Annotated in this window: 49 protein-coding genes and 1 other RNA gene (1 of these 50 only partly in view); 29 read left to right on the top strand and 21 right to left on the bottom strand. The window is 41.2% G+C overall.

Features of this window, described 5'->3' with window-relative positions; all coding sequences use genetic code 11:
- The 3 genes from glmS to ABJK37_RS14655 form a co-directional block, all read right to left on the bottom strand.
- Positions 1-422 carry the beginning of a glutamine--fructose-6-phosphate transaminase (isomerizing) gene (gene glmS / locus ABJK37_RS14665; RefSeq protein ID WP_348355324.1) on the bottom strand. 1,411 nt of this gene lie to the left of the window's left edge, so the window shows 422 of its 1,833 coding nt (coding positions 1-422); its start codon is at positions 420-422; its stop codon lies beyond the left edge, outside the window.
- A gap of 1 nt (position 423) precedes the next feature.
- Positions 424-1,203 carry a DeoR family transcriptional regulator gene (locus ABJK37_RS14660; protein WP_348355321.1) on the bottom strand — a complete coding sequence of 260 codons (780 nt, stop codon included), beginning with the start codon at positions 1,201-1,203 and terminating at the stop codon, positions 424-426.
- Positions 1,204-1,305: 102 nt separating this feature from the next.
- Positions 1,306-2,235, bottom strand: coding sequence for a polysaccharide lyase family 7 protein (locus ABJK37_RS14655; RefSeq protein ID WP_348355318.1), 930 nt, complete (start codon positions 2,233-2,235; stop codon positions 1,306-1,308).
- Between the two features lie 434 nt (positions 2,236-2,669).
- Here ABJK37_RS14655 and ABJK37_RS14650 point away from each other — a divergent pair, with 434 nt between their 5' ends.
- Complete coding sequence (locus tag ABJK37_RS14650; RefSeq protein ID WP_348355315.1) at positions 2,670-5,669, top strand: VCBS domain-containing protein; 3,000 nt, start codon at positions 2,670-2,672, stop codon at positions 5,667-5,669.
- Positions 5,670-5,828: 159 nt separating this feature from the next.
- On the opposite strand, the gene glmU is transcribed toward ABJK37_RS14650, so the two are convergent.
- Positions 5,829-7,187, bottom strand: coding sequence for a bifunctional UDP-N-acetylglucosamine diphosphorylase/glucosamine-1-phosphate N-acetyltransferase GlmU (glmU, locus tag ABJK37_RS14645; protein WP_348355312.1), 1,359 nt, complete (start codon positions 7,185-7,187; stop codon positions 5,829-5,831).
- A gap of 329 nt (positions 7,188-7,516) precedes the next feature.
- Here glmU and ABJK37_RS14640 point away from each other — a divergent pair, with 329 nt between their 5' ends.
- Positions 7,517-8,941: a diguanylate cyclase gene (locus tag ABJK37_RS14640; protein ID WP_348355309.1), complete on the top strand. Its 1,425-nt coding sequence runs from the start codon at positions 7,517-7,519 to the stop codon at positions 8,939-8,941.
- Here the strand turns inward: ABJK37_RS14640 and ABJK37_RS14635 are convergent, their stop codons facing one another.
- Complete coding sequence (locus ABJK37_RS14635) at positions 8,942-9,430, bottom strand: methylated-DNA--[protein]-cysteine S-methyltransferase (protein WP_348355306.1); 489 nt, start codon at positions 9,428-9,430, stop codon at positions 8,942-8,944.
- Positions 9,427-10,770 carry an AlkA N-terminal domain-containing protein gene (locus tag ABJK37_RS14630; protein ID WP_348355303.1) on the bottom strand — a complete coding sequence of 448 codons (1,344 nt, stop codon included), beginning with the start codon at positions 10,768-10,770 and terminating at the stop codon, positions 9,427-9,429. The genes ABJK37_RS14635 and ABJK37_RS14630 overlap by 4 nt, the downstream gene beginning before the upstream one ends.
- A 268-nt stretch (positions 10,771-11,038) precedes the next feature.
- On the opposite strand from ABJK37_RS14630, the gene ABJK37_RS14625 reads away from it, so the two are divergent.
- Positions 11,039-12,193, top strand: a complete 1,155-nt coding sequence (locus ABJK37_RS14625) for a serine hydrolase domain-containing protein (RefSeq protein WP_348355345.1) — start codon at positions 11,039-11,041, stop codon at positions 12,191-12,193.
- Here ABJK37_RS14625 and speA read toward each other — a convergent pair.
- Positions 12,190-14,109, bottom strand: a complete 1,920-nt coding sequence (gene speA, locus ABJK37_RS14620; protein WP_348355300.1) for a biosynthetic arginine decarboxylase — start codon at positions 14,107-14,109, stop codon at positions 12,190-12,192. The two genes, ABJK37_RS14625 and speA, sit on opposite strands and share 4 nt — an antisense overlap.
- Before the next feature lie 74 nt (positions 14,110-14,183).
- On the bottom strand, positions 14,184-15,524 hold the full coding sequence (locus tag ABJK37_RS14615) for a magnesium transporter (RefSeq protein WP_348355297.1): 1,341 nt from the start codon (positions 15,522-15,524) through the stop codon (positions 14,184-14,186).
- Between the two features lie 180 nt (positions 15,525-15,704).
- Between ABJK37_RS14615 and ABJK37_RS14610 the strand changes: the two genes are divergently transcribed.
- The gene (locus tag ABJK37_RS14610) at positions 15,705-17,267 is read left to right on the top strand and encodes a bifunctional GNAT family N-acetyltransferase/carbon-nitrogen hydrolase family protein (protein WP_215930666.1); all 1,563 of its coding nucleotides are present in this window, start codon (positions 15,705-15,707) and stop codon (positions 17,265-17,267) included.
- Between the two features lie 112 nt (positions 17,268-17,379).
- Here the strand turns inward: ABJK37_RS14610 and ABJK37_RS14605 are convergent, their stop codons facing one another.
- From ABJK37_RS14605 to ABJK37_RS14585, 5 genes are all read right to left on the bottom strand, one after another.
- Entirely contained in the window at positions 17,380-17,595 is a 216-nt protein-coding gene (locus ABJK37_RS14605) for a helix-turn-helix transcriptional regulator (RefSeq protein WP_348355293.1), read from the bottom strand.
- A 1-nt stretch (position 17,596) separates the two neighbouring features.
- Entirely contained in the window at positions 17,597-18,061 is a 465-nt protein-coding gene (locus ABJK37_RS14600; protein ID WP_348355290.1) for a hypothetical protein, read from the bottom strand.
- A gap of 128 nt (positions 18,062-18,189) precedes the next feature.
- Positions 18,190-18,627: a nucleoside deaminase gene (locus ABJK37_RS14595; RefSeq protein ID WP_348355287.1), complete on the bottom strand. Its 438-nt coding sequence runs from the start codon at positions 18,625-18,627 to the stop codon at positions 18,190-18,192.
- Positions 18,628-18,648: 21 nt separating this feature from the next.
- Complete coding sequence (locus tag ABJK37_RS14590; RefSeq protein WP_348355342.1) at positions 18,649-19,803, bottom strand: extracellular solute-binding protein; 1,155 nt, start codon at positions 19,801-19,803, stop codon at positions 18,649-18,651.
- 253 nt (positions 19,804-20,056) lie between these two features.
- Complete coding sequence (locus tag ABJK37_RS14585) at positions 20,057-20,902, bottom strand: transporter substrate-binding domain-containing protein (RefSeq protein ID WP_348355284.1); 846 nt, start codon at positions 20,900-20,902, stop codon at positions 20,057-20,059.
- Positions 20,903-21,119: 217 nt separating this feature from the next.
- Between ABJK37_RS14585 and zntR the strand changes: the two genes are divergently transcribed.
- The 7 genes from zntR to ABJK37_RS14550 all read left to right on the top strand — a co-directional run bounded on the left by zntR (position 21,120) and on the right by ABJK37_RS14550 (position 27,097).
- A complete protein-coding gene (zntR, locus tag ABJK37_RS14580; protein ID WP_348355281.1) occupies positions 21,120-21,518 on the top strand; it encodes a Zn(2+)-responsive transcriptional regulator in 399 nt (132 codons plus the stop codon).
- A 4-nt stretch (positions 21,519-21,522) separates the two neighbouring features.
- Positions 21,523-22,566 (top strand): SO_0444 family Cu/Zn efflux transporter, encoded by a 1,044-nt coding sequence (locus ABJK37_RS14575; RefSeq protein ID WP_348355278.1) that lies wholly within the window; start codon positions 21,523-21,525, stop codon positions 22,564-22,566.
- A gap of 394 nt (positions 22,567-22,960) precedes the next feature.
- On the top strand, positions 22,961-23,323 hold the full coding sequence (locus ABJK37_RS14570) for a GntR family transcriptional regulator (protein WP_348355275.1): 363 nt from the start codon (positions 22,961-22,963) through the stop codon (positions 23,321-23,323).
- A complete protein-coding gene (locus ABJK37_RS14565; RefSeq protein ID WP_348355272.1) occupies positions 23,323-24,183 on the top strand; it encodes an ABC transporter ATP-binding protein in 861 nt (286 codons plus the stop codon). The genes ABJK37_RS14570 and ABJK37_RS14565 overlap by 1 nt, the downstream gene beginning before the upstream one ends.
- Entirely contained in the window at positions 24,180-25,088 is a 909-nt protein-coding gene (locus ABJK37_RS14560; RefSeq protein ID WP_348355269.1) for a hypothetical protein, read from the top strand. Before ABJK37_RS14565 ends, ABJK37_RS14560 begins: the two co-directional genes overlap by 4 nt.
- A 234-nt stretch (positions 25,089-25,322) precedes the next feature.
- Positions 25,323-26,582, top strand: a complete 1,260-nt coding sequence (locus ABJK37_RS14555) for an outer membrane protein transport protein (RefSeq protein ID WP_348355267.1) — start codon at positions 25,323-25,325, stop codon at positions 26,580-26,582.
- Between the two features lie 176 nt (positions 26,583-26,758).
- The gene (locus ABJK37_RS14550; RefSeq protein ID WP_348355264.1) at positions 26,759-27,097 is read left to right on the top strand and encodes an FKBP-type peptidyl-prolyl cis-trans isomerase; all 339 of its coding nucleotides are present in this window, start codon (positions 26,759-26,761) and stop codon (positions 27,095-27,097) included.
- 24 nt (positions 27,098-27,121) lie between these two features.
- Here ABJK37_RS14550 and ABJK37_RS14545 read toward each other — a convergent pair whose 3' ends face one another.
- The 5 genes from ABJK37_RS14545 to ABJK37_RS14525 all read right to left on the bottom strand — a co-directional run bounded on the left by ABJK37_RS14545 (position 27,122) and on the right by ABJK37_RS14525 (position 34,049).
- The gene (locus ABJK37_RS14545) at positions 27,122-27,319 is read right to left on the bottom strand and encodes a DUF4177 domain-containing protein (RefSeq protein ID WP_348355262.1); all 198 of its coding nucleotides are present in this window, start codon (positions 27,317-27,319) and stop codon (positions 27,122-27,124) included.
- Positions 27,320-27,349: 30 nt separating this feature from the next.
- Positions 27,350-28,480: a VCBS repeat-containing protein gene (locus tag ABJK37_RS14540; RefSeq protein WP_348355259.1), complete on the bottom strand. Its 1,131-nt coding sequence runs from the start codon at positions 28,478-28,480 to the stop codon at positions 27,350-27,352.
- A gap of 238 nt (positions 28,481-28,718) precedes the next feature.
- Positions 28,719-30,311 carry a hypothetical protein gene (locus ABJK37_RS14535; RefSeq protein WP_348355256.1) on the bottom strand — a complete coding sequence of 531 codons (1,593 nt, stop codon included), beginning with the start codon at positions 30,309-30,311 and terminating at the stop codon, positions 28,719-28,721.
- 13 nt (positions 30,312-30,324) lie between these two features.
- Positions 30,325-32,811 (bottom strand): LamG domain-containing protein, encoded by a 2,487-nt coding sequence (locus tag ABJK37_RS14530; protein WP_348355253.1) that lies wholly within the window; start codon positions 32,809-32,811, stop codon positions 30,325-30,327.
- Positions 32,812-32,816: 5 nt separating this feature from the next.
- Complete coding sequence (locus ABJK37_RS14525; RefSeq protein WP_348355250.1) at positions 32,817-34,049, bottom strand: hypothetical protein; 1,233 nt, start codon at positions 34,047-34,049, stop codon at positions 32,817-32,819.
- A 776-nt stretch (positions 34,050-34,825) separates the two neighbouring features.
- On the opposite strand from ABJK37_RS14525, the gene ABJK37_RS14520 reads away from it, so the two are divergent.
- From ABJK37_RS14520 to rnpB, 17 genes are all read left to right on the top strand, one after another.
- Positions 34,826-37,495 (top strand): hypothetical protein, encoded by a 2,670-nt coding sequence (locus ABJK37_RS14520; RefSeq protein ID WP_348355247.1) that lies wholly within the window; start codon positions 34,826-34,828, stop codon positions 37,493-37,495.
- Positions 37,496-37,551: 56 nt separating this feature from the next.
- Complete coding sequence (locus ABJK37_RS14515; protein ID WP_348355244.1) at positions 37,552-38,271, top strand: SH3 domain-containing protein; 720 nt, start codon at positions 37,552-37,554, stop codon at positions 38,269-38,271.
- Positions 38,241-38,888, top strand: coding sequence for an outer membrane beta-barrel domain-containing protein (locus tag ABJK37_RS14510; RefSeq protein ID WP_348355242.1), 648 nt, complete (start codon positions 38,241-38,243; stop codon positions 38,886-38,888). The genes ABJK37_RS14515 and ABJK37_RS14510 overlap by 31 nt, the downstream gene beginning before the upstream one ends.
- A 30-nt stretch (positions 38,889-38,918) precedes the next feature.
- Positions 38,919-39,461: a TlpA disulfide reductase family protein gene (locus ABJK37_RS14505; RefSeq protein WP_348355239.1), complete on the top strand. Its 543-nt coding sequence runs from the start codon at positions 38,919-38,921 to the stop codon at positions 39,459-39,461.
- A 3-nt stretch (positions 39,462-39,464) separates the two neighbouring features.
- Positions 39,465-39,704 (top strand): DUF4266 domain-containing protein, encoded by a 240-nt coding sequence (locus ABJK37_RS14500; protein WP_348355236.1) that lies wholly within the window; start codon positions 39,465-39,467, stop codon positions 39,702-39,704.
- The gene (locus ABJK37_RS14495; RefSeq protein WP_348355233.1) at positions 39,691-40,890 is read left to right on the top strand and encodes a DUF3570 domain-containing protein; all 1,200 of its coding nucleotides are present in this window, start codon (positions 39,691-39,693) and stop codon (positions 40,888-40,890) included. The genes ABJK37_RS14500 and ABJK37_RS14495 overlap by 14 nt, the downstream gene beginning before the upstream one ends.
- A gap of 40 nt (positions 40,891-40,930) precedes the next feature.
- On the top strand, positions 40,931-41,497 hold the full coding sequence (locus ABJK37_RS14490) for a hypothetical protein (protein ID WP_348355230.1): 567 nt from the start codon (positions 40,931-40,933) through the stop codon (positions 41,495-41,497).
- Positions 41,498-41,531: 34 nt separating this feature from the next.
- Positions 41,532-43,565 carry a tetratricopeptide repeat protein gene (locus ABJK37_RS14485; RefSeq protein ID WP_348355227.1) on the top strand — a complete coding sequence of 678 codons (2,034 nt, stop codon included), beginning with the start codon at positions 41,532-41,534 and terminating at the stop codon, positions 43,563-43,565.
- Complete coding sequence (locus ABJK37_RS14480) at positions 43,562-46,564, top strand: tetratricopeptide repeat protein (protein ID WP_348355224.1); 3,003 nt, start codon at positions 43,562-43,564, stop codon at positions 46,562-46,564. Before ABJK37_RS14485 ends, ABJK37_RS14480 begins: the two co-directional genes overlap by 4 nt.
- Positions 46,551-47,282 carry a tetratricopeptide repeat protein gene (locus ABJK37_RS14475; protein ID WP_348355221.1) on the top strand — a complete coding sequence of 244 codons (732 nt, stop codon included), beginning with the start codon at positions 46,551-46,553 and terminating at the stop codon, positions 47,280-47,282. The genes ABJK37_RS14480 and ABJK37_RS14475 overlap by 14 nt, the downstream gene beginning before the upstream one ends.
- The gene (locus ABJK37_RS14470; protein WP_348355218.1) at positions 47,279-47,578 is read left to right on the top strand and encodes a hypothetical protein; all 300 of its coding nucleotides are present in this window, start codon (positions 47,279-47,281) and stop codon (positions 47,576-47,578) included. The genes ABJK37_RS14475 and ABJK37_RS14470 overlap by 4 nt, the downstream gene beginning before the upstream one ends.
- Positions 47,579-47,636: 58 nt before the next feature.
- Complete coding sequence (locus ABJK37_RS14465) at positions 47,637-48,308, top strand: MotA/TolQ/ExbB proton channel family protein (protein WP_348355215.1); 672 nt, start codon at positions 47,637-47,639, stop codon at positions 48,306-48,308.
- Positions 48,309-48,352: 44 nt separating this feature from the next.
- Positions 48,353-48,916 (top strand): biopolymer transporter ExbD, encoded by a 564-nt coding sequence (locus ABJK37_RS14460; RefSeq protein ID WP_348355212.1) that lies wholly within the window; start codon positions 48,353-48,355, stop codon positions 48,914-48,916.
- Positions 48,913-49,479: a biopolymer transporter ExbD gene (locus ABJK37_RS14455; RefSeq protein WP_348355209.1), complete on the top strand. Its 567-nt coding sequence runs from the start codon at positions 48,913-48,915 to the stop codon at positions 49,477-49,479. Before ABJK37_RS14460 ends, ABJK37_RS14455 begins: the two co-directional genes overlap by 4 nt.
- Positions 49,476-50,516, top strand: coding sequence for an AgmX/PglI C-terminal domain-containing protein (locus ABJK37_RS14450; protein WP_348355206.1), 1,041 nt, complete (start codon positions 49,476-49,478; stop codon positions 50,514-50,516). The genes ABJK37_RS14455 and ABJK37_RS14450 overlap by 4 nt, the downstream gene beginning before the upstream one ends.
- 236 nt (positions 50,517-50,752) lie before the next feature.
- Complete coding sequence (locus ABJK37_RS14445) at positions 50,753-51,586, top strand: hypothetical protein (RefSeq protein ID WP_348355203.1); 834 nt, start codon at positions 50,753-50,755, stop codon at positions 51,584-51,586.
- Positions 51,587-51,665: 79 nt separating this feature from the next.
- An RNA gene (gene rnpB, locus ABJK37_RS14440) (RNase P RNA component class A) lies at positions 51,666-52,034 on the top strand.
- A gap of 186 nt (positions 52,035-52,220) precedes the next feature.
- Here the strand turns inward: rnpB and ABJK37_RS14435 are convergent.
- Positions 52,221-53,033 (bottom strand): SDR family NAD(P)-dependent oxidoreductase, encoded by an 813-nt coding sequence (locus ABJK37_RS14435; protein WP_348355200.1) that lies wholly within the window; start codon positions 53,031-53,033, stop codon positions 52,221-52,223.
- A gap of 293 nt (positions 53,034-53,326) precedes the next feature.
- Positions 53,327-54,274: a CvpA family protein gene (locus ABJK37_RS14430; protein WP_348355197.1), complete on the bottom strand. Its 948-nt coding sequence runs from the start codon at positions 54,272-54,274 to the stop codon at positions 53,327-53,329.
- A gap of 213 nt (positions 54,275-54,487) precedes the next feature.
- On the opposite strand from ABJK37_RS14430, the gene ABJK37_RS14425 reads away from it, so the two are divergent.
- Complete coding sequence (locus ABJK37_RS14425) at positions 54,488-56,074, top strand: cytochrome c peroxidase (protein WP_348355194.1); 1,587 nt, start codon at positions 54,488-54,490, stop codon at positions 56,072-56,074.
- 57 nt (positions 56,075-56,131) lie between these two features.
- Here the strand turns inward: ABJK37_RS14425 and ABJK37_RS14420 are convergent, their stop codons facing one another.
- Positions 56,132-57,580, bottom strand: coding sequence for a hypothetical protein (locus ABJK37_RS14420; protein WP_348355191.1), 1,449 nt, complete (start codon positions 57,578-57,580; stop codon positions 56,132-56,134).
- Positions 57,581-57,671: the final 91 nt, after the last annotated feature.

Here is a 57,671-nt window from a genome sequence, read left to right as displayed (position 1 = left end):
CCGCAGCTGTCTAGTTCAATATGAACTTGATGGGCAATGGTTTCGGTGTCGGTATCTGAAGTAAAGCCATAGCCTTGTTGCGTTAAGTCTTCTCGTAGCCTTTGATAGTTTTCGATAATGCCGTTGTGGACTACGGCTATACGCTCTGCTGAAAAATGTGGGTGGGCGTTGGCTTCGGTAACGCCCCCGTGCGTAGCCCAACGCGTATGTGCAATGCCTGTGCTGCCTTTTACGGGTTGCTGATGCAGGGCATCGGCAAGTTCTTTGACTTTACCAATACGCCTAGTGCGAGTCAGATTATTTTGGCTATCGACTAGGGCAACACCGGCTGAGTCATATCCTCGATACTCTAAGCGTCGTAAACCTTCTAATAATATTTCAACTACGTTACGTTCGGCAATGGCCCCTACAATCCCACACATATTAAGCTCCAATCTTTGTTGTGTTAGCGCAGATAACCTCTACACCATATTGTTCAATTTGTTGTTTTATAGCCGCTGGTATTTGGTCGTCGGTGACTAGCACCGAAATAACATCCCATGGCAATTCTACATTGGGTATCTTACGTTGTAACTTTTCAGATTCAGCCATTACTACTACTTGGTTCGACACTTTTGCCATGGCTCGGCTCAACTGGGTTAACTCGTTAAAAGTGGTCGTACCCTTTTGAGGGTCTAACCCTGCTGCACCAATAAACACTTGGTCAAAATTGTATTCTTGTAATACTAGCTCTGCCATTTTTCCTTGGAATGAAAAGGATTGTGTATCCCAAGTTCCACCCGTCATGAGTACCTTAGGTTCGTTTTCTTGTTCTAATAAATAGGTGGCTACCTGTAGTGAGTTAGTCATAACCAACAAGCCGGTGTGGTGTTTTAGTTCCGGCAATATGGCTGCGGTGGTGCTGCCACTATCAATGATAATGCGGTTGTGGTCTTTGATTAGAGAGGCCGCGATAGCCGCTATGGCTTTTTTTCGAGGAGATATTTTTTCGTCACTTAACTCAGATGAACTGACGGGTAGTAAAATTGCTCCACCGAATTTTCTCAGGAGTAAACCGTTGCTTTCGAGTTCGATTAAATCTTTTCGAATGGTAACTTCTGAGGTACCAAAAAGTTTGGCTAATTCATCAACTGCTACCTCGCCAGCTAAATTAAGCTGTTCAACTATGGCACGTCTTCTTTGTTGGGTGTTTCGCTTTTGCATAGATTACAATAAGTTTCGATTTGAAACTTATTGTAATAAAAAACTTTTGAAATGCAAGTATTCCGAAGTGTGTGTACTAAAATCACTCAATTGCTAAGAGGATTAATGTTCATAACCTTTATGTGAATTGACTAAACGGTAGAAGGTTGCCTGAGCATAATCTTCTGCAACACCGGTGCTATTTTGATTATATACACCGGCTTTAAAATACATATATTGATCTCGTTTGTGATAGCCACTGTTTTGCATATCTACTGTATGAGTAATGTCATCTTTATCTTCTCTACTTAGGGTGACAGTTAACACATCGCCCTGTACGTCAATGATATAACTGAATTTTTCATCGAGTGCGATCCCATCCTCTGGATCTTTTGCGTTACTGGAACGCGAGCCTACAAATTCATAATATTGGTCATCTCCACCACGTGGTTCATGAGCTAAGTAGAGTGAACCTTTAGTATTATTAGGTAATTTACGGTAATAAATTCTTGCTGGTTCGTCGTCTTTGGCATGTATTTGCCCAACAATTACTCTACCTAGTTGTTTAGGATCGCCAGTTACTGTGACATTGTTGACTGCTAAGGTGGCTTCTAAGCGCCCATCTACGCCGCCCGCTTTTCTTTGTGTTTTACCTCTAACACTACTAAACACCCAGTTATTTTCCGTCACCCCTTGGGTCTTAATGCGCGTGTTACCGCGGCGCAACATTTCCCGCAATTCTGAGCGAGTATATTTGGTGTTTTTAGAGGTTTTAGGACCTTTTACAAAAGCAGTGAAGACCATGCCACCATCTGCAGCAGTATAGAAATATGGCGCTAGCTGAAACCCCTTGGCTAGAAATGTTTCGGGGATGACATCCACTTTTTTATCGTTGTTGGTATCTAAAGGCAGACTTAGATTCCAGTCTAATAAGTCGAAGTTTAATCCCGGAGGGACTTTAGGGTTAAGTGTCGGCAAGTCGTCTGCAATCACCAATGGGCAGAAGAGTACGGCAACGAATAACAAGGAAATTTTTTGGTAATACGAATGCATAATTGAGGGACCCTATTTTTGGATGAGTGAGACAACAGTTAAATCACAATTAATTTGTAAATATACCTGCATTTTTTTGTGATTAAAAGAAGTGGTAATACTGTTTATAACATGTCTATTTTTAATTGGTAATAAGATAAAATTAAATTGGTAATAACTCTTAATCTCTTGTTTTTAAGGGGAATTGTAGGTTTTTGGCGTTGTGTTAAGTTGTTTGATAGATTTGTTTTTGTAAAATATTTGTAATTTTACGTTAAAATTGGCTAGAAAGATCTATCTCTTTGTGGTCTCATGTCATACTAAGGAAACAGTGTTTTTTGTTTTGGTTATAATATTTTGTTTGTATTTGGTTATGTCATTAATTGATATTGGTAATACCTTATTTAGTCAAAAGTGCCAAACATAACAAACTTCAATTCAAAGAGAGATGAACAATGAAGAAGTTGAAAGTATTTACTCTATGTGCGTTAAGTGCTGCTTTAATGACTGCATGTGGCGACGATGACTCTACATTAAATGGGGCAAATAATAGCCAAGGTAGCGTGTCAATTTCTGCTGATTCGGCCAATTTGGTTGATGGCGTCACAATGACTGCAACTATCAGTGATTCAGACGGAATTAATGACTCAAGTACTTTATACCAGTGGAATGCCAACGGTTTTCCGATCTCAGGTGCGACTAGTGCTTCCTATGTGATCTCTGACGATTACGCGGGGTCGACGCTCTCTGTCTCTGCTGTTTACACCGATGGCGCAGGTTTTATAGAAACTGTGGTTTCGGCTTCTTCTGAGGCAATAATAGCAAATGAAATAGGGCAGTTAACTATTGTTGGTGATGCTGCAGATAAAGATTCGATTCTAAATGCATCTCTTGTAGATGGTAACGGCGTACCAGGTGAGTTGTCTTATGTTTGGTCAGCAGATGGAGTCGCTATCGAAGGCGAGACTGGTGCCTCTTTACAACTCACTCCTGCTGTTGATGGTCAAGTTATTACCGTCGCGGTAAGTTATACCGATGATGATGGTTTTACTGAAAGTTTGACGTCCGCAGCGACGGGTCCTGTCGGCGTGGCAAATACCCCGGCAACCTTTGATGAGCTTGCTGTTACAGTAACGAACGATAGTTCTGCTCAATCTGGCTCCATCACAGTAATCGATGTAGACGCCGGTGACGACGCTTTAGTTAGTCAAACTGATACCACAACGAGTTATGGTACTTTTTCAATAGATGAAGAGGGTGAGTGGTCATACTCCCTTAATACCTCTGATGCCACCATAGCAGCTTTAGCGGATTCGAGTGATTCAGTTGACGATACTGTTGTTATTGAATCAGTTGACGGAACAGTTGCTAGTTTAGTTATTTCGATTACAGGCGTAGATATCAACGAAAAAATCGCGACTATTCGTGATACTGACTCTGGTGATACTGGAGAGCTACGATACAAGTTTGATGCCCCGTTGTTGGCGGGTAAGTTAGTTGCATCATTCAACAAGCCCGCTGACGCGATTGAAATAAACGATGAGTTTGCGGCTAAGGATGCTTACATCACCTTCTATAATGAAGCGACTAGCACCAGTGGCGGCCGAGCCATTGCAGATTTGCGTATTCAGACAGATAAGTTTGTTCTTCGGGACCAAGATGACATTGTTGTTAATAATCCGTTTACTCCGGGTGAATGGCAAAATGTAGAAGTGACTTGGGAAGCCGCTAATGATGTGACACCACCTATGGTAACCGTGACTATTGACGGTGTGAGTGTTACCACTGAAGCATTCTCGTCTCCAGATGCTGCTGTGGGAGGTGTGGCAGCTATTGCATTTAGAATTGCAGATAATACTGCGATTCTTCCAGATGATAAGAGTTTCAAAGTAGATGATATCTCGATCTATTCTGACGCTGTTGGCACTACTCTAGTGCATGAAGATGACTTTGAAAGTTATAGCGATGGATACGATCTTGATCCTGATAACAATGGGACTTCAGTGTATAACTCAAGTACTTTTCAAGCGGTAGTCGAACCAATAAACGGTGTGGTTGATACGCCAACCGACAACCAATTTGCAGCCATTACTGATACCGATTCTGGCGATTCAGGTGAACTTAGATATCGATTTGAATCACCTATGCTTGCAGGTAAGTTGGTCGCGTCATTTAATAAGCCAGCAGATGCAATTGAAATTAACGATGAGTTAGCGGCTAAGGATGCATACATCACTTTGTTTAATAGCGCGCACAGTACTTCTAGCGGCAGAGCTATTGCAGATTTACGTATTCAAACTGATCAATTTGTGCTGCGAGACCAAGACGATATTGTGGTTAGTAATCCCTTTACACCCGGCCAATGGCAAGATGTTGAGATCACTTGGGAAGCCGGTAACGATGTTACGCCGCCTATGGTAACTGTCACAATTGATGGTGTGAGTGTGACTACAGAAGCCTTTACTTCTCCAGATGCCGCAGTCGGTGGAGTGTCAGCAGTAGCATTTAGATTTGCAGATAACACAGCAATTCTACCTGATGATATTAGTTTTAAAGTCGACGATATAGCGATTTACTCAGACGTTGCAGGTACAACCTTAGTGCACGAAGACGATTTTGAAAGTTATAGCAATGGCACAGATCTCGATCCTGATAACAATGGCAACTCTGTATACAACTCTAGTTCATTCCAAGCTGTGGTTACGTCTAACTCTGGTAGCACGGATGGTGGTGCAGATGGTGGTACGGACGGAGGTTCTGATGGCGGCTCTGACAATGGTAGTAATGGTGATGGTGGTAGCTTCGATGGTAACCTGATTGCAGCCATTACCGACACTGACTCTGGTGACTCAGGAGAACTTAGATATCGATTCGAATCGCCAATGTTAGTGGGTAAGTTAGTGGCATCGTTTAATAAGCCAGCTAATGCTATTGAAACCAATGATGAACTTGCAGCTAAAGACGCCTATGTTACTTTATTTAACAGCTCCCACAGTACATCTAGTGGTCGCGCAATTGCAGACTTACGCATTCAAACCGATCAATTTGTGTTGCGAGACCAAGACGACATAGTAGTGAATAATCCTTTTACTCCTGACGAATGGCAGAATGTAGAAATCACCTGGGAAGCCGGCAATGACGTAACACCACCTATGGTAACAGTAACCATAGATGGTATTAGCGTTACCGCAGAAGCGTTTTCATCGCCAGATGCGGCAGTAGGTGGGGTTTCAGCTATTGCCTTTAGATTTGCCGACAATACAGCGATATTGCCAGATGATATTAGTTTTAAAGTGGATGACGTGTCTATTTACTCAGACGTTGCCGGTACGACTTTAGTCTTCGAAGATGATTTCCAAGGGTATAGTGATGGGACCGATTTAGATCCTGACAACAACGGAAACTCGGTATATAACTCCAGTACCTTCCAAGCTGTGGTTAAAGCTGAGCAATAAAATTGGTTCTATTCGCTGTTAGCGTGACAACGTCATAGTTAACAGCCTTTAGCTACTATTAAACACAAAGCCCCGCTAGTTTAGCGGGGCTTTTTATTAGCTATTAAATTATTGGGTTTGATGTCCAATTCTAGTTCGTTTTTCAATAACAAAAATAAACTATTTCTTAACCGGGCGTTGCCATGACTCTAAGTTACGCTGCTTACCTCGAGCGATAGATAATTCATTGTCTCTCACTTCTTTTGTAATAGTTGAGCCTGCACCAACAGTGGCATTCACTCCAATTACAGTCGGAGCAACAAGAGAACTGTTAGACCCAATAAAAGCGCCGTCTTTAATGATGGTTTTGAACTTATTCACCCCGTCGTAATTACAGGTAATGGTGCCCGCACCAATGTTGGCGCCTACTCCAACTTCTGTGTCACCAAGGTAGCTAAGATGATTAGCCTTTGAGCCTTTTCCTAAGGTGGTTTTTTTCATCTCGACAAAATTACCGACCTTAGATTGTTCCATCATTACCGAGCCAGGTCGTAATCGAGCATAAGGGCCCACACTGCAATATTCCCCTACCACAGCTTGTTCAATGACGGAGTTAGCATGAATTACAGCGTTTGCTGCAACTTCGCAATCGCTAAGTATACAATTTGCGCCAATGGAGGCATTTGAGCCAATTTTAACCTTGCCAGTAATGATCACATTCACGTCAATGTTAATATCTTGTCCAACCTCTAGTTCACCTCTTAAATCAAAACGTGATGGGTCGGATAAAGAGACGCCCTGCATCATCAACGCGTTGGCTTGTTCCATTTGATAGGCTCTTTCAATTGCAGCTAATTGTACTCGATTGTTTATGCCTTCTACTTCAATGGCAGAAGAGGGTTGCGAAGCTTGAATCGATTTGCCTTCTTTAGCCGCCATTTCTATGATGTCGGTTAGATAAAACTCACCTTGTGCATTGTTATTATTCAAGTTAGACAGCCAACGTTTTAAGTCTTTACCGCCCATAATCATCATGCCAGTGTTGGTTTCTTTAATTTGGCGCTGCTGTAGCGAAGCATCTTTATGTTCAACTATTGCTGTAACTTGATCCCCTTGCCTAATGATTCTGCCCATTCCGGTTGGGTCATCTAGCTCTACTGTAAGTAACGCTAGGTCGGCATTTTTTTTAACGGCTATTAACTGCTCTAAGGTGGTTTCTTTAATCAGTGGAGCATCACCAACTAATATCAATACATCTTCATCATCCTTAATGTGTGGAATGGCTTGTTGTACCGCATGACCGGTACCTAATTGTTTATCTTGTAAACACCAAGACAATGTATTGTGGCTGAGTCTATCTTGTAGTTGTTGCCGTCCATGACCATAAACCAAGTGGATATTTGTGGCATTCAACTTATTAACTGTATCTATAATGTGTTGAACCATCGGTTTGCCACCAATAGAATGCAATACCTTCGGTAGCGAAGATTTCATTCTTGTACCTTTACCAGCTGCTAAAACTACTACAGAAAAAGCCATGTAAATTCCTTTATTATTGTGATGTAGTCGCCACTATGGTTTCACTTGGTGACGAGTTTACCCATTCTACTTATTTGCGAATCTGCTGTCAGTATTTCAGTTCTAGATTTAAAAATAAGAGAAATAAAGCTTTAAATTAGTTGAAGTTCTAACAAAATCTTAAAATCGCTATGCTAAAAGATGATTGTGATCGATTTTCCCTTAAGATTAGTAAAAATAACAGGTATGCTGATGACTCTATGGATAATTCTCCGCTATGATGGTGGTGTTGCCTCAAGGGCATGAGGTATGACTAATCAGTTTAGGTGAAATTAAGAGCAAGGTTGCCAGTGAATATTTTCCGTACATTACATCGAAGTATCTTAATTCTGTTTGCCGTGGTTGTCGTCTCTATTGTGACGTTAATTCATATTAGTGTATCTAAAATAGTTGCTGAACAAAGTAGAGCCCAGCAACAATCTCATTCTCCTGCCTTACGATTGATTGTTGAGCAACTTATGCAACCTCTGCATATTTCGCAGACATTGGCCAAAGCAAAAGAACTAAAAGAACTAATGCGCAATCCGGCAGTTAATGAAGAGCAAATTTTCGCTACCTTACGCCGCTTAAATCAGGAGTTTTCCCTAAATTTCTTTATCGCAAGCGAACTCAGTCGAACTCAATACGATTCAGAAGGAAAAAAAATTGAATTGACTGAAGGGAAAGTTGATTGGTATTTCAGGTATAAAGCACAACCCGAGAATGCCATGGCTGATATCGGCCAGTGGCAAAACCCTCAATTTTACATTGACTTAAAAATTTATGATGATGAAAACAATTTTCTAGGGGTATTTGGTGTAGGTAAAAGTCTTAACGAATTTACGCAAATTTTTAATGAATACAAAAAAACCTATGGGTATGATTTTATCTTTGTTGATCAGAATAAAGATATTACTTTGACGTCTGATCCTGAGTTGCTAATTAAAGGTGTTACCTTCAAAAACCTGGCTGACTTACCATGGTTTCAAAGCTTAAATCCAGAACAACAGCAGGGCTCCTTGAATAATTTACTTTTGCAAATCAATGGCCAAGAGGCGTTAGTTGCGGAACTCAATATTCAACCATTCGACTGGACTTTGTATATCATAACCCCTCTACAATCTCGACAAACTGAAATAAGCCGCGCTTTTATCCTAAGTGTAGTGACTTTACTCGCAGTGATATTTGGATTGTTTTTATTGATTTACAATTTGTTGTATTACTTCAAAAAGGATATTCAAAAAATTAAACAAATCGATATCCTTACAGAGTTAGCCAATCGCAGTAACATTAGTTTGAAGTTTGAGGAGCTGATGTATGAGAAACAATCGGTTAGTTTAGTATTAATTGATTTGGACAACTTTAAGCCCATCAACGACACACACGGCAGGAAGGCTGGGGACATAGTATTGCGTCAAGTTGCGCAAATGTTGCAAAGCAACATACGCGAAACTGATATTTTAGGCCGCTGGGGTGGCGAGGAATTTATCTTATTGATGCCAGACACTGGGCCTCATGAGGCAGCGGAATTATGTCAGGAATTGTGTAAAAAGTTAGGTGCAATGACAATCACCACAGGTACTACTTCTATCCAACTCACGGCTAGTTTTGGGGTGTCGTTTACTGCGACTCCGCGGACAATGTCAGAAGTTATTTCTGCGGCCGATGATGCACTCTTTGCAGCCAAACGAGATGGTAGAAACATGGTCAAAATGCAGTTAATCGATTCTGATTAGTCACTCAATGCGGCTGACTTTTACCACTTTTTGTTCTAGCGCCAACAAACCCGCTTTGATTGGTGTTCCCCAAGCATAACCGGTTAACTTGCCATTGCTGCCAATGACTCTGTGGCAAGGCACTACGATAGTCAGTGGGTTACGTCCATTGGCTGCACCTACTGCTCTCACAGCCTTTGGGTTATTGATTCCTTTTGCAATGTCAGCATAACTGCAGGTTTGTCCGTATTCGATGCTACGCAACTGCTGCCAAACTTGATGTTGAAATTTCGTTCCCTTAGGGTTCAATGACAAATCAAACAGGGTTCGGGTGCCAGCAAAATATTCTTGTAATTGTGTTACTGCTTGTTTGGTAAACTTATTGTAATTGGTTGTTTTGGCGTTGCTTTTCACAAAACTTATTGAGGTAAGACCTTTGTGGTCGGCACATATTTGTAAAGTGCCAAATTCCGAATCTAGATATTCAATAAAATGACTGATTTCTGTCATGACATGCTCCAAAGTTGTAACGTTAAGTAGCTCCGCCATGGGCGTGCTAAATCGGGTTCTATTTTCATTTCCGCTAGTTGCTTTTTTATGATTAGATCGGTATTCAGCCAGATGTCTGGGCTGGATTGACCACGCATTTTCCCATAGGCTACTGTCCATGGCCCTATGCCTTTTATTTCTAACCAGTGATCTACAGATGCATTTGGGTTATCAAGTATGTGTTGTGCGAACAACTGTAAGGTTTGTCTACGACTGCTAGGAATTTTTAAGAAGGCGAGGTCACTTGTAGCAATTGCAGCAGCAGTTGGGAAATAGTAAAGCTCCCCCTCTTTTTCGCCTAATTCATGGGTTAATTGTGATAACAGGGTAATGGCTGCTTTGACGGATATTTGTTGTCCAAGAATTGCCCTACAACCTGCTTCAAATGTATCCCATACGCCAGGTATTCTTAACCCTGTTACTAAGCGGTTTTTTGGTACGCCACAGTTTAGCAATTGTTTGTGGATTGTTTCAGTATCCGAATTGAGATCAAACATTCTTTCAATATTACTCAAAACACTGGTTAGCTTTTCAACTTTGGAAAGCCTGATTTCGACCTTCAAACAATGTTTTACCTCATCGATGGACACTCTAAACCAACCTTTATCTGTGCCCATGACAAAGGTTCTAGAATAAGTATTTTCAGTGACACTTTCGATTCCTTGAATTGCTCTGATTCTCAAAAACGTTAACATGTGCGCAGAATTAAGAGGCGGCCTAAATGCCAATTTAAGGTTGAGGAGTTGGTCTTGTTGATGTTTGCCTTGTTTTATTTGTTGCGGGGTGAAACCTGTCACTTTTTTGAAGTTCTGTTGTAATCGTCTCGCGCTGGAAAAACCACTGGCATGGGCAACATGCTCAATTGATAAACAATTTTGGTGAAGCAGTTGTTTCGCAAATAATACCTTATCAAATAATTGGTATTGTTTTGGACTTAAGCCTAAATGTTGCTGAAACAGCTGACGAAAGTAACGGGGTGTTATGCCTAACTTTTCCGCTACTTCTTGAACGTTTAGTTCTCTGTTTTGTCTGAGTAAACGCATTGCCCTGTTAACTGTAGTATTCACTCCACCCCAAGCAAAAGAGTGGGGTGCACTGTCAGGCCGACAGCGCAGGCATGGACGATACCCAGCATGCATGGCTTGCTGCGCCAACTCAAAGTACTCGACGTTTTTTTCAAGTGGCGTATTGGCAGGACATATTGGACGACAAAAAATATTAGTGGTTTTTACAGCAATAAAGAATGTGCCGTCAAATCGTGGATCTCTAGTCAGTCGCGCTTGTTGATAATCTGCATTCATTATTTTTTGCTTCGGTACTTTTGTTATTGTTATTCTAACGACTTCTACTCATTTAGTGCGACAAAAGCGGCAGTCAATCTAAGTTGATAGGTTGTTGCCGAAGACATAGCTGTTGTTCCAAGCACTAACACATAGGATAATAACCACAGTTAAGATAAATACTGTTTGGTTAATTCAAACTAATTTAGGAATGATGTGACTTATTTGTTTTATATAGTTATGACTCTTTTGAACATGTTAGCCCATGCAACAGCAGTTCGAGTTGGATATGTTTAAGTTTTTCATAGGGGCGCTACTGCTAGTAAGTATCTACAGTGAAAGAAGTATTGCAGCAGATAAATGGCTCACTGAATTTGCAGAAGATATTCAAAAAAAAGCGCAAAAAAAGAACTTGCCAGGGTATACCTTCGCCTATATTGAAAAAGGTAAACCCGCCTCGGTGGTGGTATACGGTAAAGAAAGTAAATCGGGGCAACCCATAGCTTTAGATACAGTGTTTCGCTTGGCGTCAGTTTCTAAAACTTTTACCTCAATGCTGATGGCTAAATATGTAGCCCAAAACCAGTTGGATTGGCAAATTCCAGTTTCGCAGTTGATACCTGAATTTTCTACCGCAAAAAGTAAAAGTGGTGAATTGGTTTTGCAACATGTGATTGGTCAATCTAGCGGTTATACTCCCAATGCTTATGATAATTTAATTGAAGCCAATTACGCCGTAGACCGTGTATTAACAATGCTCTCTGAGCTGGAACCGCTTTGCCAGCCTGGACAATGTTACACCTATCAAAATGCACTATTTGCTGTAGTTGACAGTTATTTTCAACAGCATCATTCATCCTATTCGCAAGCGCTCACACAAACGTTGATTCAACCTCTAAAAATGCCATATGCAAGCATTGGCAAAAAGGCATTGCAGGCCTCAACCAAGTGGGCTAAGCCTCATGTCGCAATTTCAAAAAATCGTTGGCGGTTATCAACAGTAAGAGATGATTATTATCGCTATTCTCCCGCCGCAGGAGTCAATGCCAGTATGCATGATATGGTGATTTGGATGCGAGCATTGCTTGGTGAATCGCCACAGGTAGTGTCTCCCGCGTTAATTACTCAAGTAACAACGCCATTGACCAAAAGTAAAAAAGAGATCTACAGGCGCCAGTGGCGAGAATTTTTGTCGGACGCTCACTATGGATTGGGATGGCGTATTTATGATTTTGCTGGTCACAAACTGAATTATCATGGTGGCTGGGTACGAGGGTATCGCGCTGATATCGCTTTTTCACCAGAATATGGTGTGGGTTATGTGATGCTGATGAATGCAGAATCAAATTTGATCAATGAATTTACCCCAGATTTTTGGGCGAGGTGTTTTCAGCACTTAGAGCAAGCCAACATGGTTGCTGGCTCGCTAAAAGTGAGGCCTTAGGTCTTTAGATAGGTATATCCTTTTAGGCAATCCTCATAGAAGTCGGTCCATTTCACGCCTTCTCTAGGTTTCATTTGCCCCAAAGCTACATGTCCATCGATCATTTTTTTGACACTTTTGGCCATTGAGCTTGGGTGGTATTGCATGATCGAAAGCACATCCTCAACCGAAGAGCCGTTTACGACTTCTTCAATATAAAAATCTTGCGGATCATCGTCGTGACTGAATATATGAACTTCGTTTAAGCGTCCAAACAAGTTATGCATATCGCCCATTACATCTTGGTAGGCGCCAGTCAAAAACAAACCCAAATAATAATCTTCATCGGCTTTTAATGTGTGCATTGGCACAATGTCTGAAATGCCTTGTTCACTTATAAACTGATCCAATTTACCGTCACTGTCACACGTGATGTCGACTAAAGAACAGTTAATGTTGGGTTTTTCGTTCATTCTAGTTAAGGGTACAACGGGTAGCACCTGATCGATGGCCCAAGTATCCGCAGCCGATTGGAAAACCGAAAAATTACATAGGTATTGCGAAGACAGAGCAAAATCTAACTCTTGCATTTCTTCTGGTACAAACTCTGCGTCTTTGATGCGTAGTTGTACTTCCCCCATAATTTTCCAGTATAAGGTTTCAATCTTGGCAAGCTCTTCTAGGGATATTACCCGTAATTTAAAGGCATTTAACGCCTGTTCTTTAAATTGCGAAGCGTCGTTAAATATTTCCTGCAAATTGTTTTGTTGACCAATAATTTCTGATAGTTCGCGTATATCGCTCACCAATACATGTTCATCATCTACTGGATCTGTTTCGATACCGGCACCGTGCGCTTTAATTTCACCCACAACTTGTGTGACCACACAGCTGTGGTGTGCAGTTATGGCGCGTCCGCTTTCGCTCACTAGCGTAGGGTGGGGAACATTTTCTAAGTCACAGACTTGTTTCATGCCATATACGATATCGGCAACATATTCTTTCATACTGTAGTTTCGTGACGAGTCATTCGTTGACTGACTACCGTCATAGTCGATTCCTAAACCGCCACCTACATCGACGTATTCAAGCTTAAAGCCCATACGATGTAGTTCGGAGTAAATCATGGCACCTTCTGCAATGGACTCTTTCACAGCACGGATATCGGTTAACTGACTACCAATATGAAAATGCAATAGTTTTAAGCTGTCAGCCATACCATGTTTTTCAAGGTAACGGGCCGCATTGATCATTTCACTTATGGTTAAACCAAATTTTGCTCTGTCGCCACCAGAGCTTGCCCATTTTCCACGCCCTTTAACGGTCATCTTCGAGCGTATGCCGACTATTGGCTCAATTCCTAGCTCTTTGGCAATTTTAACTAAAAGAATTAACTCAGAAAATTTCTCAATTACTACTATCGTTTTGCGCCCCAATTTACGACTTAACAATGCTAAGCGCATAAACTCTTCGTCTTTATAACCATTTAATACAGTCAATGAGTCTGTATTAGTGTTTAGGGCCATGACAGTCAATAGTTCTGCTTTAGAACCCGCCTCTAAGCCGTAATTAAAAGGTGCGCCTGCGTCGACTATTTCCTCGACAACCTCGCGCATCTGGTTGACTTTTACAGGGTATACGCCCATGTAGCCGCCATCATATTCGGCTTCTTTGAGGATGTCTTGAAAGGTCTGATTCAGCAACGCCACCTGAGAACGAAGGATATCGTGGAACCTAACTACCAGAGGAAATTGAATGCCTTCTTGTTTGATTTCATCTATGACTGCTTTGAAATCGATTCGCATACTGGTATTTGAGGGATCCGGGGTAATCTGTAAATTGCCATTTTGACCAATTTCAAAATAACCATCTCCCCAACGTTTTACACGGTAGATATTTTCCGAGTCGTCGATGGTCCACTTTTTAGTTCTTGGCATAGTAGTTTCTGTCTAACAAAAGGACGTGGATTATAAAGAACAACAATTGCAGTGGCTAGCAAGTTTAATCACGATTAGACCAACAACAATGACGCTGCTCCTAAAAACACAAAAAAGCCGACAACATCAGTGACTGTTGTTAAAATCACCGAGCCAGCAAGCGCGGGGTCAATACCCATTTTATCAAGTAATACAGGTATCACTATCCCAGAAATTGCGGCAATAAGCATGTTGATCACTAGTGCTACCGCAATAATGGCTGACAGCCAAGGGTTATCAAACCACAACGATGTAATAGCCGACACCACCAAAGCCCAGAGCAGGCCGTTAAAAAAGGCAACCAACACCTCTTTGTTACCAAGCGCCCTTAGATTTGAAGTCGCTAACTGCCCGGTTGCTAACCCCCGAATGGTTAATGTCAGCGTTTGGCTACCGGTTATGCCACCCATGCTCGCCACTATTGGCATGAGTACGGCCAATGCTACTACTTGCGCCACTACTTCATCGAAAATTCCAATGACAATTGATGCTGCAAAAGCCGTTAAAAGGTTGATCCCTAACCATACAGCGCGGCGTCTCGAACTGGTAAATACTGGTGCAAATAAATCTTCATCGCTAACACGGCCCATATGCGACAACTGAGCTTCGTAATATTCTTGGTAGACGTCAATCGCGTCTTTTACGGAGAATCGACCTAGCAGACGGCCTTCTTTCGTGATGACAGGTAACATTGAACGGCCACTGCTTTTTACTGCTTCAGAGGCATCAAATAAATCGAGGTCCGCGGCCAACACTCGGTCAGAAAACTCGGCTACCTGAATCAGCTGCGCGTCAGCATCGCTATTAAATAATTGGTTGATGTCTACCTGACCCAAATAGTGGTCTGTATCATCAACCACTAAAATACTATCGGTATAAGGAGGAAGGGTTTCTATTTTTAAAGCATCCAATAACTCGCCCACTGAAACACTTTTATTTACAGTATAAACCTCATGATTAACATAACGACCTAACTGTTCGTCAGAGTAATTAAGCGCTTCTTCTATTAAGTCAGATTCTTGGGCGTTTAATTTCTTAATTAACCCTTTGGCGACACGATTAGGCAGTGCGTCAAGAATTTCGACTAAGTGTTCAGTGGTACTAGCAAGTGCGAGGTCTTCAATGTTCTGATTCGACAACAAAGACATAAGCTGTTCGCGGGAGTCATCTCGCATCGCTGCTAATATAGGTGATTTTTTATCTTCGGTGAGTGTTTGCCACAATTCAAAACGTAGGTCTTTAGGGAGCCCTTCAAATATAAACGCCCAGTCTTCCGCGGTAAAATCTCTGGCGATAAGTGGTACTGCGACTTGATCTTCTTTAAGTCGGTCAAGTAGCCATAAAAAGGCACTCTCTCGTTGTTCTTGGCTGACCATTTTAACCCCCTTACATACTCGCCCCTATGGTATCGATAAAAGATAAGTAGCCCATAGTCATTTATTTAGATTTTTTGGTGTATCTTATAATCTGCAATTTATGCTAAAACAAATATCCATTCCTTGTAGTCCTAATTCCACTCAAGAAAATGCTTTGAACAATTAACAAGAGATTTTGATATGCAAGACAGAGAAACCAATCCACCGCCAAGCACAGACGATCCTACGCATATTTTAGAGTTGCGATATCTTACCCTTGATGATTATGCCGATGTGAAAGAGTTAATGGACGTAGTCTATGTTCAAGTCGGCGGGGCATGGCCATTAAAAAACTATCAAGCACAGCTTAATACATTTCCCGAAGGGCAAATTTGTATTGAAGATAAAGGAAAAGTTATCGCTGCTGCAATATCTGTCATAGTCGACTACGAAAAGTTTGGAGACAAACATACCTATGATGAAATCACAGGCGATGCCTATTTAGGTACACATGATCCAAAAGGAGATGTGTTATATGGCGTCGATGTATTTGTATCGCCCGATTATCGAGGACTCAGATTGGGGCGTCGTTTGTATGAAGCGAGAAAGGAATTATGTAAGAACCTCAATCTCAAATCGATAATGGCTGGAGGACGGATCCCTAATTATGCGAAACACGCAGACACCATGACTCCCTATGAATATATCGAGGCAGTTAAATCAAAAGATTTGTTTGACCCTATTTTAACCTTCCAAATTTCAAATGGGTTTGAGGTAAAACAAATACTCAAGGCATACCTTCCAGAAGATGAAGCGTCAAAGGGATATGCAACCTTGTTGCAGTGGCACAACATCTATTACAACGCAGAATCTCCTAAACTATTTGGCGGTCATAGAAATACCGCTCGAATTGGATGTGTGCAATGGCAAATGCGCTATTTTCATGACGTAGCAGAATTACTACAACAAGCTGAATATTTTATAGACGCGCTTTCGGACTATAAATGCGACGTAGCCTTGTTCCCAGAATTTTTTAATGCGCCGCTTATGGGAATTAAACCTGCTGATACATCAATTGATGCGATTTGGAACTTAGCGACTTACAGTGACGAAATATTGACTGAAATGTCGCGATTAGCTGTGTCATATAATATTAATGTAATAGTGGGGTCGATGCCTGTTGTTCAAGACGATGAGTTATTTAACGTGAGTTATCTATGTCATCGAGATGGGCAAATTGATAGTCAATATAAATTGCATCCAACACCTCATGAAAAGAAAGATTGGATCATGCAAGGCGGGGATAAACTTCAGGCCTTCGATACTGACTTTGGTAAGATTGGTATTCTAATTTGTTACGATGTAGAGTTTCCTGAGTTGGGTAGAATACTTGCCGAGCAAGAAATTCAGATACTCTTTATTCCGTTTTGGACTGACACCAAAAATGGCTACCTAAGAGTGCGAATTTGTGCTCAAGCAAGGGCGATTGAAAACGAATGTTATGTGGCGATCGCCGGTAGTGTAGGTAATCTACCTAAGGTCGATAACGTCGATATTCAGTATGGACAGTCGGCTGTTTTTTCGCCTTCAGACTTCGCTTTTCCACACGACGCAATAGTGTCAGAAACGACTCCAAATACTGAAATGACCCTCATAGTTGACTTGGATTTAGATCGATTAACTCAACTTAGAAATGAAGGTTCCGTGAGAAACTATCTTGATAGAAGACGAGACCTCTATAAGGTTGATTGGACTGGAAGCTAAGTAAGTGTTTACTTGCTTTTTTTAACAAAAAAGAATGCCATATTTTATACGGCATTTTCTTAGTCAAATAGTGTCGTTGCTGCGCTGCAAGTGAACACATTTAAAATAATGTTTAGGACGATTCATATTGGAAGACTTCATCGATAGATTGTCCAAATACCTCAGCAATTTTAAAGGCAACTTCAAGAGTTGGTGAGTACTTACATTTTTCGATTGCCATGATCGTTTGTCGTGTCACTCCGACTAATTCTGCTAGCTCTTGTTGAGTCATTTCTTCGGCAAAAAAACGTAACTCGCGGATCTTATTTTTGATAGGAAGTGTGGCCATGTTAGTGACCACTTCTGTAGTAATATAGTTGTGCTGAAAATCTAACAACTTCCGAAAATATAAAACTAAATAATAAAATGTGTGCAGTTAAAAGAGGAATGTTAAATGTGTTTGATTGTGTAAAAAACTCTGGGTTTAGTTCGAGAAAAACAACTCGTCCTAATGTAACAAATACCCCGATCACCAATATGATGTAACCCAAACTATTGGCTTTATATTCGAATAACTTGTCCCTTTCATTAGCGCCTAATTCAGCTTCTTTACGATTACTTATGGCCAACATTCCTTGAAATACAATTTCAATAATGATGATAAGTACCAAAGCTCGCAAAAATAATCCGAGTGCGGCAGATTGTGCTATCTCTTCAGACACACCGCCTAAAAACAGTATATTTAAAAAATAATCACCAAAAATAAGTAACGTACTTATTAACGAAATCCAAATACTCTTTTCTCTAAAAGACATAGCCATAAATCTCCCTCATTTGCTAAGAGCATATAAAGTAATATAAAGCTAACTTTGTGTAAAATATTTTTAACTTTGAGTTAAGTTTATATTTCTTAAGGTTAGTTTTGGTTGTCTTTAGTTCTCTGTTATTCGCCTATGTCTTCATTCCAAAGCTGAGGTTTTGAGTCGATAAAGCCCTGCATTAAATCGATACATTGCTGGTCTTGCAGCACTTTGACGGAAATACCTTTGGATTGAAGTAACGCTTCTTCTCCCATAAATGTGTGATTTTCACCAATTACAACATTGGGTATACCATATAGAATTATCGCCCCTGTACACATAGCACAGGGAGACAAGGTAGTATAAATAATCGATTCTCTATAGGTTTGCGCAGTTTGACGTCCGGCATTTTCAAATGCATCCATTTCACCGTGTAAAATAGGGCTGCCATTTTGAACGCGTCGGTTGTGTCCTCGACCTATAATTTTGTTGTTATGCACGATAACTGAACCGATAGGGATCCCACCTTCGGCCAATCCTTGCTGAGCCTCTTTAATTGCTTCTTGCATGAATTTGTCCATTTGAACACCTTTTATGTTGGTTTAGTTATTTATATTCGACTGGTCACTCAGCACTCTGAGTCTTACTTCTTCTAAGGATTTTTGAGTATATTCGATGTTTAGGTTAACCATAAACGCATCGATGAGAGGCATAATTTGATCACCATAAACCTTCTTGCTATCGCGGTCAAAAAACTGGGTTATACCCTCAGCCCCAGCGATGGTTTCATAGGCTTCTTGAGCAAGACTTGAGTTGTTTTGTTGGGCACCTCTATGGGGTGACATTATGCCTAAGTTATTATTGAATTTTTCCTGGCTATCACTGAGTGCCGCATATTTTATGAAGGATTTGGTTAGGTCTTTTTTATTATTTGTTGCTGGCACAACTAATACATCAAGTGGGACTTCTTCGTAATAGGTGGACTGTCCATCAAACAAGGGAAATTTGAAAAAACCAATTTTGTTTTTGACGGTTTCTGGAAATACCTGTACCGCGTAATTACCGAGCATTGACATACCAATCATGCCCCTAAATAGTAACGGTAGGCCTTGCTTCCATTCTAAATCTTGATGATTTTCAATAAAGTAGCCGGCCTTAGTAATGTCTTGGATTTTTTTGAGGACGTTGGTAATTCTGTCGTCTAAATAAGAGGCTTGCCCTCGCATTAACTCCTTGTGAAAGGTTATGCCGTTTAGACGTAAATTTAAATAGTCAAACCAGGCTGTGGCAGGCCAATTGCTTTTACTACCTATATAAATAGGAGGGACATTATTTTTCTTAAGAATTTCACAAACCTCAACAAATTGCTGCCAACTTTGTGGTTCGGACAACTTTAGTCTTGAGAACAAAGGTTTGGGATAATAAAAGCCTATTTGATAGTAAGATATTGGCAACGCGTAGCTTTTTTCGTTAAATGAGACTGCATCAATCACGGCCTTGTCATATAACTGCTCCATTTCAATTGTCGTTATTATATGGTCTATCGTAGCTATTTTATTTTGTTCAATAAATTCAAATAAACGTACGCCGGCGTGCCAATATAAAATGTCATATTGGTTTGATTCCAACATATCGGGAAACTTAGTTTTATATACTTCGCTGGTGTAGGAGGTTATGTTGATTTGTGTATTTGGATTGGCGTCTTCGTATGCCCGCGCTAAATTATAATAGGCAGCGCGTTGTGAACTGTTTGAAATAGACGCGGCTATTTTGAGTTCCTGTTTAGCGAACCCTGGAAAGGTTATAACCGCGATAAGTGCAACTACTAAAATGCGAATATTATGCTCCTATTCTCCAAAGTGTAATTTAATACGTTAATCGCGCTAGTTCAACAAATTGCAATGATGTAGTGTCAAATTAACGGGTGATATACGAATTCGTTACACTATGCTGGGAACGGTCTGGGAAACACACATATTATGCACAACATTAGCACCCAAAATAGCGCATTTAGAATGAATATTTATCTAAAATATTTTGATAGTGCTCAGTCTTTTTAACCTTTTGTAGCTCTTCATTAAAAGTACTAAGTTGCTCTAGCGAAACACTTTTTTGACTAAACATCACATAAGCATCGCCTGTATGGATGGTGAGGCCATGAGCGACAATGTACTCATGTAATGCCTTGCGTCGCAATAACGTAGCACCCACAAAACTATCTTCAAGAAAACCATCTATATCACCATCCAATAACCTTGCGACATTAAGTTCACCCATAATTGCGTTGACGAAATATTTAGACGTATCAGCGCCATCTAATAAAATTGATACCTCTGGTCCATATACGTAGTCACCGACTATGCCTATTTGGCTGCCATTGTTAATGAAGTCTTTTAATGTCTTATACTCCGCTGTTTGGGTATCGTCCTTGCGAATATATAAAGAAAACTCTTCGATTCGATAGGGGTCACTAAAAAACGCAAATTGTTCTCTACTTTCGGTTTTTGATGCGCCCAGAAGAATGTCAACTTCACCTTCTTTTAAGGCCATCAATAAGTCAACCCAAGTGCCTTGTTGATAAGTCAAGTGGCATCCCATTTGTTCAGCGACAGCTGCTACTAACTCAATATCCAATCCCGCAACTCTGTCTCCTACGTCAATATATTGATAGGGCTCCCATGCATCAAATCCGAGTACGAATTGGCAATTTTTAGCTGCAGCATTTTCGTCGGGAAGGGGGACGACCTTGTCTGCCAATACCGTGGAGACCTCGACTTGTTCGCTAGTGGGTTCTGGTTTACAAGCGCTAATCGTAAAGCATAGAAGTATTATTAAAAGGTTATGGTCAATTTTCATAATATTGTGCCTCCTAAAATTTCTACTAAGTGTAATTTACTATTGGTATTTTGCGAGTTCATTAACAAAGTATTAACAAGCTGTTTGTTCTAAATCATTTAAATCGAATTTTTCTGAGCGGGTAGTTATCATTACGGATTGATATAAGATCAAATCGTTGCTTGACCTTAGATGCGACTCTAAGGATTATCATAGGGTTATTGATTGTGGAGGCAGCATGAAAATAAGCGATTTAGCGGCGCGTTCAGGAATTAGCGCGCATACCTTGAGATATTACGATAAAACAGGACTATTCAGTGCATCTAGGCGCAGCGACAAAAACTATCGTATTTATTCACAGGACGATTTGATTACGGCTAAGTTTATCAAACGTAGTAAAGAGTGTGGTTTTAGCTTAGCTGAAACCTCTGCATTGTTAGCAATAAAACATAACAAAGATCAGCATGTTTGCGCAGAAGCCAAGCAGATTACAGTAACTAAAATTACCGAGATAGAACAACAAATTGCGAAACTCAAACAAATGCAAAATACTTTACAACAACTAGAGTATTTTTGTTGTGGCGGCCAAGAAAGCGCGGAATTTTGTTCAATCATATCAGCCCTAGAACAGGAATAACCTTATGGAATTTATTGCAAACTTTGTGCTGCTCTTTACTGAATCAGCTCCTTTTCTACTTTTGGGAATGTTAATTGCTGGAATAATTAACCAGTGGGTACCTCGTGCTTTGGTAGAAAAAATCTTAGGAAGCAAGAGTTCAGTTGTATCCGCTGCGTTAATTGGCGCACCATTACCGCTATGCTCATGTTCGGTTATTCCCGTAGCCATGGGCATCAGACGCAGCGGGGCGAATAAGGCTAGCACTGCAAGCTTTTTAGTGGCCACGCCAGAAACCGGAGTAGACTCAATCGGCATTACCTACGCACTAATGGGTCCAATTATGGCAATCGCTAGACCAATAGCTGCAATAATGTCTGCTATTTTTACCGGTTTATTGGTCTTATGGTTTGGAAAGCCAGACAATATCACCGAGCAACCCGCGGCTAAAGTAAACAGCTGTTGTCACGCTGCTAAAGCTGCATCTTCTTCCAAGAACGTGTCAATAAGTGAAAAAATACAGTCGGTATTTGTATTCGGTTTTGGTCAACTGTTACGGGATTTCATGGTGTGGTTTTTGATTGGAATATTTTTTGCGGCTTTGGTCACGACTATAGTGCCAGAAGGTTTCTTAAGTCAGTATTCAAACTCCATAGTCGCCATGTTGCTAGTAGTGTTGATCTCTATCCCTATGTACGTATGTGCTACTGCTTCAACTCCTATTGCTGTAGGTTTATTGTTGTCGGGAATAACGCCAGGTGCGGCATTAGTATTTATGCTAACCGGACCTGCAACTAATATTGCTACTTTAATGGTAATTAAAAACGAGCTAGGTAAACGCGAACTGGTGTTATATCTGATGGCAATAACAAGCAGCGCGTTAACTGCTGGTTTAATTCTGAATTTCCTTTTTGAACGCTTCAACTGGCAAATGCAGTTATCCCATGGTGGACACTCAGAAATGATGGGAATGCTTTACCAAAGTAGCGCGATAGTGCTAGCGGCGATGATTGTGTATCAACTGCAGAAGATGCTTATTCCTAAGTTAGTTCGTGCCAACTCTATCTAAATTGTTGCGTTAAGCTGTTGTCCGTTGCGCATAAAGGTGTAACAGCACAGTAGCAGTACAACTAAATAACTCCAACTCGGGATAAGCCATACCGTCCAGCACCGCTATTATTGCGCTTATCTTCGTTGAACTTGCTCTCAATAGCTGGCTATTGCTTCACCAGCTCGCCTTGATAAACACAATAATATCAGCACTGGGTGCATTAAATTGGCGGCTAGATAAATAGTAAGATTATAACCTATTGTTTTTATTGGATTTACTTCATAGGACGCGGCACGTCTTAACCCGAGCTCAGGTTAAATAACAATTTCTTACAAAGTGATTTTGTCTTAGGTTTACATTTGGTGTGTTGGTGATGTATAACACTAGTATGTAATGAGTCTAGGAGTAACAAATGACAATTCATTGGGATGGGGATGCTCCCATCTACATTCAGCTTTATGAGCAAATCATCAAGCGTATTCTTGACGGCAATATTAAAGAAGGTGAAGCACTTCCTTCAGTAAGAAAGGTGGCGGCAGAATATCGGCTCAATCCCATTACTATTTCTAAGGCTTATCAAATGTTGCAAGACGAAGACTATGTTGAAAAACAGCGTGGTAAAGGTTTGTTCGTTAAAACAGGTGCAGCCCACATTTTATTGGAAAAGGAACGAGAATATTTTCTAAGCACAGAGTGGCCGCAAATTTTGCAGAAAATTTCACGACTTAAGCTTTCTGTTTCGGAACTTTCACAATCATCTAAGGAGAGTCAATAATGTCAGCGATGATCTCGATTTCAGGATTGCATAAGTCTTATAAAAATAAGCAGGTGCTAAAGGATGTGCATCTAAATCTAGAGGCAGGGCAAATCTTAGGTTTAGTAGGGCCAAATGGAGCTGGCAAAACTACCTGTTTGCAGGCATTACTAGGGCTAACTCGTTACGATGGGGAAATTGACGTTTTAGGTTATAACCCCAGTAAAAATCGCGAAAAAATGCTTAATGATGTGGCTTATATTGCTGATGTAGCCGTATTGCCAAAGTGGATAAAAGTGAATCAAGTTTTAACTTATATGCAAGGGGTACACCCTAATTTTGATCGACAAAAAGCTGAAATGTTTTTGGCTAAAACCAATATTGGCGCTTCTGCAAAAGTAAAAACTTTGTCCAAAGGAATGGTAACGCAGTTACATCTAGCATTAATCTTGGCTGTTGACGCAAAAATACTCATCTTAGATGAACCTACTCTAGGGTTAGATATTCTGACTCGTAGACAATTCTACACACATCTTTTAGAAGACTTTCACGATGAAAGTAAGTGTATTTTAGTCACGACTCATCAAATAGAAGAAATTGAACATATTCTTACCGATGCTGCGTTTATTCGTGATGGCCAAATTGTTTTGGCTCAAAGTGTCGATGACATTCGAAATAGGTTTAAATTGTTGGCCGTCGACAACGAACACCTCGAACAAGCAAAGCTTCACCAGCCACTTTTTACTAATAGTATGATGGGCATAACCAGCATGTTATTCGACAATGTTGATCCTGCGACATTAGCTTCTCTAGGTAAGATTAGCTCGCCTACTTTGGCTGATATTTTTGTGGGAGTAATGACACAGGAGAACAACTCATGATTGCTTCACAACTTGTCACCAGTTTCAGAAAAGAAATATGGGAGTTCAAAAAAACACTATTTTGGGTCCCCTTCATTATTGCTATTTTTATGATACTCGTACCTATATTACAGTTCCTTGTAATACAAGATTACCAACTATCGAGACTACTCGAAAATCTAACTGATGGTAATAATTTGGTAAACGTTAAGGGATTTACTCGCTTTTTTCTGGGCTTAATTATGAGTATGTTTTTCCCTTTTATTATAGCGTCATTGGTCATTCAGTTGAATTACTTCACTAGCTGTTTGTTTGACGAGAGACGAGATTTATCGGTTTACTTTTGGCGTTCATTACCGGTATCGGATGCGTTAACAGTAGCTGTTAAGTTGATTACTGGTGCGCTTGTTGTTCCCGCTATATTTATGCTGGCAGCGACATCTGTTGTGATTGTTTTTTTATTCGTCGCCTTTATTTTCTGTTGCGTTTTATCTTTAGGCTATGACATATCGTTGTGGGAGTTATGGAGCAATGCCGAAATATTTGGAAACCTGGCCGCTATTTGGTTGCACCTGTTCCCTTATGCGTTATGGATGTTTCCGGTTTTCGCATGGTTAATGCTGGCGTCAATGTTTGCCAACAAAGCGCCTTTTTTATGGGCGGTATTACCTATAGCAGCGATACTCTTGGTTGAGTCGGTTGTTGCGCAGTATTGGCAGTTGGATGGACGTTTTTTCTTAGATACCTTGCGAGAATATTTTACTTTTGGCGAAACTATATTACCTAATCACACGTCAGCAGATGAATCTCCCAAGTTTCTTTTATTTTCGGTCTTATCGTCTAAATTTAGCCTTGTTGCGACTTTGATAGGAATTGGATTGTTGTATCTTACCTATTGGCTAAGGGTAAATAAAAGTGACATGTAACTGCATAAATAGACATACTGTTGAGAGGGCTACTGAGCCATTGCTATCGCCCTTGGTGTTAATTATTTGTTGGTAGTGAAACTCAATTGCATAAAAGATGTAAACACTTACTCTTAATCCACATATTTCAGTGAGTTGTACTACTATAATTTTCATAATCCGATACTATGCGCGTCGAAATTTTTTGACAGGGTAGAGAGCTTCTACCCAATGTATATGAGTGAGATATTGACTATGAAATTAACCCCGTCCATTTTGACTGTTTGTATTGGTGTATTGCCATTAAATGTTTTTGCCGCTGCTTTTCAGCTTGCTGAGCATAGCGCAACAGGTCTAGGTCGGGCCTTCGCTGGAGAAGCGGCTATTGCAGATAGCGCTGCTGTAGTGGCCCGTAACCCCGCACTGATGTCACTTTTTAAGAACGCTGAGTTATCTATTTCTGGTACATACATTTCACCTGATGTAAGCGTTACTGGCGAAAGTGCTCCAGCTTATTCCAGTGCCGCCGCATTAAACCAAGATAGTATTGCCCCCGAAGCATTTATACCTGCAATTTACTATGTCACACCTATCAATGAAAAAGTGGCAGTGGGCTTTGGGGTGTTCTCGAATTTTGGTTTGGCGACAGAGTTTTCAGACGATTATGCGGCAGGGCAACTTGCTGGAACGTCTGAGGTAACTACTGTCAATTTTAATGCAAGTGTATCGTATAAAATTAACGGAAATTGGTCGGCTGGTTTAGGAGTAAATTACATTTATGCAGATGCAAATTTGGTCCGTCATTTCGGCGATAATCCTTTAGGTTTACCAGCGCAAACAGAAGCCGTTAATTTAGAAGGTGACGACAGCGGTTACGGCTGGAATGTTGGCGTAGCTTACGAAATGGCTGAAGGTTCACGTCTAGGATTGCAATATCGAAGTAAAACAACAATAAACTTCGACGGTGACTACAGTAACCAACTACCAGCAGCATTAGGTGGCCTAGAAGGTACGGTTTTACCGGGTACCTTGGAACTTGAATTACCTGCTACTGCGGAGTTTTCGGGTGTTCACCTTATTGATGAACAATGGACATTCAACTACAGCGTAGTGTGGACTCAGTGGAGTAGTTTTGAATCATTGGAAGCTTATGTTCCATTAAGTGATACACCAGCGTTTACAAAACAAGAAAATTTCTCAAATAGCTTTCGTTACGCCATTGGTGGTAGCTACCAATTAGACAAAAACACGATTTTGCGTGCTGGAGTTGCCTATGATACTACGCCTACAGACGACGGCCATTTATCTATCTCTATCCCAGACTCTAACCGTAAATGGCTAAGTGTTGGTGCAAGCTATATCCTTGATGAAACTTCTTCAGTTGATATGGGTTTCAGTGTCATAAAAGGCTCTGAACAAACTTTTAGTGAAGCAGACAACCTTGGTAGTCAATGGGGCTTCAGAACGAGTGGTGATGCAACGATATTTTCTGCGCAGTATAATCACCAATTCTAAATTTTTAATTTAAAAAGTTTGGTTATCAATCTCCTCTTTATTATTGTAATTGAGAGGAGATTGACTTGAGTCAATTGAGTTGCATTATATCGGCTTAATTTGCCAAAGTTGAAATGTGTGGAACGAGCCATTTAGCAAGGTTAAAATGCTAATAGATGGGATTTTGAAGAGTGATTATGCAACAACAATTACAAATTGAAGATTTGATTCAAGGTACAGGCAAAACCGCACAACGTGGTGCATTGATTACCGCTCATTATGTGGGTTGGTTAGAAGACGGTACAGAATTCGACTCATCTTACAAAAAGGGAGAACCTTTTCAAACCGTGCTTAGCAATAAGCGAGTCATTCAAGGTTGGATTTTAGGTTTGAAAGATATGCAAGTAGGAGGCAAACGTCGATTAAGCGTTCCTGCAGATTTGGCCTATGGAGAACGTCAAATTGGCACTATGATACCAGCCAACTCCAATCTCATATTCGAGATTGAATTGTTAGAAGTGCTTACTAGAGACTAAATTCTAGAATCGCAATTGTAGTCTTTAGGATACTTGTTTTTTCATTATACCAGCAAACTCCAAACCTCCCTCTAACTCACGAAAATCAACGTTTACTAGTTCCCATCCCTGAGCACCCAGTGAGCTTAAATAGTCTTCAACATCTTCACGTTTTCTGCCTTTGAATAGTCCGGCGGATTCGACGTCTCTGGTATCGATAATTTTGTATATAAACTTTTTCATAAAGGTTCCGTTCTAAGTCGATTATTGTTTTTATTGACTGACATACATTAGCGCATTTGTGCTGTTTCCATCAGAAATAATAAAGTCACTTTTTCCGTCTTGGTTAAAGTCTTCCATCACCACTGCCCAAGGGTTAGGTATCTCTTTATGTTCAAAACTTATGGTTTCAAACTTAGATTTGTTGCCAAGTATAATTAGCAATTTACCAGACCAACTACTAATGAGACTATCTTTAATACCGTCACCATTAATATCACCTATCGCTATTTGTTTAGCACCAGATGAAGTTTTGATTGAGGTTTTTTGTTTTTCTAGGAAATTGCCTGTACCGTCACCTGGAATGATAGTGACGTCATCGGCGTTAGATGCCACTATTAGATCCTTGTGACCATCTCCATTTAAATCTGCCAACTCCACTGAAAATGGACGAATGGATTCGACTACCGCATGTAGCGAGAACGAGAGTCTTTCAGAACTGTCATTGAGAATTATACCAACCTCCTGCTGATTTGGTGTCACTATATCCAACCGACCATCGGCGTTAAGGTCGGCAATAGCAAATCCACGATAGGGATCTCCAGCAACGTTAATTAATTCTCCAGGAGTCTGAAAGCTACCATCATTTAACCCCTTTAGAACCAGTAACCCTTCATTGGCTCTATTATCGACTATTAGATCTACTTTATTGTCGTTATCAAGGTCATGTAATTGCACTTCATGTAAGTGAGGTTTAGCCTCGATACCAAGAGGTGAATAAGCAGCAGGGTTGAAGTTTCCTTTTCCATCTCCAAGCAGCACTGTCATATAGGACGTTTCGTGATTGGCTATGGCGATATCAAAGTCACCATCACCATTGATGTCTGCAGTGGCAATATCAGTAGGGTTCATGCCTGCAGATGCTCGGTTTATTTCGGTTAAGTTGCCTTTACCGTTACCCCTGTAAATGACTATATTGTTATCGGCGTAGTTCGAGACGACTAGATCTTTATGACCATCTGAATTGAAATCAAAAACAGCGAGTGACGACTCGCCTTTGCCAAGGGTCATTAAAGTAGGTTTAAAGACCGTACCACCCAAGTTGAGTGCACTGGCATGGCAAATACCACCATAGAGCGTCATTAAAAAAAATAGGAAATGTTGAACTCTTTTATAGTTTTTCATTGCGACTCCTGTATTTGAACGGTGGCATAGGTACTAAACAACAGTAAAGCGTAATATGCAGTATGCACAAAAAGTAGCATAGTTTTTAGATACTCTCTTCGAGAATATTGAAGTGGCACATTAAGGAGAACCTTGGATAGTAAACAGTATTGAAGCAACGACCTAAAGGGAGTTCGAGCAAATGCACATTGGAGCTAATGCCCTTGGCTAGAGGTAAACAAACTTAATAAAAACAGTCTTAGGTCATCACCCCGTTTACTATTGGTTCAAACGCGGTAAGGCTGTTCATCAACAGCGCATTTCCTAGACCATTTTGTGGAAAAATATTAGCAAATTTACCTTGTTCTCCATGCAAGGCCATATAGTTCAAAATCACTGTCTCGACCAATAAATTGACATTGTTGGCCGCTGGCGTGGCCGCTGTTTCTACTGATGCATCGCTGCGCATGTAACCAATTTGTTGGTGTTGGGCTTGCGCATCGGGTGTCGCGCCTATTAATCGAGGTGTGCCTCCAGGGTTGTAGACTAAAAAGAATGATGCGGCGGTAGAAGAGTTATCACCTGTCCACACCCCTTTGCCGCGACCATTTAACGAATCGTCAATCATGCCATTACTGGCGACTGAGCCATCACTGCAAACATACATCATAAGAGGTACACCCACTCTTGCGGCGTATTCTAAACACGCTCCCATACACCGACCGGCACGTAAATCTCGAATTTCTCCCGTTGACCTGTCACCGGTATGGTAATCAAATCCACCCATAGTTATAGTGCCAGCTCCTGCAAAACCATTGATAACTAGTTTCATCGTTGATGCCGTTTTTCTAAATTCTGCATCGCTATCGAATTCTTCTTGAGTGAAAATACCGTTTTCACCTACTATGTTTGCATCAAGCTCGGGGTTTAAAGCAGAGGGATCCCCGAACCTGTCAGTGATGTCTGCGCTTTTCACATAACCACAATTGACCAAGTCTTTTAACACCTCATCGGTGCTAATTTGGGTATTCACTTTTCCTAATTTCATAGCACTAATACGTTGAATTGATTCCATTACTGCCACTGAGTCTTGTTGACTCAACAAACCCACTAAATCCCCAGTATCTACTAAGCCAGTGACATCAGACGGCCTATCAATTTTTGTTGGGCGTTTTGAGGTATCAATCATAGCTGCAGGCGCCATGGAGTTGCCACCTGAGTCTGAATTTCGTGATCCAATAAGCGTTAATAACGAACCATCAGAGCCCACTTTATTGACGCCATACATAGGGTTATGAGGGTTATTGCCAGTGTCGTTTTCAGAGCGGGCAGGAATAACGGCTCCGTTTACATTGGCGCGATTGGTGACACTGAGTTTATCTTGTATGCCCCGTAAAAAAGCACTGTCTGAATGAAAAGCTAATCCTAATTCGGTGTTAATAAAGTCACTCAGACCGGTATCCGGATTTGCGATAGAAGGTACGCTGTCTCCCGGTAATCCCAGTTTGCTATAACCGGCTGTACTGAGGAAATCTAACTGCCCTCCGCGGCCACCTACCAACACATTCGAACCTGAAATATTGGCACCGCCTGCCAAATCAAACACTAAAAACGGGATCTTGCCGGCACCTTGAGTCGCAATGCCACAGCTACTCTTCAGAGCTTCCAAATCAGCAGATAAGGCTCCGTGCGCTTTACCCGGATTGGCAAATAAACTCAATACAGAACCACCAAGCACGGTGCCTAAACCAGCCATAAAGCCCTGAGAAATAAACTCACGTCGAGTCACGGGTCTAGCGTGGCAGGCATGATATAGAGGGGTATTTAAGCCAATGGATTTGTTGTTTTTCATCTTTATCTACCTTTTATTGCAACGTAATGACTGCGCTGCCAAGCGCCGCAGCGCATACCGCTTTTACGACAGTCTTGGTGTATGTAGCGTCACATACTTTGTCGCCGCTGCAATCTGTTAATCGGGTAACGAGATTATCTAGTTCATTGATTACATCAGTATTGTTAGGTTGATCGCTAAGATCAGAATTCAATATGTTGCTTGTTAGTGGTAGCAAAACCGCGTTTCTGCCCTGAGCAGTAAATGCTGTTTCGGCACTTTGGTTAAAATTAAAATCACTAAAATAGCTGTCTCTCAGGTTAGTCGTCTCGACTAATTGGTCGCAGTATTTTATTGCCAATTGAGTGACGGCCATTTGATTGGAAGCCAAAAAACTGTCCATATTGGTGAAAGATGGCAGTTGTTGCTTTAACTGCTCAAATGAGGCTTTAACAGACGAGTTATCCATAGGAACTCGTGTCACAGCCGACATGCTGGCATTTATTTCGGCAAAATTGCGAATGCCAATTTCGGCTTGTGCAGCTAAATCTATGGTGGCAGCAGGAGCGGGAGGGTCCGCTTCTACCATTACATTGGTTTGCTCTGCCAATACTTCAAAAGTGAGGAAAAACTCGTCGCTAGTTGCGCCTTTCTCAATCGGTATAATAGTGCCTAAGGAAGATAATAGTTGCCCTTTTGCTGGAACATAATCGCTTTGAGTTAGCAACGTGTTTATGTTTTGGAATACTTGACCTACATTGGCTTCGCGTCCATTAATACCAATTCGCATTCCTTGCAGTGGAATGTCTGGAATACTAATACTGTCATCTAAAGTGTAAAAAAATGGCTCACTAAACAAGTAGCTATAACTATCAAATTGACTGACTTCTATCACAATGTAACTTTGTGGTGTTTCAGTGATTTCGCTGACTTCGAACAGTAAGAAAAATTTCTGACCAATACCTACATCAAAGTTTTGCGCCACTTGTTCAGCACTTAGAGTACGATTGTGGATTGCCACCATTCTAATGGAGCCAGCCCACGGAATATCCCCCGACACTTCGTTCCCTAACACAAAGGCATAAGTATCGTTCCAGTCTGCAAAGTTCCCCACTTCTGTTGGGTCTGTATCCCCTGTAAAACGGCCGTTAACAAATATTTGTCTACCATTTACCGAGTCATAATTTACCACCACATGTTGTAAGCTAGCTTGCAACACTTCTGCAGCATCGGCGGTAGATAACGCAGGTTGACCGTTGACATTGGTTTTATCGGTACGAAGTAGAAAGTCGTAGTTGTATAGGGTTTGGCCTAAGGTAAAATTACGGGTATTAGCACCACCCGAGTAACTGATGATCCTAGCTGGACCTTCTTGACTCACATTCGCAGGCACGACCCAAGCTTCGATGGAGAATTCGCCGGTGGCGGTAATTAAATTGTGTAACTTTTTACTGTTAGTCGTTGACCCTTGAGCTTTTCCGTTCGATAACTGAATACCCCAGCCTCCAATCCAACTCGCATCTCCATTGAGCGTGAGGTCTATAGCGGGCTCAACACCACTGGTATCAAATGCAGTGGTGCCTGAACCGGTTTTAAATTCCCATTTTGCAATAACGTTGTTTTCAAAACGTCCGCCGCCAGATGCAAGAGTGCCATCAAACAGGGTTAAGGCTTTACTGTTAATCAGCTGTTCATCTAGTTCTGTTAATTCAATGGCATCAGCCATGTCTTGAATTCCATTGATCAGGTCATTGGCATTGCTCGCACAATCACTCCAACAATTGTGGAATTCGTCGCGGATCCTTTCTACAAATCGTGAATTTTCTGGGGTGTCGAGTGAAATTCTGGCTTTTGATACTGCATATGATTCGTCTATATCACTCGACGCAAAATAAGGTGAAATAGGAATGGTTGCGGAACCAGTATGACAATTGGCACAGTAGGTCTGTAACAAAGGATAAACATTATCTTCAAAAAGTAGTGAGTTATCTGGAAAGTTCTTATTTGCTCCAGGATCTTTTGCAATGGGCGCCTCTAGTTGTATGTCATTAGCAGTATTTTCCGTGGCCCCCCAATTTCCAATCCAGGTCGCTAAAATTTCGCCGCAGGCTGCGTCACTTGATAACCAACAATTATGTCCAGCGGCTACTTTAGTGACAAGGGTTGAATCCTCGGGTGTACTGAAATTCACCAATTGACTGGCTGCGTTGTAGGCTAAGTTTATATCGTCATTACGAGCAAACTCGGGTGACTGATTGTCTTGTACGTGGCACGCACCACAACGCTGCGGTGAACTTATATTGTCCCACAATTCGAGCTTAAATTGGGTGACGTCGGGCGTCGCTGCAACAGGCCCTGAATAGGTAACCGGTGTGTTATCTTGAGGCGCTGGTGCAGGCGTCTTAGTCACTTCAACCGAACTGCCTCCACAAGCGGAAAGCAATAAAATAATAACCAAGATCCAAAAACTAGTGATTGGCTGATGTCGCTTTGAAGTGCATAAAGAGGTGATATAAACCATTGTTATTATTCCCCTTTGCAGTAATCAGCGGCGTCGGCAAACACTTGTTTGATGTTGTAACCCGTGTTGGTAAATGTGTTAGTGATAGTGGTAATTTTGGATCTGTCTGCAGCGTCTTGAGGTGAGCGCAAACAAACGTTTCTAAATACTTTGGTCACTTGGCAGTTGGCAAATTGTTGGCTGTTAGCGAGTTCTTGTCCCATAGATTTAGCTCCACTACCATTGCCGGGTAAAGCGGTGTCCCAACCAAGATTTTTATTGAGCCCTTGTCGCCAATAGTTGCTCCAGTCGTCATTATTGGTAAAAAAGCCATAAGGAAAGTTGTTGCCGTTGATATGATATTTAGCTTGTACTTGAGAGCCTGTATCCGGATCGACTTGGCCTTGATTATTGTATTGCAAAGCGCCTTGTTCACCTTGTGGATCGCTCTCTACGTTGTATTCGTAGTTGTAATAAGCAAATGCCTGAGCCAGCGGATCCATACCAGCGTGACAGCCCACACATGAATTATTAAATATACGACTGTCACCACCGGGACTGCGACTCACGTCCTGTCGAATACGATCTGGACTTCGACTGGTATCCTTTAAGCCTTCAAGGTCAGTACACAGGTGGTTAATCAAAGTGAAACGAAACATAGCGCGATTGGTGCCGTCTTTAAAAAAGGATTTAGCCGCTGCTCTTGTAGTCATTACGCCAGCTGTGGCTTGTGCTGGTAATCCCGTCTCTTCTGATTGAGTGGTGCGTTGTAAGATGTCTTGTAAATCGGCGCTTTGTTCCTCTAACGCTTGGTAATGGGCGTTGCTAGTCATTGAGTAAGGAGGGATTCCAGCGTTGCTGTTAGCAACGTATAAAATATCGCCGCTTAAAATTTGCCTAAAATCAATATCATCACGAACCATGCCGATGATAGTTGCGGTATAGTCGTTTAAAGGCGCAAATACATCGGCCTCTTCATTCGTCCATGGCGTAATCCAATTTTTTAAGGTGACTGAATAAAACGCCGGGTTTTGCATCGCAATATCGGCGGCTTCTGATACTTTACCTTCAGCAATTAGATTTTCCATTTCATCTAATACTTGAATACTCGGTGGTATGCCTGTTAAGCGATCATGCATACGTTTGGCCTGCTCTCTTGGACCCGCGTAGGTGAGGGGGAGGGTACTAATAGCCAAGATAAATAAGGTCCAATTTAATGGGATTTTATATCTGCCAATTTGCCTAACTAAATGTTTCAAATTGGAACTCCTCTTTGGGTCAATAACAACGTGCCAGTAACGACTCGTTTGGTTTATGTTGTAGTCAAGAAACCCAATTCTGACAATACCGCTGATGCAAGTTAGGTTTGCTATTTCATACCTAAATAGTTGATTGGTTGGCTTAATTATCGAAGCACTGTCTGAGTGACTAGAAAGCGGAAAAGGCAAGCGGCTATTATCAGCACACTACCCCAACATCATTGCAATACCGTTAGGTAACACAAATTGTGCCATCAAGGTCAATGCTTTGAATTTCATGAGGTTTATAGAAAGTATTTTGAATAAATCATCATCTTATTGGCTCGAAGTGTCACTAATAACCGTCTTTGTTTCCAAAAAAAAGCAGAAAGTTCTTATGAAACTACGATTCAAAAACAGCTTAAATTTATAGTTATCAAAATGTTAGGTAGTCCCTTTAATGCTTTTATTGGTGTCGTTAATTTCATACAGTCGTACTTGATTCAATTACACCTAAAATTATTTTGGATAGCGACTAGACTAAAAAGGCATTGATTCCGCGAGTTTAGGGGGAAGGTATTGAAAACCATTCCTAATGATAGAAACACAAATTGTTGCCGAATGCCGTTAGTGCAAGTATCTAAGGCTTATTTACAGGCAAAAGGTTGCTGCCTGTAGACAGTTTTTGGCTAAAACAGAAGCTGATATTCTATTGGCCTATTATTAACCATAGTGAAAATACTTTGAAGCATCTGCCACGATCACGAGTTAAGCATTTAAAGCGGACGCTATTCGTTATGTATTTGCTATGCGCGACATTGATTGGATGCGGTGGCGATAAAATATTAACTTCGGAGCAAGAGCCCGATCCGGTAGTAGTCGATGTACCTATTGCCTATATTAAAAGGCCAGCACCGTTTAATGAAGATATGCTATTGGCCTCTGAAGATCTGCGCTCGCCGAATGATTTTTTGCCTGGGGCGCAGTTATTTATTAAACCAAGAGCCTCGGTTAATGCCCTCGAAACAAATATTAGTGCCAGAGCGTTTTATTCTGAGCAGGAAATTTTAGACGCCACAGTAACGTCTCCGTTAGCTGGGTACGATATCAAAGATTTGTTTGTGTCATATGATGGCACACGTTTGTTGTTTGCTATGCGCGCACCGGAAATTGAAGACGCCGATGATGACGAACAGCCCACTTGGAATATTTGGGAATATGAGATCACCAGCGACTCTTTAAATAGAGTCATAACATCTGATTTAGAGGCTGAATTTGGCCAAGATACCGCGCCAACTTATTTGCCAGACGGGCGAATTGTATTTAGTTCTACCAGGCAACAAGCTAACCAAGCGCTATTGTTAGATGAAGGTAAACCACAGTATCAAGCGTTAGACGAAAACCGCAGTAACTTGGCTTCGGTGTTACATGTAATGGATGGTGACGGTAGTAATATCCAACAAATTTCATTCAATCAAAGTCACGATCTCGATCCTATGGTGCTCAGCTCTGGCAAAATTTTATTTAGTCGCTGGGACAATGTGGCAAATAAAAGCAGCATGAGTATTTATCAAATAAACCCTGATGGCAGTCAGCTAGAACTGGTATATGGTCATCATAGTCATAACACTGAACTCAGTGATGAAGCGTTGCAATTTACGCAGCTGTCTGAACACCCTAACGGTCAATTATTAGCGGCTCTAAGGCCTATAGTGAGTGATAACTGGGGAGGAGAATATGTCAATATTGATATCAGCAACTTTATCGACAACTTTACGCCAGTAGCTTCACAGAGTGGATTAAGTGGGCCAGCTCAGCTGCCTGCTGTATTTGATAATGTCGTCGTAGACGGTAGTATTTCACCTGGAGGCATTTTCTCTGCTGTTTATCCACTTTGGGACGGTAGCCAACGAATGTTGTTTAGCTGGAGTCAATGCCGAGTGTACGATCCGCAACAAGATTCGAATGAAGGTGACCCGCGAATTATTTTGCCTTGCGAGCCTGATTTGATAACGGATCCACAGGCTCAGGCCGCTCCTCTGTTATTTGGATTGTGGATGTACGATCCACTCGAAAACACACAACTAGTCATTAATGTTCCAGAAGAAGGCCTGTTTTATACTGAAGTCGTGGCCATGCAAGCTCGCCCCTTTCCTGCCGATCCTCAACCAGCACCAGACTTTAATCAAGACCTGGCGAATAGCAACTTAGGGCGAGTACATATCAAAAGTGTTTATGACTTTGGGGGGGAAGATGTCACAGAGCAAGGTATCGCCGTATTGGCAGATCCTACGCAAACACCTGTTGCCGATAGACCGGTGCGATTTCTACGGGTGGTTAAGGCCGTGTCTATCCCAACTAGAGAGGTGCGAAACTTTGATAATTCCGCATTTGGACGTAGCCGCAATCAGTTGATGCGGGAAATCATTGGTTACGTGCCAGTAGAGCCCGATGGTTCAGTGTTATTTGATGTACCTGCAAATGTGCCACTGGCCTTTAGTTTACTTGACTCAAAGGGTAAACGCGTTAGTGAAAGGCATCAAAACTGGTTGCAGTTTGCTCCTGGTGAAGTGCGCACTTGTAATGGCTGTCATAGCGAAGATAGCGTGGTTCCACATGGCCGGTCAGATGCAGAAGCAGATAGCATTAATCTTGGGGCAACCAGCACTGGTAGCCCTTTTGTGAATACCAATCCCGCCTTATTTGCCGATTTGGGCGATACCATGGCACAAACATCAGGCAGAATTAACGGTATCCACTATCCTGCTGCGGATATCAATTTTGAAGATATTTGGGCAGACCCCGAAATGCAATCCCCTGCAAGCAGCTTTTATTATCGCTATGCTGATTTACAAACCCCTTTGCCTATTACTGCTGCTTGCGCCCTGAATTGGACAAGTTTGTGTCGAATTCAGATTCATTTTCCAGAGCATATACAACCAATTTTGTCATTGGATAGAAAATTATTGGCTGAAGACGGAATCACTGTACTCGAAGACCATAGTTGCTTAAGTTGCCATACCCCTGAAGGTGAAGATGGTTTAACACAAATACCCGCTGCTCAGTTAGATCTGCGGGCGACTGCTTCAACTGATAACCCAGATTTTTTAACCAGTTATCGAGAGTTAATGTTCTCAGACAATGAACAGGAGTTACTTGCAGGAGTGCTGCAAGACCGTTTAGTGATAGTGACCGATGACGAAGGTAATACAGTATTCGAACTTGATGAAGAAGGTGAGTTAATACTAGATGCTGAAGGAAATGGGATCCCCGTAACAGAGACGGTAAACGTAAGGAATGTTATGTCAGTCAATGGTGCCCGTTCTAGCCAACTATTTTTCACTCCTTTTGACTCTGGTGGTAGCCATGATGGATGGCTATCAACAGCTGAACTAAGATTGTTAGCTGAATGGTTAGATATTGGCGCCCAGTATTACAATAATCCTTTTGCAGCGCCCCTTAACTGATGTTACTTAGTGTCTTGCAAGGGCTTCTCAAAGTTAACGGTCTGGGAACTGTAGTCTTGGTTTTTTTAGTTTTCATCAGCTTTCAGGTTTTGGCTGATGATGGGGCGCAAGTTCAAGTTATTGAGCCTTTTATCGAAATGCATTCGGGTCCAGCTGGTGGCTTTCCTGTTATTCATGTGGCGGCAAAAAACGAGTGGATAACCGTATTAAAGCGCAGAACTAATTGGTTCAAAGTCGAAACGAATAAGGGTGTTCAAGGCTGGATTAAACAAGATGCCTTGCATAAAACCGTCAGTTTTAGTGGTGATCCTGTTAGTTTAGCTGATGGGTCATTCGACTCTTTTTCGCAGCGAAATTTCGAATTTGGCGCCTTGGGTGGCTCCTTTGAAGGAGTGCCTTCAATGACAGTATTTGCTGATTGGGTGGCAACTGAAAACCTCATGGCAGGAATTACCTTAACCCAAGCTTTGGGTGATTTATCAGAAAACCAATTATTTTTAGTTCGAGTGCAACATACGACTTTTCCTGATTGGTTGCTATCACCTTATGTGACACTTGGAGCCGGGAAAATTCGAACTAAACCTAGAGCCAACCTAGTGCAAAGCGGCGATGAAACTCGCACTAGTGACTTATTGGCTGCAGGATTAGGACTTCGTTATTACGTGGCACAAAATTTTATACTTAAGCTTGAATATCAGCACCTTCAGGCGCTAACCAATAGAGATGAGAACGAGGATTTAGAACAATGGACATTGGGATTCGCAGTTTTTTTCTAGCGTTACTGATCACAATGATGAGTTTTTCGTTGTTTGCAGAGCAAGAAACGCTTCAATCAAGGCAGCAAAGTGTTATTGAGCCAACCGTTTCACGCAGGGATATCAACGAAGCTAATATCGATTCTGAAAATTTTGAGTTTGGTGTCTTAGTGGGCGTGCTAAGCGTAGAAGATTTTTCGTCTAGCATGGTGTTAGGGGTTCGCGCCGCTTATCACGTTAATGAAGATTTTTTTGTGGAAGCGACCTATGGACAAGCTGATGCAGGTGAAACCAGTTTTGAAGTATTAAGCGGTGGGGCACCGTTTTTAACCGATGATGAACGCAATTATCGTTATTACAACGTTTCCTTAGGTTACAACCTCAACGGCGAAACCTTTTTTACAGATCGGTTGGTGTTTAACTCCGCCACCTATTTCACAGTTGGCGCCGGCAGCACTGAATTTGGAGGCGATGAAAGGTTTACTCTGAGCTTAGGTGCAGGTTACCGATTATTGTTGACTGATTATTTCGCGTTACATGTAAATTTGAAAGACCACTTGTTTAACTCAGAGTTAATTGGTGAAGAAAAAACTACTCATAATATTGAATATGGCCTAGGCGCCACATTCTTTTTTTAGACCGCTATATACGTATTAAGAGGTTAATTTATGCAGTCATCAGTTAAAAAAAATCATGCCCCCAGCCATGCAAAAGCACGTGGTTATTTAGGGCAGGTATTGCTTTATTTGAGTATGTTACTCACCACTTTTAGTCTTTCTGCGACAAATGCAAAAGTCGCGGCTCCAGACTTTACGTTGGCAAGTAAACACCACGGTAATGTGCGTTTGCAAGAACAGCTTGGAAACGTAGTGTTAATTAATTTTTGGGCATCTTGGTGTGCTCCGTGTCGTGAAGAATTGCCATACCTAGAACAGTTGCAGCAACAATATGCGGACTTGGGTTTTACTATATTGGCTATCAATGTAGACGAAGAGCCTTCCAAAGCAGATAACTTGCTAAAAGACGTTAGGGTTTCTTTTCCGGTGTTATTTGATGTAAATGACCAAGTTAGCAAATTATACGATGTCCAAGCTATGCCAACTACAGTAATTGTTGACCGAGACGGCAATCAACGTTTATTGCATAAAGGTTACAAAGGTGGCGACGAAGTCAAATATCAACAAGCTGTTAAAGCGTTACTTCGGGAGTAACTAATGACCGTCAGTAAATTACAGCGATTTAACTGGATACTGGTTGTTTTAGGCTTAACAAGTGGTTGCAGTAGCACTTTCGAGCCCTGGGTAAAGCCCTACGAGCGCGATAACCTTGCAGATCCCATTATGAGTATGAATCGTAACCCTGTTTCCTCGTCCTATACCAATCATGTTTATCAAGCACGAGAAGGAGCTAGAGGAGCTGAGGGTGGCGCTGGGGGCGGATGTGGCTGTAATTAGACAAAAAATGAAAAGCCCTCAAGGTACAGTGCGAAGATTAATTATTCGATTAGTCTTCGCTTGTATCATCTTGGGGCTATTTATTTGGCAAACTAGCGCAGCCGTGCTACCACAAGACCGCTCTGATGCCATGTATCACTCCTACGAAGGGGGAGGAATTTCAATAGATGGACCGTCAATATTGTTGCGTAAAAAAATTGGAAACAACGTTTCCGTTTCGGCCAATTATTATGTTGATACGATTTCTGGAGCCTCCATTGACGTGTTAGCAACGGCTAGCCCCTATTCAGAAGAACGTACCGAGAATAGTATAGGGGTTGATTATCTTCATAATAAAACTCTGATGAGTGTGAACTATACAACTAGTTCGGAAAACGATTTTGAAGCTGAATCGTTTCATCTTGGTGTTAGCCAAGACTTTTTTGGCGACCTCACCACTTTATCCTTAGGATATTCCAAAGGAAATGATGAAGTGGGGAAAACTGGGGATGATAGTTTTCTAGAATTAGCTGAGCGACATAATTATCAAATAGGTATCACTCAAGTGATTACCAAAAATATGATACTTGGGTTAAGTGTTGAAAACATATCTGATCAAGGATTTTTGAATAATCCTTATCGTTCAGTGCGATTCTTAGATCCAAATACCGAGCGTGGATATAGTTTTGAATCGGAACTCTATCCCAATACTCGCAAAAGCAATGCGGCCGCATTCACAGCTAATTACTACTTGCCCTATCGAGCCTCTGTTTATGGCGAAGCCAAGATCTTTTCAGACTCGTGGGGTATTCAAGCCAATACCTATAAACTGGGTTACATCCATACCTTTGGTGATGATTGGATTGTGGAGTTAAGAGCGCGCCATTACCAACAAGACAAAGCCGACTTCTATCAGGACTTATATACGCGCAGCGCTGAATTTAACTTTCGTGCGCGGGACAAAGAAATGAGCACTTTTAGCAATCTATCCCTTGGTTTAAGTGTGAGCTATGAATTTCAATTTTCAACTGACAGTTTATTGAAAAAAAGCACTCTCAATCTCGATTTCGAACATGTGAATTTTGACTACGACGATTTTAGAAACGTACTCACTCATGGGTCAACTGAAGTGGTCCCAGTTGGAACTGAGCCGCTCTATCAGTTTTCTGCCAATATTACCCGTTTATACCTGTCCATATTTTACTAATGAACCTTGATTATGCGTAGGTTATAGGAAACCTAATATTATGAATCTTAATTTCCCACAGTTAGCAAAAATTACACTTTTTGATAGCTTGTCTTTGCTACTCGTTATGTTGCTTTTTGTTTTCAGTTTGCAGCTCAATGCGCAACAAATTGAGACGCCAGAACAAAGTGTCATAGCCCAACAATTGCAACAACTAAAAAAGGAAGTGATTGCCTTAAATCGAGATTTGTTTGTTTTAGAAGAGGACTTATTGTTTCCGTCGAGCACCCAAGTTGTAGTGTATCTGTCAATGGATGTGGGCACCTATTTTAACTTAGATGCAGTTGAATTGCGGATTGACGATAAAGTCGTGAGTTATCACCTATATACCGAAAAACAAATTCAAGCCTTGTTTAAAGGCGGCGTGCAAAAATTACATATCGATAATTTGGCTCAAGGCGAACATCAACTGAGTGCATTTTTTATCGGCAAGGGGCCACAAGATAGAGAATATAAGCGTGCTACTAGTCTCACTTTCTCTAAGACTACTGAAGCCAAATCTTTGGAAATAAGCATTATTGATTCGAGCGTAAAACAGCAACCTATTTTTGAGGCGGTTGAATTATAATATGCTGAACTGGATTGGCGTCTTAATTTGTTGCGTGGCTTCACTAGTTAGTCATCAAGCTAGTGGAGAATCAAACCGCGCTGCCAATCCTGCTACTCCTTCTAGTCCTATACAGTTACAAAAAGCCTACCAACAGGTTTTGTATGAATATTATCAGGGGAATTTTGGCCTCGCCTTAACTCAAATGGCGATTTTGGAACAAAAATTTCCCGGTGGTTTGACCCAGATACCTCATTTTTTGAGTGCCAATCCAGTAGAACCAGAGCTTCTCAAAGGGGGAATGAGTTTAGCTTATGGGTTAGATAACCAAGCCGCCGACATTTTTCAGCGTTTATTACAAAATAATTCAGCCTCCGAAGTTACCGCTTTTGCGTGGTTATTGTTGGGTAAAACTTATTATCAGAAAAACCAATTTGCTGCAGCAGCTCAAGCCTTTCAAAATATACCTCAACAAGATGCGATTGCACATTTTGAGGTTTCTGTACGTGATAATTGGCTCTACATGCAATCGCAACTCCATGATTTTTTATTAGGCCAAGAAACACCGAGTACTAATATACAGTGGTTAGATCAACTATCTGCGGATTCAATATATCGATATTACGTGCAGTACAATCAAGCCTTGGGACTTTTGCAAACGAGTAAAATCCAACAAGCCATTAGCCATTTGACGTCCCTGGTGAATAACAACAACAGTTTTGTTCGTCGTTGGATGGGTTGGGCGGATCCCATATTTAATCATGATAACGATGCCAATCTGGCTGCTGAGCGCGATGCTATTGTCGACCGAGCAAACTTAACACTGGGTTATACTTTGTTGCAAAACAACGAACCTTTTGAAGCCTTTAGGGTGTTCGAAAAAATTCGCACCCAGGGTTTAGACACGCAGGCCGCGTTACTTGGATATGGCTGGGCGGCGGCTAAAAAGGATGAATTACAAACGGCCTTAGCTGTGTGGCAACGACTGATTCTGTTACCTCAGAATAATGAATACACCTTAGAAGCCTATTTAGCCAGTGCCTATGCTTATGAAAAAGCCTTTGCTCCACAGCAATCATTACAAGTATTGCAATTAGGAATCAACCGCTTCGAACAGGCTTTAACCGACCTTAAGCATGCCGAGCAACAGGTACAGCAACAGCCATTTATCTTAGGCTTATTACCTGATGCAAAAACTCATTCTAAACATGCAGATGTTGTAAGCCAATCCCTCATAGACAAAGGCAGACAATTTAACACCGTAGAACTGTTTAACTCTGTTGCGGTTAGTCGCGAGTTTAGGGCCGGGCTATCGGCTCTTGAAGATAACAAAGGCATACAAAAACAATTGTACGATTGGCAACACCGTATGCAGCAATATCACTTGATGCTTAACGAAAGGCAAGCAGAGCGGACTAAACGAGCTCAACAAACGTTACAAAACCGTACATTGGAACAATTGACTGAATTACAAACTCAGCGTGAAGCGCTAGCACAGCAAGTGGCATCGGCAAAGGAACAGAAAAATGCCCACATTTTAATGAATCAGCAAAGCCAACAATGGTCATACAGAGTGGGACGAGCTCAAAAAACTATAGAAAAAATTGCTCAGCTAAAGCAACAACTAGGGCAGGAACCTTTGGATGACAGTTATCATAAACGGGTCAAACGTGTAGCAGGTAGAATCATTTGGCAAACTAGTGAAGCGCATGCAGCTAATCTATGGCAAGCCCAAAAAGCCTTGAATCAGCTCGATGATGAAATTGCTAAAGCCCAAATACGTCAACAGCAACTATTACAACAACTCGCATTGCAACCAGAGTTTACTCAACAAAGACAAAGAGTCAGCGACGTGGCGCAGCGTATCAAAGCTGAAATCACTAAAAGTACACAGTTACAAAATGCTCTGGTTAGCCAATTGTCAGATACTTTTGTTCAGGCTATACAAGAACATAAACAAAAGGTCGCTGATTATATTTTGCAAGCGCAATTGGCTATGGTGAGATTGAGGGATCAGGCCTTACAAAAAGACAACAACAGCTCGACTAATATAGATGAAGCGACCTCTGTTGAGGAGCAGCAATTATGAGCTTAGGACTATATCCTTTGAGTTTGTTAGGTCTAGTGTCGTTTTTGTGCGGTTGCGGAATGTTATCTGATAAAGGTACACCACAACAGCAGCCCACCGCCAATCAAACAATTGCAGACCTATATTTTGCGCCATTACCCTTAGACCACACACCTTTAGAACAACCTGAAACAAAATCTATGCGTGATGCCTACAAAGTATTGCTTGAAATGGTGGGTGACCCGCAAACCAAACAAATAGTGCAATATAGATTGGCCGATTTAGAGGTATTACTAGCGGAACAACTACAAGAAAACGGAATGCTCGAAGCGCCCTCATCAGATGGACGTGAACAACCTAAACAAAGTCCTCAAAAATTGTTTGCGGCTGCCATAGAACAATATCAGAAATTGTTGCAACAACATCCACGCAATCCTGACAATGTAGAAGTTCTTTATCAGCTTGCTAAGGCGTATGAACAGCAGGGGCAAACGCTAGCTAGCTTGGATACATTACAGCATTTACTTCAACAATTTCCTGACAATGAATATCTTGCAGAAATTCATTTTAGACTCGGGGAGTTGGCATTTAATCGTGCTAACTATGAATTGGCAATTAATGAATACAGTAAAGTATTGATTCAAGGAGAGCAAAGTCCTTATTACGCTACCGCAGCCTATATGTTGGGGTGGAGTTTCTTCAAAAATGAACAGCAAACAGACGCGTTAAAAGCCTTTACAACTTTGCTTGATCACCAGTTGCCTAACGAAATTGTGGCACAGTCTATGTTGTCTCAGGTAGACAGCCAAAAACAAATCGATAGTTTAGCTGTAGGACAAAAACGCTTGGTCAAGGATACGATCCGTATTATGAGTTTGTTGTTTTCTTATCAAGATAACCAGTACTCGACCCCAGCAGACAGTATTGCCGCGCATTTTACGCGACTAAAAAACAGGCACTATGAGTACGTGCTCTACGATGCATTGGCGCAGCATTATTTGAATCAAGACAGATACCACGACAGCGCTAAAACCTTTAAAGCCTTTACTGAAGTTCATGGGGAGCATTTTCAGGCACCCATTTTTGCGGTGAAACAAATTGACTCTTATATCTTAGGAGAATTCCCAAGCTTAGTGTTGCCTGCTAAACAACAATTTGTAACTCGCTATGGAATTTCTGGACAATACTGGCCTAATTGGCCCATCGTTTTGCAAGAACAAGTAGCACCTTTTCTAAACGAATACCTCCAAGAGTTGGCGCAATATGAGCATAGCCTTGGACAAACGTTAGCCAGTCAGGGGCAAAAACAATCAGTTAATCCAAATAAAAAGGGTGTCTCTAAACCACAAGAGTTACAAGCACCGTCCACTCAAGCTTTAATGCGGGCTTCACAATGGTATCAAGAGTTTATATTGACGTTCCCCAAAGATCCGCAAACCCCAGAAGTAACCTACAGGTTAGGAGAGGTTTTATTTGAAGCGCAGCATTATGGCGAATCAATCAAAGCATTTGAAGACTATGCTTACCAGCATTTAAAGCCAAGCACTCATCAAAGTGATGCTCATCCTAAAGCGGCAGAAGCGGCTTATGCTGCTATTTTGGCTTATCAGAAAATACAATTACAAACACAAGGCAACCAATCTTGGTTAGAAAAGCAGCTTATTGCTCAAGAAAAATTTGTGAATACTTTTGCTGACGATCCCAGAGCAAGGGATATTCTATATAACAGCATGCAACAGCTCTTTGCTCTAGAGCGATACCATTTAGCGATACATGCGGCTGAAAAATGGTTGGAACGGCAACCTAAGATTGATTCTGAGAAAAGTTTAGCCAGTTATTTAGTGATAGCACACAGTCAATTTGCTCTACACCAATATGTGTTGGGGGAAAGCAGTTACGAAAAAATCATACAATTGATGCCAAATAACGATCCTCGCCTATCAGACATAAGAGAGCGGCTCGCCGCGAGTATTTACAAGCAAGGCGAGCAGAATGTAAAAAATAACTATTTACCGTTAGCGGTGAATGATTTTTTACGAGTGTTAGCCAAAACACCTGAAGCTAACATTCGCGCAAACGCACAATACGATGCTGCTAGTTATTTATTACAAATGCAACAGTGGCAACAAGCCATAGATTTATTTGTCGACTTTAGACGACGTTTTCCTAACAACGATTTAACCAAAAATATTCAGTCACAACTGATATTGGCGTATCAGCAAAATGAAAACTGGCAACTGGCTGCAGACGAATTGCTGCTGTTACACAAAGCTAAACCTCAAACTGAAGAAGGTAGGCAAGCCCTGTATGTGGCAGCGCAGTATTGGCACAAAATAGGCAATAGACAACAAGCTTTGGATGCGTATCGAACGTACGCTCATAGTTATGCACAACCTTTCGCGGAAGCGAATCAAGCCCGATTCATAATGAGTGAGTTTTACCTTGAAAGTAATGAATACAGTAAACGTCGTTTTTGGCTCAAAAAGTTAATACAAGCTGATATTCAAGCGCAACAATCTGCGGATATTGAAAGAGATACTCGTACTCGTTATTTAGCGGCAATGGCATCAAGTGTTTTTGCAGACGACAAGTTGTATGCCTTCAAAAAAATAAAACTGACTCAGCCTTTGAAAGCCAGTTTAGCTAAGAAAAAAACGGCTTTAAATGCTGCCCTTGAGGCTTACAACAAAACCTTGGGATACAAAGTTGAGGAGTTCAGTACCTCAGCTAATTTTAGTATTGCTGATATTTACCATCAACTCGCCAAAGACCTAATGGCTTCCAGTAAACCTAAAAATCTTAACGCCTTGGAGCTGGAACAATATGAGTTATTGCTTGAGGAACAGGCTTATCCATTTGAAGAAAAGGCCATCAATATTCACGAAACCAATATCAAACGTAGTTGGCAAGGTAGCTACGATGTTTGGGTCCAAAAGAGTTTTATTGCTTTGCAAAAATTGCTCCCTGGGCGCTATAACAAACAAGAAAGACGCGGAGAGGTGAGTGATGAAATTTATTAGTGCTGCGCTACTTGTGTTGTTGAATCTGATTGTATTGAGCGGTTGCAGTAGTTTGGCTCCGGAAACCAAAACTGAGTCAATACTCGAAACTACTCAAGCTGAACCCAAATCGCTATCGGCCCTGCAACTTAAGGTTAAGGATTTGCAACAACGCCCCAATATATATAAAGAGCAGTCAATAATCGATAACATTGATGCTCGGGTTTTGAAGCAATTTCAAGGCGCTGTAGCACTAAAACAGCAAGGTCACTTTATCCAAGCGCAACATCAACTTATTGCCTTATCAGAACAACATCCAAATTATTCGGGCATATGGTTGCAACTGGCATTAATAAGCCGAGAACTTAATAAAGATAACGTCGAGGGTAACCTTAGCGCAATGTCGAACTACTTAAACAAAGCGACAACTGCTAACCCTCTCAACTATCAAGCTCACAATGAATTAGCCCTAGTATTGCGGCAACAAGGTCAGTTTAAGGAGGCCCTAAAGCACTATGAGTTGGCGCTTAAAAGTTGGCCTGCTTATAGTGCCGCCTATTTTAATCGAGGCATATTGTACGACCTCTATCTAGGAGAAAAAACTTTAGCCTTGGCTGATTTTGAAGTATATCAGGCGTTAACTAAAGACGAATCACGGCAATTGCAAGGTTGGATAATTGATTTACAACGGCAGATTAAACGCGCCGACCAAAGTGAACAATCTGGAGAGGCCTTATGAAACTAGTTAAAGGTGCTGTAACTGTCATGTATTTAGCATTACTAATAGGTTTTAGGGTTCAAAGTGCTGATGCACAAGAACCTGAAGTGATTAAGCTGCAAGAGACTATTCGCGGTAACCAAGAGCAGCCAAAAGTTTTAACCATAGTGCCTTGGCATTCTCCGAAACCCAAAGAGGCTTTACCTAGTCAAATTATTGAACGCATCAATAAAAAGTTTGTGCCGCTACAGCGGGATGAACTAAAGCGACAAATTCAAATTTTAAACAATAAAAGCATACCCCAACCTAAAGGTTAATACCTTTAGGTTGGGGGCGAAAAGATATAGTGAATAGCACTTATAGTAGGAGTCAGTGATGAATTTATTTGAAGTAGTGGTTCGGTTTTTTCAAGAGGGAGGAGCGTTCATGTTCCCAATAGCAATCGTTTTAGCGATTGGGTTGGCTATCGCTATTGAGCGTTACTTGTTTTTGAGTTTTTCGAAAAGGGTGAATAAAAAAGCCTTTAAACAAATGGAGCCGTTACTGAATAAACATGACTACACAGGCGTGTTAAGTTTTGCGAGTACTGATACCTCACCCATTAGTCGGATCATCGGGGCGGGAATGGCGCGTTTAAGCCACAGTCAAAGGCGCGAGGACATTGAGTACGCCATGGAAGAAGGATTAATGGAAACTACGCCGAGACTAGAAAAGCGTACCGCTTATTTAGCCACCTTAGCCAATATCTCTACTTTGTTAGGATTGCTAGGCACTATTATTGGTTTGATAGCTGCATTTTCTGCTGTGGCTACCGCTGACCCCTCTGAAAAAGCCAGTTTGTTGTCCCAAAGTATTTCAGTGGCAATGAATACTACCGCCTTTGGATTGATTGCAGCGATCCCATTATTGGCGTTTCATTCTGTTCTACAAACTAAAACCACTGAAATAATAGACAGTATGGAAATGGCTGGTGTGAAATGCTTGAACGCACTCATCGCACGCCAAGAATTAAGCAGTCATTCCCGCTCTACAGACAGTAATGAGTAAATCAAAGTAACAGATGATTCTAGGTTTAGACGTAGGAATAAGATATGGCGACTAGAGCAAAATTCGGTCGAAGTAGTCGAAAAATTAAAAAAGAAGCTGAGTTAGACATCACCTCTTTTATGAATTTGATGATAGTGCTGGTGCCGGTGCTGTTAATGATGATGGTGTTTTCGCGGATTACCGTTTTAGAGCTGGCGTTGCCACAACTCAGTGAAGCAAGTCAATCGGAAATTCCAGAAAAAGAGCAACGCTTAGAGCTGATTATAAGGGCCAAGAGTATTGCTGTTTATTATCCTCAAGGCTATTTAGTCAAAGAGTTAGCGGTTACCGAAAATGGTTATGATTATGCTGCTTTGCAGTTAGTACTTAGGCAAATAAAACAGACTTTGATCAATAAAAACATAGATAAAAAAGCGGCCACGTTATTGTTAGAAGAAAATACTCCATATCAAGTCATAGTTGCACTTATGGATACCACGCGTTCTTATCAAGATGTGTTAATTGCATCGGTAGTGGATGCAGAGCTTTTCCCTGAAATTTCACTAGGTGATGCGCCAATTGTAGATAACGACGCTGATTCGACTGACGCTGCTGGAGGCTTAAAATGAAACAATCAGCTAGGTCTTTACGTATGGCTCGCCACCATAAACGCATGGCAAAAGATTCAAAGCTCAGCTTAGTGTCATTAATGGATATCTTCACTATCTTGGTGTTTTTTTTGATGGTTAACGCATCCGACGTTCAGGTTTTACACAATAGTAAAAGTGTTGAATTACCTGAATCAACAGCTAAACAAGCAGCTAAAGAAACCCTGATTTTAATGGTTAACAGTAGCGATCTAATTCTTCAAGGACAAAAATTAGCCGATGTAAAACAGATTCTAAATCAAAGTGAAGATGTAATCCCCACTCTGGCTACCGAACTAGCCTATCAGGTTAATCGCACTGCTAGCACCGGTGAAAAAACTGCCGATAGCGAGAATATGGAACGCGCTATTACCATTATGGGTGACAAGAATATTCCTTATGTGTTGTTAAAACGCATTATGCAAACCTGCGCACAAGCTGGTTTTAGCAACATCTCTTTAGCGGTGGAAGGTCAGGAAACTATTGAGAAACCAGGCGACAAAGCAGCGATTGATAACGCTAGTTTACAAGGGCAACAGCTATGAATATAGCCTCTGCTCGTAGTGGTACTCCGGCTCCTAATGAATTTATAACTGTATTACCTTGGTCTTCCAGTGAAACAGAAAACTTACGATTTAAACACATCACCTCTGTCGTGTTGTGCATTACCTTGGCCTTTGCGGCGATAGTGAAATGGCAAGAATTACCGGAACGTCCTCGAGTTGAAAAAGAAGAAGTCCCCGCACAATTGACACGTTTAATGACGCCTAGAAATGTCGAACCACCTAAACCTATTCCTAAACCCAAACCCAAACCCAAACCCAAACCAGAAATCACCAAACCTTTGCCGGAAAAATCAATAGTCGAAAAAGTAAAAGTGGTGCCGCCTAAACCAGAAGCGCCAAAACCACCCAAACAAGCGGCGCCTAAACCAGTGAAAGTCAAAGTGCCGACAGAAGCGGAAATCACTGAGCAGGCTAAAATCAAAGCCAAACAATCTGGCTTGTTAGCGTTTCAAGATGACCTTGCAAGCATGCGCGACAATGCCAGTTTAAATAACTTAGCTGATACCGACACCATAAAAGGGGCAGGAGCCAGTAATCAAACTCAACGCAAATTTATTGGTAAAAAGGTGGCAAGTGGCAGCGGTGGTGTCGACACCAGTAAATTAACCACTGACATAGGTTCACGGGGAGAATTAGCCGGTCGCAAAAACACTGAATATGTGGCTCCCAACGAAGGTCTTGCTTCATTAGCTGCAAAACAAACCGTGACTGAGGATAGCGTGTTAGGTAGTCGAGAAACACAGTCCATTCGTAAAGTGTTGGATGCAAATAAGGGGGCTATTTATGCAATCTATCGTAAAGCTTTACGTTCAGATCCAAGTTTGCAAGGCAAGTTAACGGTTAAATTGCAAATAGAGCCAGATGGATCAGTTTCTAAAGTGGAGATGGTTTTCAGTGAATTAGATTCGCTAGATGTCGAGAAAAAACTAATGAATAGAATACGCTTAATTAACTTTGGCGAACAAACCGTGACACAAACCTTACTCGACTATTCATTTAATTTTTTGCCCTTCTAGGGGGATTCGTAAAGATATGACTAAGGCTTAAATTTGCCGATATCCGAATTAAATTCCAGATAGTTAAGCTAAATTGAGCGCCTTGTGCAAATGCCATTGTCGTAATATATTGTAATTTACAAGTTATTTACTTTTTCAGGAACCACTGTGAAATTAATACTTACGCCATTAATGAGTTGTCATTTGTGCTTTTCATAATAAAGACATTGTGTACTAAGCTTAGCGTTGTGCTGACGATGTTACTATTCGTCACTACCAGCAACGCGTCCATAGAAATTATTAAACATGTCAGTTCCAAACAATATCGTGACCAACAAAAAACCTACTATGTTGCTCTACTTCAACTCGCCATAGACAAAGCCGAACATAAATTTGGCCCTGCTAGTTTGCAACATTTGGACGCCTCTATGGTGTATCAGCGAAAACTAATGAGCCTGAATAACGGAGACCTTGATGTAATGTGGACAGTCACATCAAAACAAAGGGAGCAAGAATTATTGCCGATTATGATCCCAATATTAAAGGGGCTTATTGGTTATCGCGTGATGGTGATCCAAGATAATAAACAACAGGCACTCACCCGCATACAGGGTATTGAAAAAATCAAAGATATGGTCGCAATACAAGGCACTGACTGGGCGGATACCGAGATATTGCGAGCAAACGGTTTCCAAGTAGAAACTTCAACTTGGTCCAATAGTTTTTATACTAGCCTAAGTAAAGGGCACTATGATTATTTTCCTCGGTCTATTTTAGAGCCGTGGGCTGAATTGAAAAAACTTCAGTTCGAAAATCTAGTAGTTGAAAAAAACCATTTGCTTTATTACCCCGCAGCCATGTATTTTTTTGTTCAGAAAAACAATAAGGCCTTAGCCCAACGCTTGGAGTACGGTTTGGAACAAGCCATTGAAGACGGTAGTTTTGATCAACTTTTTTATAGCTATCCCGCACATAAAGAAGCGTTATCGAGAGGGGAAATGGGGTCTAGGGTCATTCATACGCTTTCAAACCCGTTTTTACCACGCTCAGCGCCTTTGGCTGATACACGTTTATGGCATCAGGTTCACTGATACCAGCAGTTCCTCAATAGCGATAAATGTTTCAGAATTGTGATTGTATCTAACCTACAACCTGCGTAAAATCCGCGGCGGAGTTGGCCAGACAATCGCCGTTTAGTTTTCATTCGTGAATTTCTAAAGGGAGGAAAGTCCGGGCTCCATAGGGCAGGGTGCCAGGTAACGCCTGGGCGGCGTGAGTCGACGACAAGTGCAGCAGAGAGAAGACCGCCAATTTGTTATTCGTAGCAATTCGGTAAGGGTGAAAGGGTGCGGTAAGAGCGCACCGCGTTGCTGGCAACAGTATACGGCAAGGTAAACTCCACCCGGAGCAAGACCAAATAGGATCTCATATGGCGTGGCCCACGTTGAGATCGGGTGTGTTGCTGGAGCCAGCGAGTGATTGCTGGCCTAGATGAATGATTGTCCAAGACAGAACCCGGCTTATCGGCCAACTCCAACTAATTGTTTGTAAAGCACTTTCTCTAATCTTACGGAGAAGGTGCTACAAAAATTGCTACAGTGATATAAGGAATTCTTATGCTTGCTGTAGCCAATTTTTCATATCTATATTGTCGTATCAACCTAGCGACGAGCTAAAAGTTGTTCTATTGGTGTTCAGGCCGCTTCATAACGAATCTAACTGCTGTTAGTCGCTAGTATGCTTGCTTAATATTTGTTGCATAACATTAACTAGCTCACGGTTTTTGTTTTCGCTAAGTGCATCGGGGTGTGGTGCAGCCCAATTACCTATATCGTTATCAAAATACTTACCGGTTTTACCCTCGAATTCATTGCTAAGTGCTGCTCGGGCCAATATATCTGCCCCAATTCCTAAGTCTTTCCCGTCAGAGCCATAGGCTTCTTTGACCATTTTGCTACCTAGAAATGATGCAGGATTGATGGCAATAAATGAGGGGGCGTCGGGTCCAAGAGTGGCTGCTAGATGTATAGTCCACATAGTGATCGCTAATTTACTTTGGGCATAGGCGGCATTATCTGACAACACCTGTAAGCCCCTTAAGGCATCTAAACTAACGGGCGCTTGTGCAGCAGAAGATAAATTGATAACTCGCCCTGTTGCATTGAAAAGTGGGAGTAGTTGTTGGGTTAACACGAATGGCGCTAACGTATTGACCACAAACCTAACATCAAGACCTGTATCAGTTACTGGATGAGGTATTTTAAACACACCAGCATTATTAATTAACACGTCAATTTTTGTATGTTGCTTCTTAATTGCGTCAGCTAAGGACTGGACATCAGACAATATAGAAAAATCTGCAATATAGGTTTCGATAGTGGCCTGACTATTCAATTGCGCAAGACTGTGTTTGACTTGCTCTAATTTTTCTCGGCTGCGACCGTGTAACAACAGGGTGTGGCCTTGTGATATTAATTTTTTAGCCGCTTCAAAACCAATTCCATCAGTGGCTCCTGTCAGTAAAATCGTTTTTTTCATCTTCTTAGTCCTATTTATTGAGATTGGGAAGCAGGCTTTTAGCAACTTTGTATACGCTGCTTCTATGTCCCCGCTGCGTATTTAAATCGTTGTTTATAAACTAGCGTTTGCTCGAGTACATTCAGCATAGCTGTTACGAAATGAGGAATAAATGCTCTTTAAATGGAATCAGAATTCCGGTTTTGAAGATAATCAATACCAACCTGTAATGATCACTGCTGGGGCGAAAAAGAATCTTAAAATTACGAATAAGCAGCCCTTAGATACCTAAAGGCTAGTAACTTCCCGCAGAGTTATTTTATCACCCCTGAGTCCATGACAATTTGTGCCATCTCTTTAACTTTAGGGCTAGCTAACAAGCCAAAGACATCACCTTTGTTTAACATACGCGACAGTTCAGCGTCGTTAGAAAGCTGTTTAAAACGAGGGTTTTGTTTGACTAGTTCAACACGTGCAAGTGTCGTCATAACTTCTTGAGTGACTCGCATTTTCACGGCGGTCTTATCGGTTACATCAACATCACCTAACACATTGGTTCCATCTAAAATGCGCTGAACTGCTTTTTTATCTAGTACCGCGTTGATTTCTGGAGCAACCATTAACCCGAGTACATCCTTGTTGTTTACCATACGTTTAATTTTACTACTGTTAATCAGTCTCTGCACATCAGGGTCATTCGAAAGGTCGATACCATCTTTAATACTACTAGCGGGATTTTTCAAGGCATAAGATGCGACCCCAACTAATTGTGGTGCCTCGGGAAATTGTTGGGTCAACACTGTATCGATAGTGCCGCCCATTAGTTTTTGTGACCAATTATTAACGAAATTGTCTTCTGGTAATTCGCCTTGGGTTATCGCCGTACTTGCCATGTTTGCAATCCAGACCAAGCCCAATCCCACAAATACCCCGACTACACCATTAGTTATCGCGCCTGGTATAGCCATTTTGGAGTCTTCGTCAGTCGCCTTACCTAAAATATGTAGTAGAATTCGTAAAACGATAGAAATAACAATGGCGCTGACTATAAATATTGCTAAGCCAGCGATAAAATAAGCAGCAAGCCCTTCAAGTGGCGTTTTTTCACTTACAAAAGTTGCACCTTTTGCTGCAAATTTGATGGCGATAAAATAGGCTCCTATTAGACTCGCAAAACGAGTCAGTACTAAACCTAAACCAAGTCGGTAACCGCGGTATATGAAATAAAGTAACACTATTGAGAATATCGCAATGCCGATCATGTTTTTTTCCTTTTAGGGTGAGAGTCGAGTACTGGCAGTTTTTCAACACTATACTGGCAGATCTCCCAATACTAAAGCGCCTAATACAAATTAGATTAATCAAAGTGCTTGATTAATCTTCATTAAATAGTATTTTATTTCACCTCTTTAAATTGTTGTTGAATATTTTATTCTCAAAATAGTAATAAACATTTCTCTAGGTAAAAATACTACATGGATCTTAACCACCCACAGCTAATCCAATTCAATCCGTCTTTCTTTTTCAAACACAGTTCAATGATAAAAAACATGTTTTTGGGAGCTTTAACAATAACCTTAGTTGCATGTAGCGGAGATGATTCAAATGACGCCGTAATCACCCCTCCTACTGATCAAACTAATTCAATTTTAGATTCAGATCTTAGAACCATTATTGTTGAAAACGAGCTTACAGGTGACCCTAGTGCTGATAGAGCAATACCTGATGTAGAAGAGCCTATGGCTCAGTTGGGAATGAAATTGTTTTTTACTAAGAGTTTGGGAGGGGATTTTGATTCCGCTTGTGTCACCTGTCATCATCCGATGTTAGGTGGTGGTGATGACTTGGCTTTGCCAATTGGGGTTGATGCAGAAGTTGTTGATTTATTAGGCCCTGGTCGTCTGCATAGAGTTGATGGCGATCACTTTGATGGTGGGCCAACGGTCCCTCGAAATTCGCCGACAACCTTTAACGTAGCATTGTGGGACGATTATTTGTTTCATGATGGTCGTGTCGAAAGTTTAGGGAAAACCCCAAAAATGGGAGGGGAAGATGGCCTAGGTATTCGTACCCCTGATGTTCCTTTTGCCGAAAACGATGATTACGCAGGTGATGATTTGGTGGTTGCTCAAGCTAGATTTCCAGTTACATCAAATGAAGAAATGAAAAATTTCAGTAATTTTGGAGGTACGGATAATCATCAAGTTAGAGAAAATTTAGAACAGCGACTGGGGGATTATGGTGATCCTCTAGGTGGTAAGTTAGCGGTCAACAACTGGTTAGCAGAATTTAGAGAAGGGTTTGCTGATCCTGATGGTAGTGCAGAGGAACTCATCACATTCGACAATATTGCAAAAGCCATTGGCGAATACGAAAGTTCACAGGTGTTTGTGGAAACGCCATGGAAAGCCTATGTGCAAGGTGATGATTCGGCGATTAGCGATGTCGCGAAACGTGGCGCTAAATTGTTTTTTGGTAATTATGAGGATGGCGGTGCAAATTGCAGTGCTTGCCATACAGGTGACTTTTTTACTGACGAAGAATTTCACGTAATCGGTATGGCGCAGGTTGGTCGTGGTAAAGGTGATGGTGAACATGGTACTGAGGACTTTGGCCGATATAGGGAATCAGGGGATGAAAAAGATAAATACGCATTTAGAACTCCTTCGTTAATTAATGTTACAGCAACAGGTCCATGGGGACATGCTGGAGCATCTGCAACATTAGAACAAGCGATTCGTACTCATTTAGACCCGCAAGGCGAATTGGACAATTACGACTTTTCTCAATTGCCTGCCGAAGTTCAAGTCTACGATATGTTGGTGAATACCCAGAATGCGATTGACAAACTGGAGGTCAATAGAGCGCAAGGTATCAGTAGTATTGAGCACTTTAGTTTATCTGATACTGAAATTTCAGAGTTAGTGGCTTTTCTTGAAGCGCTCACGGATCCATGTGTTGAAGACAGAGAATGTTTGAGCAAGTGGATCCCTGATGCAACTGATAGTAATCCTGATTCTATGCGTCTTGATGCTATTGATAGTGATGGTAATTATTTGTAGTTCATAATCAGTGTAGTTGATTATTAATGACTTAATGCCCTTTAGAGGAATTCGTGACTAAGTCCAAAGGTTTTGGTGCTTGTTGATGCTAAAATAACGATAGGGATTCCAAAAGCCTTGGGCATAACTTGGTAATTTTGGATCGTTAATTTCATTTACGTGGACTTTATGGGTTTTTTCAAGGATTTCTTTGGGCACGCTTTCTAATTTTGTTTGTACCTCGGCATAAAACAAATTGTTTTCTGGTAGCAATCTGAAGTTTTTTGGCTCTGTGCCGCTCATACTCTTATCTGCAATTTTTCGACACGTAGGAGTATCATGTCGTTGCGGATTTAAGCGAGTCACTATTGCGAACGAATAGACAGGTACTTGATCACTTGCCTGCTGACTTTGCACATACATAACGCCAAACCCCAAGGGAAAATCTCCTACTAAATTAACAAAACACAAGTTGGCGTTGGCGCAGATAGCACCGTGTTTAGCGGAGTTATTCAAAACAGTTATTACTTTTGGTAGGTCTTGAAAATCGTAGTCTGGCTTAGTAGATAAAACGAACGAGGAATAAATCTGTGGGATTTTGATTATATTTCCAATACTGTTTTTAGACGGTTTGACCGCATCCGACAGCAAACCTAAAACAAACTTTAAGCGATTATTCTGCTTTTTTTCAAAGCGTAACTTTTTATCGGGATCTTGTCCCTCATAAACTGATATACCGATACCATTAGAGATGAAATCCTGAGTTTGCTCGTGATTCATGATAAGCAAAGGTATGCGAGTCTCTTTGTCTAACACTCTAAATTCGTCAATCGAACCATCCGCGCCTTTTAATAATCGCTGTATTTCAACATGCTGCATACCTATGTCTTGGGTTATGGCTGCGATAATTACAGGCACTGCGACATCTAACTGAAATTGCGTGTATTTATTAGGAACAGAGGAAAAACGAGTCTCGGGTTTATATCTAGCAACAATATAACTATTAGATAGTTTTTTTTCTAACAGCATTTTGTCTAACAAACGCAACGCTAATACTGCCTTATAGAGCGGTTTGTACAACTGGTGCATCTGCTTTCTGTTTTTACCTTCAGTGCTCGACAACATAAATAGGGTGGCTAATAATTTAGCACTTTTGGTGTTGGTTTGTTGTTGACTATTCCCTTCCGATAGTTTCAGAACATTGACGCAAATACTAGCAATACACTTGTAGCAATGTTGACGTTTATTAAGTTGTTTTTGCTTTTCGTCATTCAGTTCTTTTTGAAGTTTCTTAACTTGGTTATGGGCTGCTGCACGCTTAGAATCGGGGGCTGTTTTAACGTACTCCTGTGTACTTTGTAGATTGTCTTGGCAACCGCGCAACACTCTAGCATTGGCATCAGATGATGTGAAATAAAGGGAGGCAAGCTCGTACAGTGAGTCTTTTTTTTCTGAATTATTTTGTATTTGCTTAACCAGTGTTTGAACTGAAGTGGTGTACTGCGAATCACTCAAAGTTGAAGGCATAAATTCGATATCCGTAAAATAATGCTGGGGTTAGCCCTATCTACTTCATCTGAAGTAGCTCCTCAAAATGTACGTATTAGTAATATAGGAT

It is taken from the genome of Paraglaciecola sp. (assembly GCF_039964565.1).
GTDB lineage: Bacteria > Pseudomonadota > Gammaproteobacteria > Enterobacterales > Alteromonadaceae > Paraglaciecola.
The sequence above is the reverse complement of the archived record's forward strand: the minus strand, read 5'-3'. Positions and strand labels throughout refer to the sequence as shown.

What these genes read in the sequence shown, in the direction of transcription:
- ABJK37_RS14660 (WP_348355321.1), bottom strand. Translation starts at nt 1,203, where the DNA reads ATGCAAAAGCGAAACACCCAACAAAGAAGACGTGCCATAGTTGAACAG.
- ABJK37_RS14655 (WP_348355318.1), bottom strand. Translation starts at nt 2,235, where the DNA reads ATGCATTCGTATTACCAAAAAATTTCCTTGTTATTCGTTGCCGTACTC.
- ABJK37_RS14650 (WP_348355315.1), top strand. Translation starts at nt 2,670, where the DNA reads ATGAAGAAGTTGAAAGTATTTACTCTATGTGCGTTAAGTGCTGCTTTA.
- glmU (WP_348355312.1), bottom strand. Translation starts at nt 7,187, where the DNA reads ATGGCTTTTTCTGTAGTAGTTTTAGCAGCTGGTAAAGGTACAAGAATG.
- ABJK37_RS14635 (WP_348355306.1), bottom strand. Translation starts at nt 9,430, where the DNA reads ATGACAGAAATCAGTCATTTTATTGAATATCTAGATTCGGAATTTGGC.
- ABJK37_RS14630 (WP_348355303.1), bottom strand. Translation starts at nt 10,770, where the DNA reads ATGAATGCAGATTATCAACAAGCGCGACTGACTAGAGATCCACGATTT.
- ABJK37_RS14625 (WP_348355345.1), top strand. Translation starts at nt 11,039, where the DNA reads ATGTTTAAGTTTTTCATAGGGGCGCTACTGCTAGTAAGTATCTACAGT.
- speA (WP_348355300.1), bottom strand. Translation starts at nt 14,109, where the DNA reads ATGCCAAGAACTAAAAAGTGGACCATCGACGACTCGGAAAATATCTAC.
- ABJK37_RS14615 (WP_348355297.1), bottom strand. Translation starts at nt 15,524, where the DNA reads ATGGTCAGCCAAGAACAACGAGAGAGTGCCTTTTTATGGCTACTTGAC.
- ABJK37_RS14610 (WP_215930666.1), top strand. Translation starts at nt 15,705, where the DNA reads ATGCAAGACAGAGAAACCAATCCACCGCCAAGCACAGACGATCCTACG.
- ABJK37_RS14605 (WP_348355293.1), bottom strand. Translation starts at nt 17,595, where the DNA reads ATGGCCACACTTCCTATCAAAAATAAGATCCGCGAGTTACGTTTTTTT.
- ABJK37_RS14600 (WP_348355290.1), bottom strand. Translation starts at nt 18,061, where the DNA reads ATGTCTTTTAGAGAAAAGAGTATTTGGATTTCGTTAATAAGTACGTTA.
- ABJK37_RS14595 (WP_348355287.1), bottom strand. Translation starts at nt 18,627, where the DNA reads ATGGACAAATTCATGCAAGAAGCAATTAAAGAGGCTCAGCAAGGATTG.
- ABJK37_RS14585 (WP_348355284.1), bottom strand. Translation starts at nt 20,902, where the DNA reads ATGAAAATTGACCATAACCTTTTAATAATACTTCTATGCTTTACGATT.
- zntR (WP_348355281.1), top strand. Translation starts at nt 21,120, where the DNA reads ATGAAAATAAGCGATTTAGCGGCGCGTTCAGGAATTAGCGCGCATACC.
- ABJK37_RS14575 (WP_348355278.1), top strand. Translation starts at nt 21,523, where the DNA reads ATGGAATTTATTGCAAACTTTGTGCTGCTCTTTACTGAATCAGCTCCT.
- ABJK37_RS14570 (WP_348355275.1), top strand. Translation starts at nt 22,961, where the DNA reads ATGACAATTCATTGGGATGGGGATGCTCCCATCTACATTCAGCTTTAT.
- ABJK37_RS14565 (WP_348355272.1), top strand. Translation starts at nt 23,323, where the DNA reads ATGTCAGCGATGATCTCGATTTCAGGATTGCATAAGTCTTATAAAAAT.
- ABJK37_RS14560 (WP_348355269.1), top strand. Translation starts at nt 24,180, where the DNA reads ATGATTGCTTCACAACTTGTCACCAGTTTCAGAAAAGAAATATGGGAG.
- ABJK37_RS14555 (WP_348355267.1), top strand. Translation starts at nt 25,323, where the DNA reads ATGAAATTAACCCCGTCCATTTTGACTGTTTGTATTGGTGTATTGCCA.
- ABJK37_RS14550 (WP_348355264.1), top strand. Translation starts at nt 26,759, where the DNA reads ATGCAACAACAATTACAAATTGAAGATTTGATTCAAGGTACAGGCAAA.
- ABJK37_RS14545 (WP_348355262.1), bottom strand. Translation starts at nt 27,319, where the DNA reads ATGAAAAAGTTTATATACAAAATTATCGATACCAGAGACGTCGAATCC.
- ABJK37_RS14540 (WP_348355259.1), bottom strand. Translation starts at nt 28,480, where the DNA reads ATGAAAAACTATAAAAGAGTTCAACATTTCCTATTTTTTTTAATGACG.
- ABJK37_RS14535 (WP_348355256.1), bottom strand. Translation starts at nt 30,311, where the DNA reads ATGAAAAACAACAAATCCATTGGCTTAAATACCCCTCTATATCATGCC.
- ABJK37_RS14530 (WP_348355253.1), bottom strand. Translation starts at nt 32,811, where the DNA reads ATGGTTTATATCACCTCTTTATGCACTTCAAAGCGACATCAGCCAATC.
- ABJK37_RS14520 (WP_348355247.1), top strand. Translation starts at nt 34,826, where the DNA reads ATGTATTTGCTATGCGCGACATTGATTGGATGCGGTGGCGATAAAATA.
- ABJK37_RS14510 (WP_348355242.1), top strand. Translation starts at nt 38,241, where the DNA reads ATGGACATTGGGATTCGCAGTTTTTTTCTAGCGTTACTGATCACAATG.
- ABJK37_RS14505 (WP_348355239.1), top strand. Translation starts at nt 38,919, where the DNA reads ATGCAGTCATCAGTTAAAAAAAATCATGCCCCCAGCCATGCAAAAGCA.
- ABJK37_RS14500 (WP_348355236.1), top strand. Translation starts at nt 39,465, where the DNA reads ATGACCGTCAGTAAATTACAGCGATTTAACTGGATACTGGTTGTTTTA.
- ABJK37_RS14490 (WP_348355230.1), top strand. Translation starts at nt 40,931, where the DNA reads ATGAATCTTAATTTCCCACAGTTAGCAAAAATTACACTTTTTGATAGC.
- ABJK37_RS14480 (WP_348355224.1), top strand. Translation starts at nt 43,562, where the DNA reads ATGAGCTTAGGACTATATCCTTTGAGTTTGTTAGGTCTAGTGTCGTTT.
- ABJK37_RS14475 (WP_348355221.1), top strand. Translation starts at nt 46,551, where the DNA reads ATGAAATTTATTAGTGCTGCGCTACTTGTGTTGTTGAATCTGATTGTA.
- ABJK37_RS14470 (WP_348355218.1), top strand. Translation starts at nt 47,279, where the DNA reads ATGAAACTAGTTAAAGGTGCTGTAACTGTCATGTATTTAGCATTACTA.
- ABJK37_RS14465 (WP_348355215.1), top strand. Translation starts at nt 47,637, where the DNA reads ATGAATTTATTTGAAGTAGTGGTTCGGTTTTTTCAAGAGGGAGGAGCG.
- ABJK37_RS14460 (WP_348355212.1), top strand. Translation starts at nt 48,353, where the DNA reads ATGGCGACTAGAGCAAAATTCGGTCGAAGTAGTCGAAAAATTAAAAAA.
- ABJK37_RS14455 (WP_348355209.1), top strand. Translation starts at nt 48,913, where the DNA reads ATGAAACAATCAGCTAGGTCTTTACGTATGGCTCGCCACCATAAACGC.
- ABJK37_RS14450 (WP_348355206.1), top strand. Translation starts at nt 49,476, where the DNA reads ATGAATATAGCCTCTGCTCGTAGTGGTACTCCGGCTCCTAATGAATTT.
- ABJK37_RS14445 (WP_348355203.1), top strand. Translation starts at nt 50,753, where the DNA reads ATGTTACTATTCGTCACTACCAGCAACGCGTCCATAGAAATTATTAAA.
- ABJK37_RS14435 (WP_348355200.1), bottom strand. Translation starts at nt 53,033, where the DNA reads ATGAAAAAAACGATTTTACTGACAGGAGCCACTGATGGAATTGGTTTT.
- ABJK37_RS14430 (WP_348355197.1), bottom strand. Translation starts at nt 54,274, where the DNA reads ATGATCGGCATTGCGATATTCTCAATAGTGTTACTTTATTTCATATAC.
- ABJK37_RS14425 (WP_348355194.1), top strand. Translation starts at nt 54,488, where the DNA reads ATGGATCTTAACCACCCACAGCTAATCCAATTCAATCCGTCTTTCTTT.
- ABJK37_RS14420 (WP_348355191.1), bottom strand. Translation starts at nt 57,580, where the DNA reads ATGCCTTCAACTTTGAGTGATTCGCAGTACACCACTTCAGTTCAAACA.